The organism is Citrobacter sp. Ca225 (genome assembly GCF_030337175.1).
In the GTDB taxonomy this organism is placed as follows: domain Bacteria; phylum Pseudomonadota; class Gammaproteobacteria; order Enterobacterales; family Enterobacteriaceae; genus Citrobacter_A; species Citrobacter_A amalonaticus.
The window spans coordinates 115,344-170,932 of record NZ_JAOWCD010000063.1 but is presented as its reverse complement, the minus strand read 5'-3'; the positions used below and the strand labels follow the sequence as shown (position 1 = coordinate 170,932).

Here is a 55,589-nt window from a genome sequence, read left to right as displayed (position 1 = left end):
CGCTTGATACCACCTTTGATGTGATCAATCCGGCGACCGGCGACACGATCGCGAAGGTGGCGAAAGCAGGAAAACAGCAGACCGAGGAGGCGATTGCCGCGGCCAGTAAGGCATTTCCTGCCTGGCGGGCAAAAACGGCAAAAGAGCGCTCGGCAATTCTGTACCGTTGGTATGAATTGATCATCGAAAACAAAAGCTGGCTGGGACGGTTGATGACCACCGAACAGGGGAAACCGCTGAAAGAAGCCGAGGGTGAGGTCGAATACGCTGCCAGCTTTATCCAATGGTTTGCCGAGCAGGCGAAGCGTGCCAATGGCGAAATTATCCCGCCGATCAAACCCGGCTCTCGCATTCTGGCGACCCGCGAACCGATTGGTGTTGTGGCAGCCATTACGCCGTGGAATTTCCCGATGGCGATGCTGACCCGTAAGCTCGGCCCGGCGCTGGCGGCGGGCTGTACCGGGGTGATAAAACCGGCCAATAACACGCCGCTGAGTGCCTTTGCGCTGCTTACGCTGGCGAAGAAAGCGGGGGTCCCTGATGGCGTGCTCAATGCCGTAGCGGGCAATACACCGGAAATCAGCGATGCCATCATGGCAAGCCATGCGGTGCGCAAAATTTCGTTCACCGGTTCAACGGCTGTCGGCAAAACGCTGGTGCGTAACGCAGCGGAAACCATGAAAAAAGTGTCGATGGAACTCGGTGGCAATGCTCCTTATATCGTGTTTGACGATGCGGACATCGATGCGGCGGTAAAAGGCGCTATTGCCAATAAGTTCCGTAATGCCGGGCAGGTTTGTGTCAGCGTGAACCGTTTTTATATCCAGGAGAGTGTCTACGACGAATTCACCCGCAAACTGGCCGATGCGGTTCTGGCATTGCAGGTGGGGAATGGCCTGGATGACGGCGTCGTCGTCGGGCCGCTGATCGAACCGTCTGCGGTCGATAAAGTGCGTGAGCATGTGGAAGATGCCGTTGCGAAAGGAGCCAAAGTGCTGGCGGGCGGGAAAGCGCACACACTCGGCGGTAACTTCTGGCAACCAACGGTATTGGGTGAATGTCGTGATGACATGAAACTGGCGAGCGAAGAGACGTTTGGACCGGTTGCCGCTTGCTTCCGCTTTACCCGAGAAGAAGAGGTAATTGAGCGCGCGAACAACACGCCGTTTGGCCTGGCCGCTTACTTCTATACGCAAAACCTACAACGGGTGTTCCGCGTCTCTCAGGCTATTGAGAGCGGTATGATCGGGATAAACGAATGTGCGGTTTCCACCGAGTTGGGACCGTTTGGCGGGGTGAAAGAGTCCGGGCTGGGACGTGAAGGATCGGTTCTGGGGTTAGACGAATTTCTGGAAGTGAAAACCCTGCATATTGGCGGCCTGTAGTCAGACCGATATCGGGAAGGTGGCGATAGATGAATATCTATACATTTGATTTTGATGAAATTGAGGATCAGGACGACTTTTATCGTGAGTTTGCGCGAATGTTTGGCCTGGACAAAGAGAAAGTAAGCGATCTCGACTCTCTGTGGGACATCATCATGAGTGAAGCGCTGCCGTTACCGCTGGAGATCGAGTTTGTACATCTACCCGAGAAATCACGCCGGCGTTATGGCGCACTGATTTTGTTGTTTGATGAAGCAGAAGAAGAACTGGAAGGTCAGTTGCGTTTTAATGTTCGTCATTGAGAGATAAAAAAGCCCCCGACAGTCGGGGGCAAGGTCGTCGGACTAGACGACGAGGGTTTATTTGTACAATTCGGCAGTGGCATGCCAGGTGTCACCGCTACGGGCTTCGGTGATCTGATACGCTGATGCGCCTTTTTCCTGGGCTTTCTTGTTCAGCATTTCATGCATGTCCATTGGGCTGGAGCCGATTGCACTTACGGAGACAGAGCCAATCGCTTCGCGATTTTGTGCTTGTTCTGCGTTGATAGAATCTGCGGCGAATGCGCCGAATGAAAGAACAGAGAGAACGCTTAACGCAGCAACAGTTGTTTTGATTTTCATGATAAGTACCTCGTCGAATTTATTATTGGGGGTCTTCGTTTCGTGACCCTCATCACAAAATCAAGTATACACTAATCACGTGATAAATTAATACCACGCTAATGGTTTCAGCGATGCGTAAGTAATGAAAATTTATTTTTTTATGCCTGTCTGGAATTAAAAAATGATGGTTTTTTGTTTATATCTAATAAAATCATATGGATATGAAATTTTGCGATTTGTGCGGTTTTGCAGGAGCATATTCACTGCTTGAATGATTTTGGGCAGATAAACGCACTATTTGCTAAATAACAGGTAGATAAAATAACGGGAAGTGAACGTTAAAGCAGGGTTTTACCCCGCCGCCTCAGACGACGGGGTGAGAGGGTCAGAGCTCTTGTTCGAACAGCTCCAGAATGGCTTCGTAGAGATCTTTTACCGTAAAGCCATTAGCCGGGGTGGTAAAGATGGTGTCATCCCCGGCGATGGTGCCCAGAATGCCTTCAGCTTTACCCAGCGAGTCCAGCAGGCGGGCGATCAACTGCGCCGCGCCAGGACTTGTGTGGATCACCACCACTGCATCGTTAAAATCGATATCAAGAACCAGGTTTTTCAGTGGGCTGGAGGTGGTGGGTACGCCCAGTTCAGCCGGGAGGCAGTACACCATCTCCATTTTCGCATTGCGGGTACGGACTGCCCCAAACTTTGTCAGCATGCGTGACACTTTGGACTGGTTGATGTTATCAAAGCCTTGATCCTGCAATGCGAGGACAATTTCGCCCTGAGAGCTGAATTTTTCTTCTTTAAGTAGCGCTTTAAACGCTTTAACTAATTCTTCTTGCTTAGCTGAGCTTCGCATAAGTCACCCGTAGTATGAGAGTGGAAACAACATTATTATGCATACAGATGAATTTTTATGCAAATAGTCTGCCCAAGTGAAGGCTGAAATAATGTTATGAAAGAGCGGAATTTTATCAAATATTGTTATCAAGAAACATGCCTGTGTCACGCCTCGCAAATAAGCTTAAAAGTAAATTAATTGTTATCAAATTGATGTTGTTTTGGGCTGGTAGTAGGGTATATTGTCACCACCTGTTGGAAAGTTGCTCTACTGCACAGACAGCTTCGGATTACGTCAATTAAATGCATAAAAGCTAAATTCGCGTGACAACACAGAATTGAATACGGGTGATTGTATTCATCGAATTTGTGGTTTAACGTCGCCGCCGCGGAGCAACAAACACTAGTTTATCAATATAATAAGGAGTTTAGGATGAAAGTCGCAGTCCTCGGCGCTGCCGGCGGTATCGGCCAGGCGCTTGCACTACTGTTAAAAACCCAACTGCCTTCAGGTTCAGAACTCTCCCTGTACGACATCGCTCCAGTGACTCCCGGTGTGGCTGTAGATCTTAGCCATATCCCAACTGCTGTGAAAATCAAAGGCTTCTCCGGTGAAGACGCGACCCCTGCACTGCACGGTGCGGACGTGGTGCTGATCTCCGCAGGTGTAGCGCGTAAACCGGGTATGGATCGTTCCGACCTGTTTAACGTCAATGCGGGCATCGTGAAGAACCTGGTACAGCAGATCGCGACGACCTGTCCGAAAGCCTGCATCGGTATCATCACCAACCCGGTGAACACCACTGTCGCTATTGCAGCAGAAGTACTGAAAAAAGCGGGCGTTTACGACAAAAATAAACTGTTTGGCGTGACCACGCTGGACATCATCCGCTCCAACACCTTTGTGGCGGAACTGAAAGGTAAACTGCCGACTGAAGTTGAAGTTCCGGTTATCGGCGGACACTCTGGCGTGACTATTCTGCCACTGCTGTCGCAGATCCCGGGCGTGAGCTTCACTGACCAGGAAGTCGCTGACCTGACCAAGCGTATTCAGAACGCAGGTACCGAAGTGGTTGAAGCGAAGGCGGGTGGCGGATCGGCAACCCTGTCAATGGGCCAGGCGGCCGCTCGTTTCGGTCTTTCTTTGGTGCGCGCGCTGCAGGGCGAAAAAGGCGTTGTAGAATGTGCCTACGTTGAAGGTGACGGCCAGTACGCACGTTTCTTCTCGCAGCCGCTGCTGCTGGGTAAAAACGGCGTCGAAGAGCGTCAGTCTATCGGCAAACTGAGCGCATTCGAGCAGAATGCGCTGGAAGGTATGCTGGATACCCTGAAGAAAGATATTCAACTGGGTGAAGAGTTCGTTAACAAGTAAGCGAACCGCGAAGCCATAAAAAAACCGGAGCAATATGTCTCCGGTTTTTTATTGCCTGATTGCCGATAACTAATTGGTTGCCGGGTATTCCTGAATAGTGACCTGTAGCGTCAGCTTCTTATCATCACGCATGACAATCACCGGAATGACCGAACCTGGTCGAATCTCTGCTACCTGGTCCATGGTTTCCAGTGCGGAGACCGCCGGTCTGCTGTTCACGGAGATAATCAGGTCGTTAACCTGAATACCGGCCTGCGCCGCCGGGCCATCCGGCGCCACTTCGTTCACGACGATCCCCTGGATTTGGTCCATACCGCCGCCCTGCGTGTGCAGTGGGGCAATTTCACGACCACCAATCCCAATGTAGCCACGGATAACACGACCATCGCGGATCAGCTTATCCATAATTTTGGTTGCCAGCTGGAACGGAATGGCAAAGCCGATCCCTTCCGGCGTTTCGCCGTCATTGCTTTTATCGAACGACAGGGTGTTGATACCCATGAGCTCACCCAGCGAGTTCACTAGCGCCCCACCAGAGTTACCGTGGTTGATCGAGGCATCCGTTTGCAGGAAGTTCTGCCGTCCGGTTGGGTTCAGGCCGATACGCCCCGTGGCGCTGATAATGCCCTGGGTGATGGTTTGTCCGAGATTATAAGGGTTACCGATCGCCAGGACTACGTCACCGATATGCGGTGAACGCCCGGCGTTGATCGGAATCGTCGGCAGACCGCCAGTGGCGTTGATTTTCAGTACCGCCAGGTCGGTCAGCGTATCGGAGCCAACCAGCAGCGCTTCAAACACACGTCCATCCTGCAAGGCGACGATGATTTGATCGGCATCGTTGATCACATGCTTGTTGGTAATGATGTAGCCGCGCTGATCCATGATTACACCTGAACCCAGGGTGCGGATTTCCAGCTGATTATGCGCGGTGCTGTTCATACTGCGGTTATAGACGTTGACCACAGCGGGGGCCGCACGACGTACCGCAGAGTTATAGCTGGCGGGCGTCTCGTCGGCACTGTCATATTGCGGTGCAGAAAGCGTGTTGATTTTGCGTAGCGAAGGCATGGCGGCCAGAAGAATGGCACCAACAATCAAACCAATTGCGACCGAACGTAAGAGCTTCACTAACATGATGGAGGCGTCATTAATAAAGGGAACGGCAGCAGCATATCACGAGTTAACCGGACATCACACGCGAGGCTGATGCCCGGTCGTCTGGATTTAACGCAGGAGCAGATAAATGCTCTCGTTACCGCGGACGATTTGTAGCGCAATAATGGACGGTTTGGCTTCCAGCACTTTGCGCATCTCAGCGATAGAATTCACGCGGTCACGGTTGACCCCGATGATCACATCATCCTTTTGCAAACCAGCCTGTGCGGCGGGACTGCTCTTTTCAACGCTGTCAATTTTGATACCTTTGCTGCCGTCTTTGAGCTGACCATCGCTCAGCGTCGCACCCTGTAATGCCGGGGCAATCATCTCCGCGCTGGCAGATGACGAGGTGCTGGTATCAAGCGTCACTTCCACTTCCAGCGGTTTGCCGTTACGCAACAGGCCCAGCTTCACTTTAGTACCGGGTTCTGTGGTGGCAATCCGGGAACGCAGTTCAGCAAAACTGTTGAGCGGTTTGCCGTTGAGACTGGTAATCACATCGCCGGACTTAATGCCCGCTTTGGCTGAACCGGAGTTTGGCAGTACTTCGCTGACAAAGGCACCGCGCTGCACATCTATCTTGAATGCTTTGGCGATGTCGGCGGACATTTCGGTCCCTTTAATCCCCAACAGGCCCCGCTTGATTTCACCAAACTGAATCAGCTGCTGCGCCAGGATGCGGGCCATATTGCTGGGGATGGCAAAACCAATCCCGACGCTGCCGCCGCCAGGCGCAAGAATAGCGGTGTTAATACCGATCAGCTCGCCGTTCAGGTTAAGTAGCGCGCCGCCGGAGTTCCCGCGGTTGATTGAAGCATCGGTTTGAATAAAGTTCTCCAGACCTTCCAGGTTCAACCCACTGCGTCCCAGCGCGGAGACGATACCGGAGGTGGCGGTTTGCCCCAGACCAAACGGGTTACCGACCGCCACAGCAAAATCACCAACGCGCAGTTTATCCGAGTCGGCGATGGCGATTTGCGTCAGCTTGCTGGCGTTTTGAATTTGCAGCAGGGCGATGTCGCTTTGATCGTCGCTGCCAATCAGTTTGGCCTCGAATTCACGCCCGTCATTCAACTGAACGCTGATTTTCTGCGCCTGATTAATCACATGATTGTTGGTCAGAACATAGCCTTTTGCGGCATCGATAATGACCCCGGAACCCAGTCCTTCAAACGGCTGTGCCTGCTGATCGGGCAGATCATCGCCAAAGAATTTTTTAAACTCTTCCGGGACTTTCTGCGTTTGAGTGGCGGTGCCTTCAACCTTCACGCTAACGACGGCAGGCAGCACTTTTTCGAGCATCGGGGCAAGACTGGGAAGCGCGGGCTGGCCGGGAACCTGGCCTGGGATCGACGCAATGGCCTGAAACGGCGCCGAGAGAGTTAACCCGACACTTAACGCTAATGCACTCAACAGCTGGGTTTGTATTTTCATTGATCCTGCTCTCGTACCTTGAGTAAAGGGAAAGACGATTCAAAACAGTTTGATGTTATTGAATTTTCAGTCTGCTAACAATGCGGATAATGATTAAATGATAGTCGGGACGGGAGAGAAGAGGTGGGCGCAATCGCTGCGCCCAGGAAAAATATTATCGCTGTGCAGTCAGTCGCGCTTTGCGCCACTACGCAGCAGGCCGGATGCGCCTTCGGAGTAGTCACGCGGCATTTGTACCGGAGCCTGGTCGTTGCCGGCTTCAGATTCAGCCAGACGGTTACGGAACGGGTTAGATTCCGCAGACAGTTCCGGCAGCAGGCTGCTGGAGCTTTTCGCCATGTGCTGATACAGCTGACGGTAATCGTGAGCCATGGTGTCCAGCAACTCGGCGCTGCGGGCAAAATGGCTGACCAGTTCTTCGCGGTACTCTTCCAGTTCAGCTTTATTCTTTTCCAGTTCGTACTGCAACGCCTGTTGCTGGCGTAATTTCCGGTTACCAAAACGCATGGCTACAGCACCGACGATGATGCCGACGACTAACCCAATTAGCGCATATTCCCAGGTCATGAACATCTCCCGTTGTCTTTTGTTTCCGTAGGGTGTTGGCTTTAGGCTCCATGCCTGCGCCTGATACTGCCACTATAACCGCTAATCCCACAGAAGTGGAATCCCGTCTTTATATCGCGTAGTGTAGAACGGCCTTTTTTTCGTCAACCGTGAACGACGGCACACCGATTTTCAAGGAATAACAATAACATCATGCAGAGCTTTACCCCCACATCGCGTTACCTGAAAGCCATTAACGAAGGCACTCACCAACCCGACGACGTGCAGAGAGAAGCGGTCAATCGTCTGGAGAGCATTTACCAGGCGTTAACGGCGAACCCCCCTGCGGTTTCCGACGCAAAAGGTTTTATGGCCCGCGTGGGCAAACTGCTGGGGAAAAAGGAAGAGGTACACAGCGCGCCGGTGCGAGGCTTATATATGTGGGGGGGCGTTGGTCGGGGGAAAACCTGGCTGATGGATCTGTTCTACCACAGCCTGCCTGGCGTTCGTAAGCAGCGTCTGCACTTCCATCGCTTCATGCTGCGCGTGCATGAGGAGTTAACCGCGTTGCAGGGACAAACCGATCCGCTCGACATCGTGGCCGACCGTTTTAAGGCAGAAACAGATGTGCTGTGCTTTGATGAGTTTTTTGTGTCTGATATTACCGATGCCATGCTGCTCGGCGGCCTGATGAAGGCGCTGTTTGCGCGCGGTATTACGCTGGTGGCAACTTCGAATATTCCGCCAGATGAGCTGTACCGTAACGGGTTACAGCGTACGCGTTTTCTTCCCGCCATCGATGCGATTAAGCAGCATTGCGACATCATGAACGTAGACGCAGGCGTGGATTATCGTCTGCGGACGTTGACCCAGGCGCATTTGTGGCTCTCACCACTGAATAATGAAACGCAGCAGCAGATGGATAACCTCTGGCTGGTGCTGGCTGGCACCAAACGTGAACAGCAGGGACCGGTTCTGGAGATTAATCATCGTCCATTGCCGACGCTGGGCATGGAAAACCAGACGCTGGCGGTCTCATTTCATACGCTGTGCATTGATGCCCGCAGCCAGCACGACTATATTGCGCTGTCACGCCTCTACCATACGGTTATGCTGTTTGACGTGCCGGTGATGACACCGTTAATGGAAAGCGAAGCGCGTCGTTTTATCGCGCTGGTGGATGAATTTTACGAACGCCACGTCAAGCTGGTGGTAAGCGCCGCTGTGCCTTTATATAAGGTGTATCAGGGGGAGCGACTGAAGTTCGAATTCCAGCGCTGTCTGTCGCGTTTGCAGGAGATGCAGAGCGAGGAATATCTCAAGCAAGAACACATGCCCTGATCGCGGCCAATAAACTGTTGTGCAAATCACAGAAAGGGGTCGATCTTTGACCCCGACTTCTCTATAATCTTGCGACCCCACGTTACAAGAAAGTTTTTTTCCCAAAACTTTTTGTGTGCTGGCATTGGCTATTCGAAGGGGTAGGTTTGCCGGACTTTGTCGTGTGAACCTCAACTGACATAACGTTTGGGTGTTCACCAACGTGTAACTTATTTATTGGGTAAGCTTTTAATGAAAACTTTTACAGCTAAACCAGAAACCGTAAAACGCGACTGGTACGTTGTTGACGCGACCGGTAAAACTCTGGGCCGTCTGGCTACTGAACTGGCTATTCGCCTGCGCGGTAAGCATAAAGCGGAATACACTCCGCACGTAGATACCGGTGATTACATCATCGTTCTGAACGCTGACAAAGTTGCTGTAACCGGCAACAAGCGTACTGACAAAGTGTACTATCACCACACCGGTCACATCGGTGGTATCAAAGAAGCGACCTTTGAAGAGATGATTGCTCGCCGTCCTGAGCGTGTGATTGAAATCGCGGTTAAAGGCATGCTGCCAAAAGGCCCGCTGGGTCGTGCTATGTTCCGTAAACTGAAAGTTTACGCTGGCAACGAGCACAACCACGCGGCACAGCAACCGCAAGTTCTTGACATCTAATCGGGATTATAGGCAATGGCTGAAAATCAATACTACGGCACTGGTCGCCGCAAAAGTTCCGCAGCTCGCGTTTTCATCAAACCGGGCAACGGCAAAATCGTTATCAATCAACGTTCTCTGGAACAGTACTTCGGTCGTGAAACTGCCCGCATGGTAGTTCGTCAGCCGCTGGAACTGGTCGACATGGTTGAGAAACTGGATCTGTACATCACTGTTAAAGGTGGTGGTATCTCTGGTCAGGCTGGTGCGATCCGTCACGGTATCACCCGCGCTCTGATGGAGTACGACGAGTCCCTGCGTTCCGAACTGCGTAAAGCAGGCTTCGTTACTCGTGATGCTCGTCAGGTTGAACGTAAGAAAGTCGGCCTGCGTAAAGCACGTCGTCGTCCGCAGTTCTCCAAACGTTAATTGTTTTCTGCCTTTGGCAGATTACGGTTGGCGAAAAAACCCGCTTCGGCGGGTTTTTTTATGGATAAATCTGGCGTAATCCTCTGACAAAACCCTCTTTTTCCCCATTTCCAGAATCGACTCACCACAAAGGTCACAAAATCTGGTAAACTATCATCCAATTTTCTGCCCAAATATCGGGTATTGCTCATTTTTTGTTTGCTTTTTGAACGATGATGACTTTTCCGACGTGGGTGACATCACTTCTGACTGGCCATGCGATGGCTGGTAGCAGTAAAAATTCTGAATATACCTGGAGGTTTTCATGGCTGTCGCTGCCAACAAACGTTCGGTAATGACGCTGTTTTCTGGTCCTACTGACATCTATAGCCATCAGGTCCGCATTGTGCTGGCTGAGAAAGGTGTAAGTTTCGAGATCGAGCACGTGGAAAAGGACAATCCACCTCAGGATCTGATTGACCTCAACCCGAATCAGAGCGTCCCGACACTGGTAGATCGTGAGCTGACCCTGTGGGAATCTCGCATCATTATGGAATACCTGGATGAGCGTTTCCCGCATCCGCCATTAATGCCGGTTTACCCGGTAGCACGTGGCGAAAGCCGCCTGTACATGCACCGTATCGAAAAAGACTGGTATACGCTGATGAACGTCATCGTTAACGGGTCTGCTTCAGAAGCTGACGTTGCTCGCAAACAACTGCGTGAAGAACTGCAGGCGATTGCACCGGTATTCGGTCAGAAACCGTATTTCCTGAGCGATGAATTCAGCCTGGTGGATTGCTACCTGGCGCCGCTGTTGTGGCGTCTGCCGCAGCTGGGTATTGAGTTCAGCGGTGCGGGCGCGAAAGAGCTGAAGGGTTACATGACCCGCGTCTTTGAGCGTGATTCTTTCCTGGCGTCCTTAACCGAAGCTGAACGCGAAATGCGTCTTGGCCGGGGTTAATACTGATGGATTTGTCACAGCTAACACCGCGCCGTCCGTATCTGCTGCGTGCATTTTATGAGTGGTTGCTGGACAACCAGCTCACGCCGCACCTGGTGGTGGATGTGACGTTGCCGGGTGTGCATGTTCCGATGGAATATGCCCGCGACGGGCAGATTGTCCTGAACATTGCACCGCGCGCGGTGGGGAATCTGGAACTGGCTAACGATGAGGTGCGTTTTAATGCGCGTTTCGGCGGCGTTCCGCGTCAGGTTTCTGTGCCATTAGCGGCAGTGCTGGCTATTTATGCGCGTGAAAACGGTGCCGGAACGATGTTTGAACCGGAAGCGGCCTATGACGAAGATGTTGCCAGTCTTAATGATGATGACGCGACATCTGGCGCAGAGAGCGAAACCGTTATGTCAGTCATTGATGGTGATAAACCGGATCATGACGATGACAACAATCCGGATGACGATCCGCCGCCGCCGCGTGGTGGGCGACCGGCATTACGTGTTGTTAAATAGATGAAAACAGGCCCCGCTGGGCCTGTTTTTGATCGCACCGACCGTGGTTTCACCCTCCTTCCGATCCTGTGTTACGATGAGCCTGCTGTTGTTTGTCACCGTGACTCGCAAATAGGTCTTATGAACGCATTCGATTCTCAAGCAGAAGATTCTCCAGCCACTATTGGGCGTAGCCTTCGCCGTCGTCCGCTGGCGCGAAAAAAGCTGTCGGAAATGGTCGAGGAAGAGTTAGAGCAGATGATCCGTCGCCGTGAGTTCGGCGAGGGGGAACAGTTGCCGTCCGAACGGGAACTGATGGCCTTTTTCAACGTCGGTCGTCCCTCTGTGCGTGAGGCACTGGCCGCGCTGAAGCGTAAAGGCCTGGTGCAAATCAACAACGGCGAACGTGCCCGTGTTTCCCGTCCTTCGGCGGATACCATCATTGGTGAGCTGTCCGGAATGGCAAAAGATTTCCTCGCACATCCTGGCGGCATTGCCCACTTTGAGCAGTTGCGCCTGTTCTTTGAGTCCAGTCTCGTGCGTTATGCAGCGGAGAATGCCACAGAAGAACAGATCGATCTGCTGGCAAAAGCGCTGGAGATCAACAGCCAGTCGCTGGATGACAATACGCTGTTCATCCGTTCAGATGTCGATTTTCATCGCGTGCTGGCGGAGATCCCCGGCAATCCGATCTTTATGGCGATCCACGTTGCGCTGCTGGACTGGCTGATCGCCGCTCGCCCGACCGTGCCGGATCGCGAGCTCTTCGAGCATAATAACGTAAGTTATCAGCAGCATATCGCTATCGTTGATGCGATTCGCCGACGCGATCCAGATGAGGCCGATCGCGCACTGCAATCTCATCTCAACAGCGTTTCCGCCACCTGGCACGCCCTCGGTCAACATTCAAAAATGCGTAAGTGATCGCGATCCTGACGATCGTTTAGTGAAGCAGATCGCACTATAAGCGTTCTGTATTGTATTGCTGCTTATTTGATCTGGTATAACAGGTATAAAGGTATGTAGTTAGATAACACTAATCATGACAGAGGTCGTTATGGCAAAAGATTTACGAGGCGTAATGCCAGCGTTGTTAACCCCTTTCGATAACCAACAGAAGCTGGATATTGAAAGCCTGCGCCGGCTGGTGCGTTTTAACATCGCTCAGGGGATCGATGGGCTGTACGTGGGCGGTTCCACCGGCGAAGCCTTTGTACAGAGCTGTGCGGAAAGGGAGCAGGTGCTGGAAGTCGTCGCGGAAGAGGCGAAGGGCAAAGTTACGCTGATCGCTCACGTTGGAACGGTCAGCACCCATGAGAGCCAGCAGCTCGCCCGTGCCGCGCATGGTTACGGCTTTGACGCGGTCTCTGCGGTGACGCCGTTCTACTATCCGTTCAGCTTTGAAGAGCACTGCGATCATTACCGGGCCATTATTGATTCGGCGGATGGTTTGCCGATGGTGGTCTATAACATTCCGGCGTTGAGCGGCGTGAAGTTAACGCTGGATCAGATCAACACGTTGGTCACCCTGCCGGGCGTAGGTGCACTGAAGCAAACATCGGGCGATCTGTTCCAGATGGAGCAGATCCGTCGCGCGCATCCGGATCTGGTGCTTTATAACGGTTATGACGAAATTTTCGCTTCAGGCCTGCTGGCCGGAGCGGACGGCGGTATCGGCAGCACTTACAACATCATGGGCTGGCGATATCTGGGAATTGTGAAAGCGCTCAAAGAAGGAGATATCCGGACTGCGCAAAAACTGCAAACAGAGTGCAATAAGGTTATCGATCTCCTCATTAAGGCTGGCGTGTTCCGTGGGCTGAAAACGGTTCTGCACTATATGGACGTGGTTTCTGTACCGCTGTGCCGTAAGCCGTTTGCCCCCGTGGATGAAAAATATCTGCCGGAACTGAAGGCGTTGGCGCAGCAGTTAATGGCAGAGAAGGCGTAACCGCGTAACGTAGTGCCGGGGGCGCTGCGCTTACCCGGCCGACAAAAAAGCATCGTGTGCCGGATAAGGCTGAATCGTCATCCGGCACAACAACAAAAATCGTCGGGAGAGTAAAATGAGTACTTCTACCCAAAGCATCCCGTGGTATCGCCATCTCAACCGGGCGCAATGGCGGGCATTCTCCGCCGCATGGTTGGGATATTTGCTGGATGGTTTTGATTTTGTGTTGATAGCCCTTGTGCTGACGGAAGTACAAGGAGAGTTCGGGCTGACGACGGTTCAGGCGGCGAGCCTGATTTCGGCAGCCTTTATTTCCCGCTGGTTTGGCGGGTTAATGCTGGGCGCGATGGGTGACCGGTATGGGCGTCGTCTGGCGATGGTCACCAGTATTATTCTGTTCTCAATGGGAACGCTGGCCTGTGGTTTTGCGCCGGGTTACACCACTATGTTTATCGCCCGACTGGTGATTGGCATGGGGATGGCGGGCGAATACGGTTCCAGTGCGACCTATGTTATTGAAAGCTGGCCAAAACATCTGCGTAATAAGGCCAGTGGTTTTCTGATCTCGGGGTTCTCCGTTGGTGCCGTGATTGCGGCTCAGGTCTACAGCCTGGTGGTGCCGGTCTGGGGCTGGCGCGCGCTGTTCTTCATTGGCATTCTGCCGATTATTTTTGCCCTCTGGCTACGCAAAAACATACCGGAAGCAGAGGACTGGAAAGAGAAGCATGAAGGCAAAGCGCCGGTACGCACGATGGTCGATATTCTTTATCGGGGTGAACATCGCGTCGTCAACATTCTGATGACGACAGCGGCGGCGATCGCACTGTGGTTCTGTTTTGCCGGGGACCTGCAAAATGCGGCGATTGTCGCGGTACTGGGTTTGCTGTGTGCGGTGATCTTTATCAGCTTCATGGTACAAAGTAGCGGCAAGCGCTGGCCGACGGGCGTGATGCTCATGATTGTTGTCCTGTTTGCTTTCCTCTACTCGTGGCCGATTCAGGCGCTGTTGCCCACCTATCTGAAAACGGAACTGGCATACGATCCTTCCACCGTGGCGCGCGTACTCTTCTTTAGCGGCTTTGGTGCTGCGGTCGGCTGCTGCGTCGGTGGCTTCCTTGGTGACTGGCTGGGGACCCGCAAAGCTTATGTTTACAGTCTGTTGGCCTCACAACTGCTGATCATTCCGGTGTTTGCCATTGGCGGTACCAATGTCTGGGTACTTGGTTTACTTCTGTTTTTCCAGCAGATGCTGGGGCAAGGGATCTCCGGAATCTTACCGAAACTGATTGGCGGTTATTTCGATACCGATCAGCGTGCGGCGGGTCTGGGTTTCACCTATAACGTCGGGGCGCTCGGCGGGGCGCTGGCACCGATCCTGGGGGCGCTGATTGCCCAACGACTGGATCTGGGCACCGCGCTGGGATCGCTCTCTTTCAGCCTGACCTTTGTGGTGATTCTACTGATTGGTCTGGATATGCCATCCCGCGTCCAGCGCTGGCTGCGACCGGAGGCGCTGCGTACCCATGACGCCATTGACGGTAAGCCGTTCAGCGGCGCTATCCCGTTCGGCGGCGATAAAAGCCCCTTAGTCAAAAGCAAAAGTTAATCCACTTGCCCGGTCCTGCACCGGGCAATACACGTAAGGGAAGAAGTATGTCGTTACTTGCACAACTGGATAAAAGCATTGCCGCGCGTGGTGGTTTGATTGTCTCCTGTCAGCCAGTTCCCGGCAGCCCACTGGATAAACCCGAGATTGTGGCGGCGATGGCGCTGGCGGCAGAGCAGGCTGGGGCCGTCGCGTTACGTATTGAAGGGATTGAGAATCTGAATGCGACGCGTGCCGTGGTTTCCGTACCGATAATCGGTATTCTCAAACGCGATCTCGCGGATTCTCCAGTGCGCATCACCGCGTTTCTGGAGGATGTCGATGCGCTGGCGCAGGCTGGCGCGGACATTATCGCGATTGATGGCACCGACCGCGTGCGTCCGGTGCCGGTTGCGGTGCTACTGGCGCGTATCCATCACCACCAGTTGCTGGCAATGGCCGATTGCTCCTCGCAGGAGGACGGCCTGGCCTGTCAGGCGCTCGGTGCAGACATTATTGGCACCACGCTTTCGGGTTACACCACCGCAGAAACCCCTGATGAACCGGATCTGGTGCTGGTGAAATCGCTGAGTGAAGCCGGGTGCCGGGTGATTGCTGAAGGTCGCTACAATACCCCGGCGCAGGCCGGTGAAGCAATGCGTCACGGCGCCTGGGCAGTGACGGTCGGATCTGCGATTACCCGGCTGGAGCACATCTGTGAATGGTATAACACAGCGTTGAAAAGGGCGGTGCTATGACGACGCTGGCCATTGATATTGGCGGTACGAAACTCGCCGCCGCGCTGGTGGAGGATGATTTGCAGATTCGCGAACGTCGTGAGTTGCCCACCCCTGCCAGTAAAACGTCTCCGGCACTACGCGACGCGCTGAAAACACTGGTGCAACCGTTGCAGTCGCAAGCGCATCGGGTGGCGATAGCCTCGACGGGGATTATCCGCGAAGGCCACCTGTTGGCGATAAATCCCTCTAATTTGGGCGGGTTGCTTCACTTTCCGCTGGTGCAGACGTTAGAAGCCCTCACCGGCTTACCAACGCTGGCGATCAACGATGCACAGGCTGCCGCATGGGCGGAATATCATGCAATTGCCGATGAAACGCGGGATATGGTGTTTATCACCGTTTCAACCGGCGTCGGCGGCGGTGTGGTCAACGACGGTCAGCTAGTCACCGGTACCGGTGGTTTGGCCGGACACCTGGGTCATACCCTCGCGGACCCTAATGGGCCGGTGTGCGGCTGTGGACGAGTGGGATGTGTCGAGGCTATCGCGTCGGGACGCGGTATTGCTGCCGCAGCGCAAGGCTCGCTTGCCGGATGCGATGCGAAAACCATTTTTGCCCGCGCGGCAGAAGGGGATGAACAGGCCCACCGACTTGTCGCTGACTCCGCACAGGTGCTGGCACGGCTGATTGCCGATACGAAAGCGGTCACCGATTGTCAGCGGGTGGTTGTCGGCGGCAGCGTTGGGCTGGCGCAGGGGTATCTGTCGCAGGTCCGCGCCTGTCTCGAACGGATGCCTTCGGTTTATCACGTAGAATTAAGCCCGGCACACTACCGCCACGACGCGGGACTGCTGGGCGCGGCATTGTTAGCGAAAGGGGAGAAAGATGATATTAGGTGAAGTTCGTTCGTTGTCTGCTGCCGGTTTACATCCCGTGCTGGAAGAGGCGCTGACGCTGGCGTTGACCGCCAGACCGCAGGAGCAATCCCCTGGTCGCGTTGAGCTACGCGGGGACGATATCTTTATGAACGTAATGCAGTTTGCCACGCAATCGGCCTCAGAGAAAAAGGCCGAACTGCACGAGCAATACATCGATATCCAGCTACTGCTGGCGGGAGAGGAACGCATTCATTTCGGCGTGGCGGATTCTGCGCGGCAATGTGAAGAGGTACATGTTGAGGAGGATTATCAGCTTTGTCGCGAGATAGCGGGTAGTCAGACCATTACCCTACAGCCAGGCATGTTCGCGGTGTTTATGCCCGGAGAGCCGCACAAACCGGGGTGCAGCGTGGGAGAACCGAAAGAGATTAAGAAAGTTGTCGTCAAGGTTCGCGCCAGCCTGTTAGGCGCATGAAAATGCCGGATGGTTATTACCATCCGGCCTTACGCTTTACACATATCATATTATCCCTGACATGATAGTTATATATTGAAAATATATCGTTATCAGTACACTTAAGGGGATATACGGTCAATTCTTCTCAGCCCATTACATTCATTTACGGCGAAATTTGCGAGCCGCTTTCGAAGAATGAAGGTGGGATATTGCGAAAAGAAAGGGTGACTCCCCATCCCTGAGCGAGAACTCAGAGCAGGGGAGTCAGAAAGGTTTACTACACTTCCAGCCAGTTCATGATCCCGTCAGCCGCTTTGCGGCCTTCGGCAATGGCGGTCACCACCAGATCCGAACCACGCACAATGTCACCGCCGGCGAAGATTTTCGGATTGCTGGTCTGGAAGGCGTTATCGCTGCCTTCCGGCGCGATAATACGGCCCTGAGAATCCAGTTCGACGCTGTGTTTTGCCAGCCACTCCATGTTATGGGGGCGGAAGCCAAACGCCATCACAACGGCATCCGCCGGAACCACATGTTCGGAACCGGGGACGATTTCCGCACGACGGCGGCCTTTCGCATCCGGCGCACCCATTTCGGTACGTGCCATTTTCACGCCGCTGACTTTACCATTCGCATTGATTTCAATACCCAGCGGCTGCACGTTGAACTGGAACTCCACACCTTCTTCACGCGCGTTTTTCACTTCGCGTCGGGAACCCGGCATGTTTTCTTCGTCACGGCGATAGGCACAGGTGACATGCGTTGCGCCCTGACGAACGGAGGTCCGCACGCAGTCCATGGCGGTATCGCCACCGCCCAGCACCACCACGCGTTTACCTTCCATATTGACGTACGGTTCGTCGGTGGTTTCACCAAAGCCCATGATCTGCTTCGTATTGGCGATCAGGAACGGCAGGGCATCGAATACGCCATCGGCGTCTTCGTTTTCCAGCCCGCCACGCATGGACTGATAGGTGCCGACGCCGAGGAATACCGCATCGTACTCTTGCAGCAGGTCGTCGAGCTGTACGTCACGTCCCACTTCCACATTCAGTTTGAACTCGATTCCCATGCCAGTGAAAATTTCACGGCGGCGAGTCATCACCTCTTTTTCCAGCTTGAAGGCCGGAATGCCAAAGGTCAGCAGGCCGCCAATCTCTGGATGACGGTCAAACACCACGGCCTTCACGCCATTGCGGGTCAACACGTCGGCACAAGCCAGCCCGGCTGGACCGGCACCGATGATCGCAACCCGCTTGTCAGTCTGGCGAACGCCGGTCATATCCGGACGCCAGCCCATTTCGAACGCTTTATCATTGATATAACGCTCGATGTTGCCGATGGTGACGGCACCGAACTCGTCGTTCAGCGTGCAAGAACCTTCACACAAACGGTCCTGCGGGCACACGCGACCGCACACTTCCGGCAGCGTGTTGGTCTGGTGAGACAGTTCCGCAGCTTCAAAAATGCGTCCTTCATTGGCGAGCTTCAGCCAGTTCGGAATGTAGTTATGAACCGGGCATTTCCACTCACAGTACGGGTTACCGCAGGAAAGACAACGATCCGCCTGTGCTTTTGCCTGACCTTCTGAAAACGGTTCGTAGATTTCGATAAACTCGATTTTGCGGATCTTCAGCGGCTTCTTCGGCGGATCAACGCGCTGCAGGTCGATAAATTGGTATACGTTCTGACTCATTGCTGCTACCCCTTACTGCGCCTGCACACGCAGCTCTGCTGCGCTACGACTACGGTGACCCAACAGTGCTTTCACATCACTGGACTTCGGTTTAACCAGCGCGAATTTGTTAGCGAAGGCTGACCAGTTAGCCAGAATCTCTTCCCCGCGCTGAGAACCGGTATGCTGCACGTGTTCGGTGATCAGGCCACGCAGATGCTCTTCGTGGATAGCCAGTTCGTCAACGCCCAGCACTTCGACCAGTTCCGGGTTTACACGTTTACGGAACTCACCATCTTCATCCAGCACGTAGGCAAACCCGCCCGTCATACCCGCGCCGAAGTTCACTCCGGTTTTGCCGAGGATACAGACGATTCCGCCGGTCATGTATTCGCACCCGTTGTCGCCAATCCCTTCCACCACGGTGATCACACCGGAGTTACGCACCCCGAAACGCTCACCCGCACGCCCTGCGGCATACAGACGACCCCCGGTCGCACCATACAGGCAGGTGTTGCCAATGATGCTCGCTTCATGGCTACGGAAAGCGGAACCGACCGGAGGACGCACCGCCAGCAGACCACCCGCCATGCCTTTGCCGACATAGTCGTTAGCATCGCCGGTCAGGTACAGCTCCACGCCGCCCGCGTTCCAGACACCGAAGCTCTGGCCTGCGGTACCGCTGAAGTGCGCTTTAATTGGGTCAGAGGCCAGCCCCTGATCGCCGTGGGTCTGAGCAATATATCCCGAGAGCGACGCGCCAACAGAACGATCGGTGTTACGAATATCGAACCAGAAGGTTTTGCTCTGGCGCTCATCAACATACGGTTTCGCCTGTTGCAGCAACTGTGCGTTCAGTACACCGTTATCAAACGGCGGGTTGTTCTCGGTGCAGTACAACGCTTTGCCGGGATGCGGCTCCGCGGTTTCCAGCAGCCGGGACAGCGCCAGTTTCTGCTGTTTGGCGGTAAACCCGTCCAGTTCTTTCAGCAGGTCGGTACGGCCAATCAGATCCACCAGACGCGTCACGCCAAGCTGCGCCATCAGTTCGCGCGTTTCGCGAGCGATAAACTCAAAGTAGTTGGTTACTTTGAACGGCAGACCGTGATAATGGTTCTTGCGCAGTTTGTCGTCCTGGGTTGCCACACCGGTTGCACAGTTGTTGAGATGGCAAATACGCAGGTATTTACAGCCCAGCGCCACCATCGGGCCGGTACCGAAGCCGAAGCTTTCTGCACCGAGGATCGCCGCTTTGATGATATCCACGCCGGTTTTCAGACCGCCATCGACCTGCAAACGGATCTTATGACGCAGGCCGTTGGCGACCAGCGCCTGCTGGGTTTCCACCAGGCCCAGTTCCCACGGACAGCCTGCGTATTTTACTGAAGAGAGCGGGCTCGCGCCGGTGCCGCCGTCATAACCGGCGATGGTGATCAGGTCAGCGTAGGCTTTCGCCACGCCGGTCGCGATGGTACCGACGCCCGGTTCGGACACCAGCTTCACGGAGATCATCGCCTTCGGGTTCACCTGCTTCAGATCGAAAATCAGCTGCGCTAAATCCTCGATAGAGTAGATATCGTGGTGCGGCGGCGGGGAGATCAGCGTCACGCCCGGTACCGAGTAGCGCAGTTTGGCGATGTACGGGGTCACTTTATCACCCGGTAGCTGACCACCTTCTCCCGGTTTCGCACCCTGGGCGACTTTAATCTGAATCACGTCGGCGTTAACCAGGTACGCCGGGGTGACACCGAAGCGACCAGAGGCCACCTGCTTAATGCGTGACACTTTATTGGTGCCGTAGCGCGCCGGGTCTTCGCCGCCTTCGCCGGAGTTGGAATTACCGCCGATGCTGTTCATCGCTTCGGCCAGTGCTTCATGTGCCTCCGGGCTTAGCGCGCCGATCGACATTGCCGCGGTATCAAAACGTTTGAACAGTTCGCTCGCCGGTTCGACTTCCTCGATGCTGACCGCGTTGTCGCCAGGATTAATTGCCAGCAGATCGCGCAGTGTCGTCGCGGGACGCTCGTTGACCAGTTTTGCGTATTCCTGATAGTCGCTGTATTCCCCGCTCTGGACCGCCTGTTGCAGGGTTCGTACCACGTCCGGGTTGTAGGCGTGGTATTCGCCGCCATGCACATACTTCAGCAGGCCGCCCTGTGAAATAGGTTTACGTGCCAGCCAGGCGCGTTTGGACAGGTTCAGCAGATCCTGCTGGAAGTCTGCAAAGCCCGCGCCGCCGATGCGACTGACCACGCCCTGGAAGCAGAGATTCACGACATCATCATGCAGGCCCACCGCTTCAAACAGTTTGGAGCAGCGGTAGGAGGCGATGGTCGAGATGCCCATTTTGGACATGATTTTGTACAGCCCTTTATTGATGCCGTTACGGTAGTTCAGCATCACGGTACGGTAGTTTTTGGCGATCGCCTGAGTGTCGATCAGACGGCCCAGCGTCTCATACGCGAGGTACGGGTAAATGGCCGTCGCGCCAAAGCCCAGCAGCACGGCGAAGTGATGCGGATCGCGAGCGCTTGCGGTTTCGACAATGATGTTGGCGTCGCAGCGCAGGTTCTGCTCAACCAGGCGCGTTTGTACTGCGCCGACGGCCATCGGCGCCGGTACCGGCAGGCGATTTTTGCCGATATTACGGTCTGTCAGTACCAACAGAACGGTGCCACTGCGGACCATTTGCTCGGCGGTATCGCACAGCGCTTTGACTGTCTCTTCCAGCGTGGTTTGCGTCGCATCGAAGGTGATATCGAGCCGGTCGGCGCGATAATGTTCTTCTTTCATCGTAGTGAGCTGCTGGAAATCTGAGTACAGCAGAATTGGTGATTTAAAGCTCAGACGGTGCGCCTGGCCTTCCGCTTCGCAGAAGACGTTCATCTCGCGACCGATGCTGGTCGCCAGCGACATGACATGCGCTTCACGCAGCGGATCGATAGGTGGGTTCGTCACCTGGGCAAACTGCTGGCGGAAGTAGTCGTAAATGATGCGCGGCTGGCTGGAAAGCACGGCAAACGGGGTATCGTCACCCATTGAACCGACCGCTTCCTGACCGTTTTCGCCGAGCACGCGGAGAACGGAATCCAGTTCTTCGGCGCTGTAATTAAACTGTTTCTGGTAGCTGGCGAGCGTATCGTCGTCCAGTTCACGCTGGCCCACCTGATCGTCTGCCAGATCTTCAAACGGCACCAGGCGGCGGACGTTTTTCTCCATCCACTCTTTATACGGATGGCGGCTTTTCAGGTCGTCGTCCGTTTCGGCGGAGTGCAGAATGCAACCGCTGCGGGTGTCGATAACCATCAGTTCGCCGGGGCCGACACGGCCCTTTTCGACCACTTCGTCAGGCTGGTAGTCCCAGATCCCGACTTCAGATGCGCAGGTGATCAGCTTGTCTTTGGTGATGACATAGCGCGCCGGACGCAGACCGTTACGGTCGAGGTTACAGGCGGCGAAACGCCCGTCGGACATGACGATACCGGCCGGGCCGTCCCACGGCTCCATATGCATGGAGTTAAAGTCAAAGAAGGCGCGCAGATCCGGATCCATATCCGGGTTGTTCTGCCAGGCTGGCGGCACCAGCAGACGCATGGCGCGGATGATGTCCATCCCGCCCGCCAGCAGCAGTTCCAGCATATTATCCATGGAACTGGAGTCGGAGCCGGTTTCGTTAACGAACGGCGCGGCGTCGTGCAGATCCGGTATCAGCGGGGTCTGGAATTTATAGGTACGGGCGCGAGCCCACTGGCGGTTACCGGTAATGGTGTTGATTTCGCCGTTGTGCGCCAGGTAGCGGAACGGCTGCGCCAGCGGCCAGCGCGGCACGGTGTTGGTGGAAAAACGCTGGTGGAACAGGCAAATGGCCGATTCCAGACGCAAGTCCGCGAGGTCCAGGTAGAAGCGCGGCAGATCCGCCGGCATACACAGACCTTTATAGATGTTGACCAGGTTTGACAGGCTACAGACGTAGAAGTCTTTGTCTTCCTGTAGTCGTTTTTCAATACGGCGACGGGCGATGAACAGACGACGTTCCATATCGCGCGGACGCCATCCCGCAGGGGCATTCACAAAAATTTGTTCAATACGCGGCAGGGAGGAGAGGGCGATTTCACCCAGTACACCTTCGTTGGTCGGTACATCACGCCAGCCAACAATCGACAGAGTTTCCTGCTGAAGCTCTTCTTCGACAATACGGCGAGAGGCGGCGGCCAGTTCAGGGTCTTTGTTCAGGAAGATCATGCCAACCGCGTAGTTTTTGGCTAAACGCCAGCCGTGCTCTTGCGCAACGATGCGGAAAAAGCGGTCAGGTTTTTGCAGCAGCAGACCACAACCATCGCCGGTTTTACCATCAGCGAGGATTGCGCCACGGTGCTGCATTCGGGCCAGTGCGTGTATGGCGGTACGCACTACCTTGTGGCTAGGTTCGCCTTCTATGTGGGCGATCAGGCCGAAACCACAGTTATCCTTCTCAAGGGATTTATCGTACAACATATCAGTGAACCTCCCCAGGCTCTGCGAGACCCCCTTCCGATACCGTTTGCGCACGGGCACACCAAGAGCATGGCGACGGGGTTTGCGTGTCATACGCGTACCTCGCATTCGCCCTCTTTATCCATTTCGCTTAGGTCAAACAAGTTTGAGGACTTGCTGTCAGAGGGAATCTCAATTACTGCATAAATATGATGAGCACACCGCTCATCCAGAAAGCTTCCAGCGGATTTCCACGTTATCGGGAATCCACACACAGGTCAAATGGCAATCTTATTTCTCTAATAATGTGCTATAGAGCATTTATCTTCATGAAAATATTGAAAATAATATCATTTTGACATTGAATTAACGTACTGGAAACGAGGCGAGGAGTGTGATCTGTCTCACTGTCATAACCGCTTGTTAGCTCATGTCTCCGCTTTATTCGTCGTCAGATGTAGTGTTTTGTGCTGGTTTGTTGCGATATGGCATTTCATGATACTGTTTTTGCGCAATCGACGTCAGAAGATAAAAAAAATGACCGGAGATAAGGAAAAGTAATTGGCTGGGTTGTGAATGAAATATCGTTTATTTTGCCTGGATATGCAATTGATAAAAGCCTGCCGGGGCGATTGATCCAGGTCATCGCCGACAAGGGCTAAAAATGGCAGGCTTTGGCCTCTTTTCAAGGCGCGGTCTATCAGATTATGCAGTTACAGAAATTAGTCAATATGTTTGGTGGGGATCTTTCTCGGCGTTATGGGCAAAAGGTTCATAAACTGACGCTCCACGGCGGATTTAGCTGCCCAAATCGCGATGGCACCATCGGACGCGGCGGCTGCACTTTCTGTAATGTTGCCTCTTTTGCGGATGAAGCGCAGCAGCATCATTCGATCGCCGAACAACTCGCGCACCAGGCGCATCTGGTTAATCGTGCGAAACGCTATCTGGCCTATTTCCAGGCCTATACCAGTACCTTTGCTGAAGTGCAGGTGTTGCGCTCGATGTATCAGCAGGCGGTCAGTCAGGCCAGTATTGTCGGGCTGTGCGTGGGAACGCGTCCCGACTGCGTACCGGAGGCGGTTCTCGATCTGCTCTGTGAGTATAAAGACCAGGGCTATGAAGTGTGGCTGGAGCTGGGGCTGCAGACCGCACATGACAAAACGCTGCACCGTATTAATCGTGGTCACGATTTTGCCTGTTATCAGCGCACGACCCGCCTTGCCCGTGAGCGCGGCCTGAAAGTTTGTTCGCACCTTATTGTCGGCCTGCCGGGAGAACGGCAAGCGGAATGTCTGCAAACGCTTGAGCGAGTAGTGGAGACGGGAGTGGATGGCATCAAACTGCATCCGCTGCACATCGTAAAGGGCAGCATTATGGCCAGAGCGTGGGAAGCAGGGCGTCTGAACGGGATTGAACTGGATGACTACACGCGAACCGCAGGCGAGATGATCCGTCATACCCCGCCGGAGGTGATTTATCATCGTATTTCCGCCAGCGCGCGCCGTCCCACGCTGCTGGCACCGTTGTGGTGCGAAAACCGCTGGACCGGGATGGTCGAGCTGGATCGTTATCTGAATACGCATGGCGTGCAGGGTTCAGCGATCGGACGGGCATGGGTTCCGCCTGACGCCTGAACTATGACGGGCATTCGCATTTCTTGCACATTCTTCAACGTCTTGCCCAGAATTGAGTATTATTGTGCCAGGTTGTCGTAAAGGAAATCCCTGATGAAGCAAATTCGTATGCTGGCGCAGTACTATGTGGACCTGATGATGAAATTGGGTCTGGTGCGCTTTTCGCTGTTGTTGGCGTTAGCGCTCGTTGTGCTGGCAATTGTGGTGCAGATGGCGGTCACCATGGTACTACATGGTCGGGTCGAACAGATCGATGTCATCCGCTCCATTTTCTTTGGTTTGTTAATCACCCCCTGGGCGGTCTATTTTTTGTCTGTGGTGGTGGAGCAACTGGAAGAATCCCGTCAGCGGTTATCCCGACTGGTGCAAAAGCTGGAAGAGATGCGTGAGCGCGACCTCAAGCTCAACGTCCAACTGAAAGATAATATTTCGCAGCTGAATCAGGAGATTGCCGACCGCGAAAAGGCAGAGGCGGAACGCCAGTCCACGTTTGAGCAGCTCAAAGTTGAGATCAAAGAGCGCGAAGAGGCGCAGATCCAACTTGAACAGCAATCCTCTTTTTTACGTTCTTTTCTGGATGCCTCGCCGGATTTGGTTTTTTATCGCAACGAAGATAAAGAGTTTTCCGGCTGTAACCGGGCGATGGAGTTGCTCACCGGCAAAAGCGAAAAACAACTGGTTCATTTAAAGCCTGCTGATGTGTACTCGCCGGAAGCCGCCGAAAAAGTCATTGAGACCGACGAAAAAGTTTTCCGCCATAATGTGTCGCTGACCTATGAGCAATGGCTTGATTATCCCGACGGGCGCAAAGCCTGTTTTGAAATCCGCAAAGTGCCTTATTACGATCGCGTTGGTAAACGTCATGGCCTGATGGGTTTTGGTCGCGATATTACCGAGCGCAAGCGCTATCAGGATGCGCTTGAGCGCGCCAGCCGCGATAAAACCACCTTTATTTCCACCATTAGCCACGAGCTGCGCACACCGCTGAACGGAATTGTCGGTCTGAGTCGTATTCTGCTGGACACTGAGCTGACGGCCGAACAGGAAAAATACCTGAAAACGATCCATGTCTCCGCCGTGACGTTGGGGAACATCTTCAACGATATCATTGATATGGATAAGATGGAGCGGCGTAAGGTTCAACTGGATAACCAGCCAGTGGATTTCACCAGCTTCATGGCCGATCTGGAGAACCTCTCCGGCCTGCAGGCGCAGCAGAAAGGGCTGCGTTTTGTGCTCGACCCGACCTTGCCGCTGCCGCATAAAGTGGTGACTGACGGCACGCGTCTGCGGCAGATCCTGTGGAACCTGATCAGCAACGCGGTGAAATTTACCCAGCAGGGCCAGGTGACCGTGCGCGTACGTTACGATGCCGGCAGTACTCTGCACTTTGAAGTGGAAGATTCCGGCATCGGCATTCCGCAGGATGAGCAGGACAAAATCTTCGCCATGTATTATCAGGTGAAAGACAGTCACGGCGGAAAACCAGCGACCGGTACAGGCATCGGTCTGGCGGTCTCGCGTCGTCTGGCGAAAAACATGGGTGGAGATATCACCGTGGCAAGTCAGCCAGGTAAAGGCTCAATCTTTACTCTGACCGTCCATGCGCCAGCGGTGGCTGAAGAAGTTGAAGATGCGTTTGAGGATGACGATTTGCCGCTACCGGCGTTAAATGTCCTGCTGGTGGAAGATATCGAACTGAACGTCATTGTGGCGCGCTCGGTGCTGGAAAAACTCGGTAATAGCGTGGATGTCGCGATGACCGGGAAAGCGGCGCTGGAGATGTTCACGCCGGGCGAATACGACCTGGTGTTGCTGGATATTCAGTTGCCGGATATGACGGGCCTCGATATTTCACGCGAACTGACCCAGCGTTATGCGCGTGAAGATCTGCCGCCGCTGGTGGCGCTGACGGCAAACGTCCTGAAAGATAAAAAAGAGTATCTGGATGCCGGTATGGATGACGTGCTGAGCAAGCCGCTGTCGGTACCGGCGTTAACCGCCATGATTAAGAAGTACTGGGATACCCAAGATGAGGAGGAGTGCACGGTGAAATCTGAAGAGAGCAGTAAATCGCAAGCGCTATTAGATATTCCGATGCTGGAACAGTACATAGAGCTGGTGGGGCCGAAACTAATTACCGATGGCCTGGCGGTGTTCGAGAAGATGATGCCAGGTTATTTAAGCGTTCTGGAATCCAATCTGACCGCGCGTGACAAAAAAGGCGTGGTTGAAGAAGGGCATAAAATTAAAGGGGCGGCGGGTTCTGTTGGCCTTCGTCATCTGCAACAGCTGGGGCAGCAGATCCAGTCACCCGATCTTCCAGCATGGGAAGATAACGTGGGGGAATGGATTGAAGAGATGAAACAGGAGTGGCAACACGACGTTGCGGTATTAAAGGCCTGGGTGGCGAACGCTGGAAAAAAATGACCCCGGCTTGACCGGGGTGCGCGAATACTGCGCCAACACCAGGGAAATCATGGCTGCGCCGTAAGTTATAATTGTGATTTAAAAGGCGCAGCGCGTAAATTCGGGCCGCACGCAGTTAAGATAGCAAATCTTAAATGCTTTGTTACATGAATCAGTTAAATGTGTGAAGCGTAGCATTTTAATCACAATTATTAATGTGCTGCAGATAGTGGTGAAAAGGACATTTGAATGAAAAAAATTGGCGTAGTTCTCAGTGGATGCGGTGTGTATGACGGTGCTGAAATTCATGAAACCGTACTGACGTTGCTGTCCATTGCCCGCAGCGGCGCGCAGGCCGTCTGCTTTGCGCCCGACAAAGCGCAGGCCGATGTGATTAATCATCTGACGGGCGAACCGATGGCGGAAACCCGTAATGTACTGATTGAAGCGGCCCGTATTACACGCGGCAACATTCGTCCGCTTTCTCAGGCAGTCTCAGCCGATCTGGATGCGCTGATTGTTCCCGGTGGTTTTGGCGCGGCCAAAAATTTGAGCAACTTTGCCAGTCAGGGCAGTGAATGCCGGGTTGATCCGGATTTAGCCGGGCTCGCTCTGGCGATGCATCAGTCGGGCAAGCCGCTGGGTTTTATGTGCATCGCCCCGGCGATGCTGCCGAAAATCTTCGACTTTCCGCTACGTCTGACAATCGGGACCGATATTGATACAGCGGAAGTGCTGGAAGAGATGGGGGCGGAGCATGTGCCGTGCCCGGTCGATGATATCGTCGTTGATGAAGATAATAAAATCGTCACCACACCGGCCTACATGTTGGCGCAGGACATCGCTCAGGCGGCAATGGGGATCGAAAAACTGGTATCACGCGTGCTGGTCCTGGCGGAATGAAAAAAGGAGTTTTCGCCTTTCTGAGGCGAGTGATATTGCGCGTCGTGATTATCCTCGCCGTTTTCTGGGGCGGTGGCATTGCGCTGTTTAGCGTGGTGCCTGTGCCTTTTTCAGCGGTAATGGTTGAGCGGCAGATCGGTGCCTGGCTACAGGGTGACTTTGGCTATATTGCTCATTCCGACTGGGTGAGCATGGATGAAATCTCTCCGTGGATGGGACTCGCGGTGATTGCCGCAGAAGACCAGACCTTCCCGGACCACTGGGGTTTTGACGTTGCTGCCATCGAAAAAGCGCTGTCACATAACGAACGTAATGAAAACCGCATTCGCGGCGCGTCAACATTGTCACAGCAAACGGTTAAAAATCTCTTTCTCTGGGATGGGCGTAGCTGGTTGCGGAAAGGGCTGGAAGCCGGACTTACCGTCGGTGTAGAGACGGTCTGGAGCAAGAAGCGGATCCTGACGGTTTACCTGAATATCGCGGAATTTGGTGATGGCGTATTTGGCGTCGAAGCCGCCGCACAGCGCTATTTTGGCAAACCGGCCAGCCGATTGACTCAGTCAGAAGCGGCGCTGCTTGCCGCTGTATTACCCAATCCTCTGCGCTTTAAGGTCGCAGTACCTTCAGGCTATGTGCGTAGCCGTCAGGCGTGGATACTGCGTCAAATGCGACAGTTGGGTGGGGAGTCGTTTATGACCCGCCACCACCTGCATTAAATCTGCATTACGCCTCGCGCGAAGAGAGTGACAATCCGCTGCGTTCTTTCGGGTGGACGTCTTTTCCCAGCGCGACGGCCAGTACCGGTTGGGCGATAAAACGCTGCCACAGTCTTTCCTGCTTACGATGGCAGAACCATTTTGACCAGGTCGCCAGCGGGATCAACGTCCCTTCGCCAATATTATCGCAAACCACCGGCACCACTTCCGATTCGCTGATACGGTGACAAAGAATGTTCTGTGGTTTCAGCGTCATGGTGACGATATGGTTGTCACGCAGGTAGCGTTTTAGCGTCTTCAGCAGCTGACGCAGCACGGCAAAGTCGTCTTCGTAACGACATTGTTTGGCAAATTCGGTGAGAGTGATGGACGGCTTGCCGTCGTAATCGGCAATCACATCGTAAACGTAACCCGTTCCGCAGTCGGTCTCGACCGTGCCGTAATAGCGAGGGATACCGCTCCAGTCTTTCAGGTAGCGAGAGAGGTGAGCATAGTACTTCAGTTCACGCTGTGTCTCTTTGTCGCCGCCGTGTCCACTGTTGTAAACGATCTTAATACAACGTTGGGCATCATCCGGATGCGCATAACACTTACGATGTCGTCCGGTGCCCAGGGGAGTCTCTGCTGATAAACGAATCATGAGTGATATCCTGGAAATATTTACTGACAATAATCCAGTATGAACACTCAGGTTAAATGAAACCTAAACGACTTGTCTTAAGGTTTTCTTAAGGTAATTCTTAAGTTAAAAAGCGCACGAATTGTACAGTTTAGGGGGGCAAAAATGAAAAAAACGCCTGGTGGCGTTTTCTGTGAAGGTATCCGCGGAACGAGAAAACTCAGTCTTCGTCGAATCCCGAATTGAAAAGAGCGATGACGGCCGCCAGCGCTTCAACCTCTTGCGGACCGGAGGCTTCAACTTCAATCTGTCGGCCTTTGGCGGAGTCCAGCATCAGTAATGCGATGACGCTGTTGGCTTCCGCTTCGGTGCCTTCATCATTTCGTAGCAGGACTTCCGCGTCAAATCCCTGCATTAATTCAAAGAGCTTCATTGCTGGCCGGGCATGCATGCCCAGCTTGTTCGTGATTTCAACAGTTTGCTTCACGGTCATGTTTTGCGTTTTTCCAGCGTACGATGGCGTGACTGTACGTTTTTACCGCGTGAGCGGAAGTAGTCTGCCAGCTGTTCTGCAATATACACCGAACGGTGTTTCCCGCCGGTACAACCGATAGCCACGGTCAGATAGCTACGGTTGTTGGTCTCCAGCATGGGTAACCATAGCTCAAGATAGCTGCGAGTCTGGTAGATAAAATTGTGTACTTCTGTGTGTCTGTCGAGGAAGGCGGCGACGGGCTTGTCGAGACCGGTCATTGGACGCAGTTTCGGATCCCAGTGCGGGTTTGGCAGAAAGCGGACGTCGAAAACGTAATCGGCATCGATGGGGATACCGTGCTTAAAGCCGAAGGACTCAAACACCATCGTCAGTTCACGCTCACGTTTACCCAACAGGCGGGTCCGCAGCATTTCAGCCAGTTCATGCACCGACATTTCTGAGGTGTCGACGATCAGGTCGGCGCGAGAACGCAGCGGTTCCAGCAGGTCACTTTCCTGATCAATGGCGCTTTCCAGCGACAGGTTCTTGCTGGAGAGAGGGTGCAGACGACGCGTATCGCTGTAGCGACGAATCAACGTGTTGCGATCGGCATCGAGGAACAGCAACTGCGGCGAGAACGCCTCGGGCAGGTTGTTCATCGCCTGCTCAAAAATTTCCGGCGACTCTGGCATATTGCGTACGTCAATGCTGACGGCAGCCGAAATCTGGCGTTCGGCAAGCGTGCGAGCCAGATCGGGTAACAATACGACGGGAAGGTTATCCACGCAGTAAAAGCCCATATCTTCCAGCGCGCGCAGGGCGACAGATTTACCTGACCCTGAACGACCGCTGACGATCATCAGTACCATGTACTGTTTCTCCTCACCACGGAAAAAGGGGAGTTACGCTTCATCCTGACCGCCTTCGGTGTCAGTGATGATTTGATACAACTCTTCATCGCTCTGTGCGGCGCGCAGTCGACGGCAGATGGTTTTATCCGCCAGACGCTTAGCCACCAGCGATAGTGTATGCAGGTGCGTTTTGGTTTGATCCGCAGGCACCAGCAGGGCAAAAAGCAGATCAACAGGTTGATTATCAATCGCATCGAAGGCGATGGGCGTTTCCAGTTGCACAAACACGCCGACGGCGCGCAGGGTATCTTCTTCCAGCTTACCGTGCGGGATGGCGATCCCATTGCCGATGCCGGTACTGCCCATTTTTTCGCGCGTCAGGATCGCTTCAAAAACGACCTGCGGCGGTAGACTGAGCTGTTTTGCAGCCAGTTCACTGATGATTTCCAGCGCGCGTTTTTTGCTCTGGCAGTGAACGGCACTGCGCGTACATTCCTGGTTAAGTACACTACTCAGTTGTAGAGTCGTATCGTTATTTATCATAATTTCACCTAAGAATCCGTCCCACAACAGCGGAACGGATTCGGAGCGCTAACTGTACAAATGGCCTGTTGTTCTGCACAACAGGCCGTCCTGCACCCGCTAACTGCCCGGACAATTAGTGTTGTTTCAATTTATCTTTGTGTTTGGTGAGCTGTCTTGCCAGCTTGTCAATCAGGCCATCAATGGCCGCATACATATCCTGACCTTCCGCGCTGGCGTGAATTTCGCCACCGTTTACATGCAGTGTTGCATCCGAGATGTGGGTAACCTTTTCCACTTTCAACACAATATAGACCTGATTGATCCTGTCAAAATACTGTTCGAGTTTGGCGAACTTGGTATTCACAAAGTCTCGCAGGGCTTCTGTGATCTCGACGTTGTTTCCAGTGATGTTGAGCTGCATAGTGTCTTCCTTATCGGTTGGGTCAAACCAGTTGTTTGCGCTGGTTTGACGGCGGAATGGATAAAGACTCTCGGTACTTCGCAACGGTGCGGCGCGCCACCATGATGCCTTGTTCCGACAGCATCGATGTTAGCTTGCTGTCGCTCAAAGGCTTCGCGGGGTTTTCCGCCGCAATCAACTTCTTCACCAGTGCGCGGATCGCCGTGGAGGACGCTTCGCCACCCCCCTCGGTATTCACATGGCTGGAGAAAAAATACTTCAGTTCAAAAATGCCGCGTGGACTGTGCAGATACTTCTGCGTCGTCACACGAGAAATGGTCGATTCGTGCATCTCGACGGCCTGGGCGATGTCAGCCAGCACCATCGGTTTCATAAATTCTTCGCCTTGCTCAAAGAAGGCTTGCTGCTGCTCAACGATGCAACGGCTGACGCGCAGCAGGGTATCATTGCGGCTTTCTAGACTCTTAATCAACCACTTCGCATCCTGCAAATTACTGCGGATGTACTGGCTGTCGGCGTCATTACGCCCACCGTTGCACATGGCGGCGTAGTGCTGATTGATCTGCAAGCGGGGAATGCTGTCACCGTTGAGCTCAACCGTCCAGTGACCGTTATGCTTGCGTACCAGCACATCCGGGATCACGTATTCCGGTTCGCCGGTCTGGATCGACTGCCCGGGTCGGGGATCGAGTGACTGAATCAGATTGACCGCCTCTTTGAGCACCTCTTCTTTGAGACGAGTGACGCGCATCAGAGTGCGGAAGTCGTGGTTCGCCAGCAGATCGAGATGATCGCTGATGATCAACAGGGCTTCTTCAAGGAAGGGGGTCGCTTTGTCGAATTGCGAGAGCTGGATCAGTAAGCAATCGCGCAGATCTTTTGCCGCCACGCCTACGGGATCAAACCGCTGAATACGTTTGAGTACGGCTTCGACTTCATCAAGGCCGACCTCATCATTGCCCATGCTGTCGAGGATGTCGTCCAGCGAAACGGTGAGATAACCGGTATCGTCAACGGCATCTACAATCGACGTGGCGATTGCGCGGTCGGTATCGGAGAACGGGGTGAGTTCCACCTGCCACATCAGGTAATCCTGTAGGGTCTGCGTGGTTTCACCCTGGTAAACGGGGAGCTCATCGTCAATGTAGTCGCCGCTGGTGCCCGACGGCGTACCGGCGGTGTAGATTTCATCCCAGCTGGCGTCAAGCGGCAACTCTTCCGGCATCTCTTTTTGTTCGAGCGCGTCGGCGGTATCCAGCGTTTCGCTGTCCTGAGTTTCGCGGGTATCAACTTCGTCGTGAAGATCGGTTTGTTCCAGCAACGGATTGCTTTCCAGCGCTTGCTGGAGTTCCTGCTGCAGTTCCAGCGTGGACAACTGCAACAGACGAATCGCCTGTTGTAGCTGCGGCGTCATCGCCAGTTGTTGGCTCAGCCTGAGTTGCAAACCTTGCTTCATGTTCAGAGTCGTTTTCTCCCGCTATGACGTCGCAAACTTCTACCCTATCAGAGTCTGAAGTCTTCCCCAAGGTATACGCGCTTCACGTGTTCGTCCTGCAGGATTTCTGTCGGCGTGCCGTGCGCGATCAGGTGTCCCTGGCTCACGATATAGGCGCGTTCACACACGGCCAGCGTTTCGCGGACGTTATGGTCGGTAATCAACACGCCGAGACCGCTGTCACGCAGATGCTCAATAATGCGTTTGATATCGATAACGGAGATGGGGTCAACACCGGCAAAGGGTTCATCCAGCAGGATAAATTTCGGGTTGGCGGCGAGGGCACGGGCGATTTCCACACGGCGACGTTCCCCGCCGGAGAGTGACTGACCCATGTTGTCGCGCAGATGCTCAATGTGGAACTCTTCCATCAGCTCATTAGCGCGGTCTTCACGCTGTTCGCTGGAGAGATCGTCACGAATTTGTAGTACGGCCATCAGGTTATCGTACACGCTCAGGCGGCGAAAAATCGACGCTTCCTGCGGCAGATAGCCAATTCCGCGGCGCGCGCGGGCGTGCAACGGCAGCAGGCTGATGTCTTCATCATCAATAATGATGTTACCGGCATCACGCGGCACAATACCGACGACCATGTAGAAGGTGGTGGTTTTACCCGCACCGTTCGGCCCAAGCAGACCGACAATCTCGCCCGAGTTGACGGTCAGGCTGACATCTTCCACGACGCGGCGGCCCTTGTAGGCCTTCGCCAGATTCTTTGCAGTTAATGTTGCCATAACGAATTAGTTACTCTTTTTCTGAGCCGGAGCCTGGTTTTTGTTTTTGTCCTGCAACTGCGACGGAACCAGAACGGTGGTCACACGCTTGCCTTTCTCACTGAAGGCCTGCATTTTCTGCTCTTTCACCAGATAGGTAATTTTGTCCCCGGTGATGTTGCTGTCGAGCTGTTCCAGATACGCATTGCCGGTGAGCACGACAAAGTCTTTTGCCAGTTCATAATGCATTTTCGACGCATGGCCTTTTACCGGCTTACCGTTGTCCTGCATTTGATAGAACGTGGCCGGGTTGCCGAAGCCATCAATGACCTCTTTACCCTCTTCACCGCCAGGGCGGGTAACGACCACTTTATCGGCGTTAATTTTGATAGTGCCCTGGGTCACAATGACATTACCGGTGAAGGTCACGACGTTGCCCTGCATATCCAGAGACTGCTGGTCCGATTCGATGTGGATCGGCTGTTCGGTATCGCCCGTGACGGCGAACGCCGGAATGCTGGCGGCCAGAAGTGAGCTGGCAAGCACAAGATTAAGGCTGAGTTTGTTTGTTTTGAATTTCATAGGAGGTTCTAACCTTTTCAATCAGCTCGGCGTTCTTGTTGCGTAAGTTGCCGCGCATTTTCAGTCCGCTGGAGTTAAATGTTGTTCCGTATAACGTGACGAGGTCTTCAGAGGTAACATCCTGCGTCACCAGATTGATCTGCGCGTTATCGGTGGTAATTCTGCGAAGTTGAGCGTCAGGCACCAGCGCGTTGACTTCAACGTGACCATAAAGATACAGCATTCGATCCTCGGTTAGCTTGGCTTTATCAGCCTTGATTGACCACGTCGGGATCTTGTCCTTATCAAACGTCGTTAATACGGGTTGTGTGAACCACGAAACGGCCTGATCGGAATAATACTCAACATGTTGGGCGATCAAACGATAGCTCAGCGCACCTTCCGGACTGTAGACAACGGTATCCGTATGCTCGCTCTTATAGGTCGGATCGCTCGTATTCACCACCACCTGCGCCGTGTCGTCTTTATCGGCCAGGTTAATCCCAATCAGCACCAGCACGGCCAATGACAGTAGAATGATAACCCAACGTCTGGCTTTACTCATATCGATTGCCCTTTGGCCTCATCAAGCTTACCCTGCGCCAGTAATAATAAATCACAGACTTCTCGTACCGCGCCGCGTCCGCCCGCGATTTTCGTGACATAATCCGCGCGCGGAAGCAGTAAGGGATGCGCATCCGCAACGGCAATGCTCAGGCCAATTTTTTCCATCACCGGCCAGTCAATCAGATCGTCACCGACGTAGGCCACATTTTCCGGCGCAATCGCCAGTTTTGCCAACAGATCGTGAAAGGCGACCAGCTTGTCCGACTGCCCCTGATACAGGTGCGTGATCCCCAGTGTGGCACACCGATCTTCTACTAGTTTAGCCTTTCGTCCGGTAATGATGGCGACGTCGATATCAGACGTCAGCGCACAACGGATCCCGTAACCGTCACGGACGTTGAAAGCCTTCAGCTCTTCACCGTTGTTGCCCATATAAATCAGGCCATCCGACAGCACGCCATCGACATCAAGAATCAGCAGACGGATATTCTCTGCTTTGGCGATGACGTCTGCGCTGACGGGTCCATAACAGGTCGCAAGCGACGCACCTGCTTTGCTCATTTCATTTTATCCTTGAATTTCTACACAACGCCTGCACGCAGGAGATCATGCATATGTAACACACCGAGTAACTGGTCGCCATCGGCAACCATTACGGAGGTGATATGACGAGACTGCATTAAGTTCAGGGCATCGACCGCCAGTATTCCTGGACGCACGCGAATGCCCCCTGGCGTCATCACGTCGGCGATACCGAGCTGGCGCACATCAACGCCCATATCAAAGACGCGACGTAAATCACCGTCGGTGAAGATACCGTCGATCTTCATCGCATCATCGCAAATCACGGTCATCCCGAGGTTCTTGCGGGTTATCTCCAGCAGCGCATCGCGCAGGCTGGCTTCTTTGGTGACATGCGGGATTTCATCACCCGTATGCATAATATCGTTCACGCGCAACAGCAGTTTACGCCCTAGCGCACCGCCCGGATGCGACAGAGCAAAATCCTCAGCGGTAAAGCCGCGCGCCTTTAATAACGCCACCGCCAGCGCATCGCCCATCACTAATGTAGCGGTGGTGCTGCTTGTCGGGGCCAGTCCAAGCGGACAGGCTTCTTGCGGTACTTTAACACACAGATGGACATCCGCAGCACGCGCCATGCTGCTTTCTGGTCGCCCGGTGATGCAGATAAGCTGAACCTGCAGTCGCTTAAGAACTGGAATCAGGGCCGCGATCTCGCTGGATTCCCCGGAGTTGGAGATGGCAATCACTACATCCTGCGAGGTCACCATTCCCAGATCGCCGTGGGCGGCTTCGCCCGGATGAACGAAGAAGGAAGAGGTGCCGGTGCTGGCAAAGGTCGCGGCCATTTTGCGGCCAATATGCCCCGATTTCCCCATGCCCATCACCACCACTTTGCCGGTGCAGTTGAACATTTTCTCACAGGCGAGAGTGAAATCCTGGTTGATGTACTGATCGAGCTCCGCCAGGCCTTCACGTTCAATCGCCAGAACTTCTTTGCCGGCTTGCTGAAAGTCAAAACCCGGTTGTAACGCTAAGTGCGACATATGTCTGTTTCCAGTTATCCAACGAGAAGTGGCGATAGCCAATACAGCATCGCCAGCCATACGATAAAACCGCCGGTCAGCAGCACGCCCGCGCCGCGACCGGACTGGCGGGGACGCCGCCAGCAAAGTAATGCAAAGATGATGCTCACCAGCAGCATCACGCTGTAGTCACGGCTGAACGCCAGCGGATTGACGTCACCCGGCGTAATCAGAGCGGGAAGGCCGAGAACAATGGTGAGGTTAAAAATGTTCGCGCCGATGATATTGCCCACCGCGATATCGTTCTCACCTTTGCGCACGCCAGCGATAGCGGTTGCCAGTTCAGGCAGGCTGGTGCCAATTGCGATCACCGTCAGGCCAATCGTCAGTTCGCTCATCGCGAAGAAATTGGCAATCACAGTGGCGTTATCCACCACCATTCGGGTCGCCATCGGCATGATAATCAGCGCAATGCCCAGCCATAAAAACGCCACCGGTAATCCGCCTTCACGCGGCAACTCGGCAACCTGTTCGCGGGTGAGGCTGTCATTGCCCTGACGCTCAGCGAGACGGGCGATTTTAACAATGAACAGCAGCCATAACACGGCTAACAGTAAAAGAAAGATACCATCGCTGCGGCTGAGTTGTCCGTCATACAGTACGGATCCGGCCACTACGCTAACCAGCAACATTAGCGGTAATTCGCGACGCAGAACATCGGAATGCACGGTAAAAGGGTGGATCAGCGCGGCAAGCCCGAGGATCAACAAAATGTTAGTAATGTTAGAGCCTAGCGCGGTGCCGACGGCTAAATCTAACTGCCCGTGCAGAGAGGCGGCGACAGAAACAATAATTTCAGGCAGAGATGTGCCTATACTGACTACCGTCATACCGATAATCAGCGGCGGAATCCCAAAGGTTCGACATAAGATTGACGCGGCAAAAACCAGGCGGTCGGCGCCGTAGACGACCAATAATAAACCAATAATTAACAGCGCCGTTGCTAAAAGCATCTAAAGTCCTTTCTTCAGGTATACTCGCCGGTCCACCGGGATCGTCTGGAAACCGTAACGAAGTCTTAATTTTGACTTTATGCAGCTAAAAAGTAAAACAAATGCCAGCTTTAGCTAACCAGCACGGGTAATATTCTGTAAATATGTTGGGTTCATGGCTGAATTCCACGCCATGCTGAGATCAACAAGCAACACGAAGGATGAATCAATGGGGCAGTCTGTGGCGAATTTAGTCGATATGCGCGATGTCAGCTTTACGCGCGGCGACCGCTGCATTTTCGATAACATCTCTCTGACCGTACCGCGTGGCAAGGTAACCGCGATCATGGGGCCATCGGGCATCGGTAAAACGACGCTCTTGCGTCTGATCGGCGGACAAATTGTGCCAGACAAGGGGGAGATCTTGTTTGATGGCGAGAACATTCCTGAGATGTCTCGCTCGCGCCTCTACACGGTACGCAAACGGATGAGTATGCTGTTTCAGTCCGGGGCGCTGTTCACCGACATGAACGTGTTTGATAACGTGGCCTATCCGCTACGCGAACATACCACGCTTCCCCCGCCGTTACTGAAGAGCACGGTGATGATGAAACTGGAAGCTGTCGGTCTGCGCGGCGCGGCAAAACTGATGCCCTCTGAACTGTCCGGTGGGATGGCGCGCCGGGCGGCGTTAGCACGCGCCATTGCGCTGGAGCCGGATCTCATCATGTTTGATGAACCGTTTGTCGGACAGGATCCGATCACCATGGGCGTGCTGGTCAAACTGATTTCTGAATTAAACAATGCGCTGGGCGTGACCTGCGTCGTGGTCTCTCACGATGTGCCGGAAGTCCTGAGCATTGCCGATCACGCCTATATTATGGCGGACAAAAAGATTGTGGCCCACGGCAGCGCGCAGGCGTTGCAAGAGAATGACGACCCGCGTGTGCGTCAGTTCCTGGATGGCATTGCAGACGGGCCGGTCCCGTTCCGCTATCCTGCGGGCGATTATCACTCTGATTTACTCGGAACAGGGAGTTAAGCCACTCATGCTGTTAAATGCACTGGCGACGCTGGGACACAAGGGGATTAAAACTCTCAGAACGTTCGGGCGCGCCGGGTTAATGTTGTTCAATGCGCTGGTCGGCAAACCGGAATTTCGTAAGCACGCGCCGTTGCTGGTGCGCCAGCTTTATAATGTGGGCGTCCTGTCGATGCTGATCATTATTGTTTCTGGCGTGTTTATCGGCATGGTGCTGGGGCTGCAGGGCTATCTGGTACTTACCACCTATAGCGCGGAAACCAGTCTGGGGATGTTAGTGGCACTGTCGCTGCTGCGTGAACTCGGTCCGGTTGTCGCCGCGTTGTTATTTGCGGGGCGTGCGGGCTCTGCACTCACCGCTGAAATTGGCCTGATGCGCGCGACCGAGCAGCTTTCCAGTATGGAAATGATGGCTGTCGATCCCCTGCGCCGGGTGATCTCTCCGCGATTCTGGGCGGGCGTGATTTCGCTGCCGATGTTGACGATTTTGTTTGTGGCCGTCGGGATCTGGGGCGGTTCTCTGGTCGGCGTAAGCTGGAAGGGGATTGATGCTGGCTTCTTCTGGTCTGCGATGCAGAGTGCCGTCGACTGGCGTCTGGATCTGGTCAACTGTTTGATTAAAAGCGTGGTGTTCGCCATTACGGTAACCTGGATTGCATTATTCAATGGGTATGATGCGATTCCGACCTCGGCGGGAATCAGCCGGGCAACCACACGCACCGTTGTGCACTCGTCGCTGGCCGTTCTGGGTCTGGACTTTGTACTGACCGCATTGATGTTTGGGAATTGAGTTCATGCAAACGAAAAAAAATGAAATTTGGGTGGGGATCTTCTTATTAGCCGCATTGCTTGCCGCGCTGTTTATCTGCCTGAAGGCGGCCAATGTGACCTCTATGCGCACAGAACCGACCTACACGATTTACGCGACATTCGATAATATCGGCGGCCTGAAAGTGCGCTCGCCGGTGCGTATCGGTGGTGTGGTGGTGGGGCGCGTGGCGGATATCTCTCTGGATCCGAAGACCTATTTACCGCGCGTGACGCTGGACATCGAAGAGCGCTATAACCACATCCCTGATACCAGTTCGCTGAGCATCCGGACGTCCGGTCTGCTGGGGGAACAGTATCTGGCGCTGAACGTCGGTTTTGAAGATCCTGAGCTGGGAACGTCTATCCTCAAAGATGGCGGCACAATCCAGGACACCAAATCCGCGATGGTGCTGGAAGATATGATTGGTCAGTTCCTTTACAACAGCAACAGTAAAGGCGATGACAATAAGAATTCTGGCGATGCGTCGGCGCCGACCGAAGGCCATAATGAAGCCACTGGGCCTGCGGGCACAACGAATTAATCTCAGGAGAATCGAATTATGCTTAAGCGTTTAATGATGGTGGCTCTGCTGGTGATTGCACCGCTGAGCACCGCCATTGCAGCCGATCAGACCAACCCTTACAAGTTGATGAATGAAGCGGCGCAGAAAACCTTCGACCGCCTGAAAAACGAACAGCCGAAAATCCGTTCTAATCCGGACTATCTGCGTGACGTGGTTGACCAGGAACTGCTGCCGTATGTGCAGGTGAAATATGCTGGCGCGCTGGTGTTGGGGCGTTACTACAAAGAAGCCACTCCGGCTCAGCGTGAAGCCTACTTCGCCGCGTTTCGTGAATACCTGAAACAGGCCTACGGCCAGGCGCTGGCGATGTATCACGGTCAGACGTATCAGATTGCTCCGGAACAACCGTTGGGTGATGCGAGCATCGTTCCGATCCGTGTAACCATCCTCGATCCCAACGGCCGTCCTCCGGTGCGTCTGGACTTCCAGTGGCGTAAAAACACTCAGACGGGTCACTGGCAGGCCTATGACATGATCGCCGAAGGCGTCAGCATGATCACTACCAAACAGAACGAGTGGAGCGATCTGCTGCGTACTAAAGGGATCGATGGACTGACGGCGCAACTGAAATCTATCGCGCAGCAAAAAATCACGCTGGAAGAGAAGAAGTAATGACTCAGTCACTCAACTGGACGCGTGACGGTGACAAGCTGGCGCTGGTGGGAGAACTGGACCAGGATGTGCTTAATCCTTTGTGGGATGCGCGCATTGAAGCAATGACCGGTGTCACCTGCATCGACCTCAGTCAGGTTTCCCGAGTGGATACGGGGGGACTGGCGCTGCTGGTCCATCTCATCAGTCTGGCGAAACAGCAGGGCAACAACGTGTCGTTGTCGGGGGTGAATGACAAAGTCTTTACCCTGGCGGAACTCTATAATCTGCCTGCTGACGTGCTTCCGCGTCAGTAATATCAGTACGTTATTATCTACAGCCTCGCTGGATTGACCCGCGAGGCTTTTTGCTTATTTATGACAGCGCAACTTTGCTCTAAGATGTTGGGCTGTATTCACAATCTGACGAATGAAGAGCCCATGGAAAATAATGAAATTCAGAGCGTGCTGATGAACGCACTCTCCCTCCAGGAAGTCCACGTCTCTGGCGATGGCAGTCACTTTCAGGTTATTGCCGTGGGTGAGATGTTTGACGGCATGAGCCGGGTGAAGAAGCAGCAGTCGGTCTATGCGCCGCTGATGGAGTACATTGCGGACAATCGCATTCATGCCCTGTCGATCAAAGCGTATACCCCCGCAGAATGGGCGCGCGATCGCAAACTAAACGGTTTTTGAGTTACGGGTGTCACACCGGTAACGACGATGAATTTTAACTGAGAACAACATCATGGATAAATTTCGTGTACAAGGGCCAACCCGGCTCGAGGGCGAAGTCACAATTTCTGGCGCGAAAAACGCCGCTCTGCCGATCCTTTTCGCGGCGTTGCTGGCGGAAGAGCCGGTAGAGATCCAGAACGTCCCGAAACTGAAGGACGTTGATACCTCGATGAAACTGCTGAGTCAGCTTGGCGCCAAAGTGGAACGCAATGGCTCCGTGCACATCGATGCCCGCGACGTTAATGTTTTCTGCGCACCGTATGACCTGGTAAAAACCATGCGCGCATCAATTTGGGCGCTGGGACCGTTGGTGGCCCGTTTTGGTCAGGGCCAGGTTTCTCTGCCTGGCGGTTGCACGATCGGCGCACGTCCGGTTGACCTGCATATCACCGGTCTGGAGCAACTGGGCGCCACGATCACGCTGGAAGAAGGCTATGTGAAAGCCTCCGTGGATGGCCGTCTAAAAGGCGCGCATATCGTCATGGATAAAGTCAGCGTTGGCGCAACGGTCACCATCATGTGTGCCGCCACGTTGGCGGAAGGCACCACCATCATTGAAAACGCCGCACGTGAACCAGAAATTGTCGACACGGCCAACTTCCTGATTGCGCTGGGAGCGAAAATTTCCGGCCAGGGTACCGATCGTATCACCATCGAAGGCGTAGAACGTCTGGGCGGTGGTGTCTATCGCGTATTGCCGGACCGTATCGAAACCGGGACTTTCCTGGTCGCAGCGGCAATTTCTCGCGGCAAAATCCTCTGTCGTAACGCGCAGCCGGATACGCTGGACGCGGTACTGGCGAAACTGCGCGATGCCGGCGCGGATATCGACGTGGGTGAAGACTGGATTAGCCTCGACATGCACGGTAAACGTCCGAAAGCTGTCAACGTGCGCACTGCACCGCACCCGGCATTCCCGACGGACATGCAGGCCCAGTTCACGCTGCTGAACCTGGTAGCGGAAGGGACCGGATTCATCACGGAAACCGTGTTTGAAAACCGCTTTATGCACGTGCCTGAGCTGAGCCGTATGGGCGCTCATGCAGAAATCGAAAGCAATACCGTGATTTGTCACGGTGTGGATAAGCTCTCCGGTGCGCAGGTGATGGCAACGGATCTGCGTGCGTCGGCTAGTCTGGTGCTGGCGGGATGTATTGCAGAAGGGACGACGGTCGTGGATCGTATTTATCATATCGATCGCGGATACGAGCGTATCGAAGATAAACTGCGCGCCCTGGGTGCCAATATCGAGCGCGTGAAAGCCGAATAAGCGTCAATGAAATCAGTAGCCCCGTTGCCAATGGCTGGGGCTACTGCTTTGTGCCTTACTCTACATCCTGCTTGTCACGACGTGTCGCCCGCATCATGCGCGTTCTGTCGATAAACGCATGAGTTTTTGCGTCATGGTATCGTGAAGGCCAGATCACCCAGGGATCCGTTCCGAGCGCTTTCGCAATGATCAGCTCGCCTTTCGGCCATGGTCGGGTTAAGGCGTTTGCCAGCGTGGAGGAACTTAATCCGTTTCTGCGTGACTCGGCAGCCATTGATGTCCCTCTTTTACGTAATCCAGCAATGATATCTGCCGGATGCCAGTCAATGAGTTTGCTCTCCATTTATCCCCTCGTTTATGGTCATTCATCGTTGATTTGCACCATCAATTTGCAGAAGACACTATACTCCCAGAGAATTGTTGTTCTAATATGTTCAAGTAAAGAGTTTGAATATTCAGAATTTATTAAGAGTTATTGCTTTGCTTGCAGCAGAATAGAGAGATTCGGTGGGTTTTATTAGATCTTTTATGAATCATCCCGCGCAGAGTGGCGGGATGATTCCATCGTTATTAGCGATCGCGCTGGACGGCGATATGTGCCAGGCCGATCAACGCTTCGCGCCATTGGGAATCCGGCAACACCTGCAGCGCGGCGATGGCTTTGTCGGCCTCTTCTTCCGCACGCTGGCGAGTCCATTCCAGTGAGCCGCAGGCGTTCATCGCTTCCAGCACGGGCTCCAGAAGATGTCGGCCATTGCCTTGCTCGATCGCATGGCGAATCATTTGTGCCTGCTCTGGCGTACCGTTACGCATCGCATGCAGCAGCGGTAACGTCGGTTTGCCTTCGTTCAGGTCATCACCGACATTTTTACCGAGCTGTTCGCCGTCGGCGTTATAGTCCAGCAGATCGTCAATCAACTGGAATGCAGTGCCCAGATAGCGACCATAGTCCTGCAGTCCTTTTTCCTCGGCTTCACTACAGCCCGCGAGGAGACCGGAACACTGCGCCGCCGCTTCAAACAGACGCGCTGTTTTACTGTAGATCACCCGCATATAGCTGTCTTCCGTAATGTCCGGGTCGTTAACGTTCATTAACTGCAGGACTTCACCTTCAGCAATGACGTTCACAGCTTCAGACATCACCTCCAGCACTTTCAGCGAGCCGAGGCTGGTCATCATCTGGAAAGCTCGGGTATAGATAAAATCGCCAACCAGCACGCTGGCGGCATTACCAAACGCGGCGTTCGCAGTGGCTTTACCCCGGCGCATATCGGATTCATCCACCACATCGTCATGAAGCAGGGTGGCGGTGTGGATAAATTCGATCAATGCCGCGATCGTGACATGGGCATTTCCCTGATAGCCAACGGCGCGCGCCGCGAGGACGGCAATCATCGGGCGAATGCGTTTACCGCCACCGCTCACAATGTAATAGCCTAACTGATTGATCAGTTGGACGTCGGAATTAAGCTGTTCAAGGATTGTCGCATTGACACCCGCCATATCTTGCGCGGTTAACTCGTTGATTTTTTCTAAATTCATCGCAAAAGCCGGGCTTTTCGCCCCGTTTACCTCATCATGCGGCAAGGTAACTTAGGGTTTAGGGTTAGAAATATATGTTGATTGTACTGAAAAAACGCCGCAGATAAACGTTACCGTACACGTTGTGTTTTTTTTCTTCATGTATTGACTGTAGCACTTGTCAAAGGCTCACGTTTTGCGTAATATTCGCGCCCTATTGTGAATATTTATAGCGCACTCTGAATCATTGAAAAGGTGTGCGCGGAAGCGGAGTTTTTTATGTACGCGGTTTTCCAAAGTGGTGGTAAACAACACCGAGTAAGCGAAGGTCAGACCGTTCGCCTGGAAAAGCTGGACATCGCAACTGGCGAATCTGTTGAATTCGCTGAAGTTCTGATGATCGCAAACGGTGAAGAAGTCAAAATCGGCGTTCCTTTCGTTGATGGCGGCGTTATCAAAGCTGAAGTTGTTGCTCACGGTCGTGGCGAGAAAGTTAAAATCGTTAAGTTTCGTCGTCGTAAACACTATCGTAAGCAGCAGGGCCATCGTCAGTGGTTCACTGATGTGAAAATTACTGGCATCAGCGCCTAAGACCTGAGGAGAGATTTAAATGGCACATAAAAAGGCTGGCGGCTCAACTCGTAACGGTCGCGATTCAGAAGCTAAACGCCTGGGCGTTAAGCGTTTCGGTGGCGAATCCGTTCTGGCGGGTAGCATCATCGTTCGTCAACGTGGTACCAAGTTCCACGCTGGCACTAACGTAGGTTGCGGTCGTGACCACACTCTGTTTGCTAAAGCAGACGGTAAAGTGAAATTTGAAGTTAAAGGCCCGAACAACCGTAAATACATCAGCATCGTTGCTGAGTAAGTTTTCGTGGTCCGGTAACGGATAAAAGCCCCGCACCCTGTTGCGGGGCTTTTTACATTCGACGACCGGTAAATATGCTCGTGAAACCGCTTTGCACCGGATAACGAGCCCTTGCAGGGAAACGGGCATGAAGCAGCAGGCTGGCATTGGTATTCTTTTGGCGCTCACAACGGCGGTATGTTGGGGGGCTTTGCCAATTGCTATGAAGCAGGTGCTGGAGGTGATGGAGCCTCCTACCATCGTTTTTTACCGTTTTTTAATCGCCAGTATTGGCCTCGGGGCGATTCTGGCCGCGAAGCGTAAGCTTCCGCCGCTGCGAATTTTTCGCAAAGCGCGCTGGCTGGTTCTGCTGGCAATTGCTACCGGTGGGCTCTTTGGCAACTTCATCCTGTTCAGCTCTTCCCTGCAGTATTTAAGCCCAACGGCTTCGCAGGTGATCGGCCAACTGTCGCCAGTGGGCATGATGGTCGCGAGCGTATTTATCCTTAAAGAGAAAATGCGCGGTACGCAGATTGTCGGCGCCATAATGCTGTTGTGCGGACTGGTGATGTTCTTCAACACCAGTCTGATCGAAATTTTTACCAGGCTGACCGATTACACCTGGGGCGTCATTTTTGGCGTCGGTGCGGCTACGGTCTGGGTAAGTTATGGTGTTGCGCAAAAGGTGTTATTGCGGCGTCTGGCATCACCGCAGATTCTGTTTTTACTGTACACTTTATGTACGATAGCGCTATTGCCGCTGGCGAAGCCCGGTGTGATAGCCCAGCTCAGTGACTGGCAGCTTGCCTGTTTAATTTTCTGTGGGCTGAATACACTGGTAGGATATGGCGCCCTGGCGGAAGCGATGGCGCGTTGGCAGGCAGCGCAGGTGAGCGCATTAATCACGCTCACCCCGCTGTTTACGCTGTTATTTTCAGATCTTTTATCTATGGCCTGGCCCGATTTCTTCGCCAGACCGATGTTAAACCTTCTCGGTTATCTCGGTGCGTTTGTCGTGGTTGCGGGCGCGATGTACTCCGCCATTGGTCATCGTATTTGGGGCGGATTACGTAAGCATGAATCGGTGGTATCGCAGCCCCGCTCAGGCGAATGATTTACGGAGAGTAAAATGAAGTTTGTTGATGAAGCAACGATTCTGGTCGTTGCAGGCGATGGCGGCAATGGTTGCGTAAGCTTCCGCCGTGAGAAATACATCCCGAAAGGCGGCCCGGACGGCGGCGATGGCGGTGATGGTGGCGACGTCTGGATGGAAGCCGACGAAAACCTGAACACCCTGATCGATTACCGTTTTGAGAAATCTTTCCGCGCAGAACGAGGCCAGAATGGCGCCAGCCGTGACTGTACCGGTAAACGCGGGAAAGATGTCACGATTAAAGTGCCGGTAGGTACGCGTGTGATCGATCAGGGCACGGGCGAAACCATGGGCGACATGACTAAGCACGGTCAGCGTCTGATGGTCGCAAAAGGCGGCTGGCACGGTCTGGGTAACACCCGTTTCAAATCTTCCGTCAACCGTACGCCACGTCAGAAAACGATGGGGACGCCGGGTGACAAGCGTGATCTGCTGCTGGAGCTGATGCTGCTGGCGGATGTGGGCATGCTGGGGATGCCAAATGCCGGTAAATCGACCTTTATCCGTGCGGTCTCTGCGGCGAAGCCTAAAGTGGCGGATTATCCGTTTACCACGCTGGTGCCGAGCCTCGGTGTTGTCCGTATGGATAACGAGAAGAGCTTCGTGGTGGCGGACATTCCGGGGCTGATTGAAGGCGCTGCGGAAGGTGCCGGTCTGGGTATCCGCTTCCTGAAACACCTTGAGCGTTGCCGCGTACTGCTGCATCTCATTGACATCGATCCTATCGACGGCTCCGATCCGGTTGAGAATGCGCGCATCATCATCGGCGAGCTGGAAAAATACAGTCAGGATCTGGCAGCTAAACCGCGCTGGTTAGTGTTCAACAAGATCGATTTGCTGGACAAAGCCGAAGCGGAAGAGAAAGCCAAAGCTATCGCCCAGGCGCTGGGCTGGGAAGATAAATACTATCTGATCTCTGCCGCCAGCCAACTGGGCGTGAAAGATCTCTGCTGGGATGTGATGACTTTTATTATCGAGAACCCGATTACTCAGGCGGAAGAAGCGAAGCAGCCAGAGAAAGTCGAGTTCATGTGGGATGATTATCATCGCCAGCAAATCGCTGAAGTGGAAGAAGAAGCGGAAGACGACTGGGATGACGACTGGGACGAAGACGACGAAGAAGGCGTCGAGTTCATCTATAAGCGTTAATCTCAGGAAAACCCCGGACATGTTGCCGGGGTTTTTGTTTTTGCGGACTCAGTTATTCTGATAGATATCTTTGTACAATCGGCTTTCAAAGCGAACCAGAGGAATGCGGCGGTTACGTTGATCGGCAGGTTCTACCGCATAACCCGATAGATATTGTACAAACGCCATCCGTTGCCCGCTGGCGGTGGTAATAAAGCCCGCCAGGTTGTACACCCCTTGCAATGATCCCGTTTTCGCTGAGACCTTACCATCGACGCCCGCCTGATGCAGACCCGCACGGTACTGCAGAGAGCCGTCATAGCCCGCCAGCGGCAGCATTGAGATGAAATTCAGCTCGTTGTCATGCTGCGCGATGTATTGCAGAACCTGCATCATGGTGGCAGGGGCGATCAGGTTATGGCGCGACAGGCCGGAGCCGTCGGCAATAATCGTATTGCCAATATCGACTCCGGCTTGTTGACGCAGGATCTGCCGCACAGCATCGGAGCCCGCACGCCACGTTCCCGGTACATTAAACCGTGCGTGACCAATCATTCGGAAGACGGTGTCGGCAATCATGTTGTCCGACTTTTTCAGCATAATCTTAAGCAGATCGTGCAGCGGCGCAGACTGCTTACTGGCCACAATGGTGCCTGGCTCATTGACCTGTGTCTGGCGTAATAAGGTTCCGCTGTAGGTGATACCGGCCTGTTTGAGTTCATCTTTCAGGATCGCCCCGGCATAGCTGGCGCCGTCCTGAATGGCAAATGCCAGCGGCAGAGGGTCGGCACGCTGCGGCAGACACCCGGTCAACGTGAAGCGGTTTAAATCGCCCGGAACCACGTCCAGTTCACAATATTGCGCCTCCGCAGAGCCGCGTGGGAGGGTGCGAACCTGGCTGAACATGGTGACCGGGTAGTAAGACGCTACGCGAATATAGGCCAAATCGTTCGCTTTTTGCGCGCTGTAGAGCGAAATCGAGAAGCAGTTTCGATCGACAATGGCGGCCGCAGGCGGCGCGCTGAAGCACTGGGTCATGTCGTTCCAGGGCCATCCCGGCGCTTTATCGTGACTGGCAAAAACAGAGGTATCAATCAGGACGTTTCCGGTGATTTGCGTGACGCCTGCTTTTTTCAGGTTCGCCACCATATTCCGAATATCCTGCCTTTTTAGCGTCGGATCGGCACCAAATCGCGCCACTAAATCACCTTTGAGAACGCCCGCATCAACGCTGCCTTTGGTCTCCAGCGTGGTCGTAAAGCGGAAGTCAGGGCCAAGCTGAATTAAGGCCGCCAGCGCGGTAATCACTTTCTGCGTACTGGCAGGAAGTGCCATTTGCTGACTATGATAATCAATTGCGGGAGTCGGGGCGCCGACCTTCTGGACCATGAGGGCAAGGTTGGCTCCGGCAGGGAGCTGGTTGATGTACTCGTCAACGTTCGCGGCCTGGACGCTGAACGCTACACTGGTGGTCAATCCGATGATAAATCTGGAAAATCGCATAATCTCGCGCTAACAACCTGGAAACAAGCCGACATACTACGGCGCAATGCCCTGGAAAGTAAACGATGACCCATAGGGAACTCCAGGGTAAAATGAGTATCAAATTAAGAATTGTAGCTGACCTGGACCTTGCGTCCGGGTCGGTATTTTTTTGCTTCTGGTCCGGGTATGACGCCATACCGGGGCAGGCTTAACAGCCGGGGCACAGCAATCGCCCCCTACAGGAATGTTCAAGAGGTATAACAAATGCAAGCGATTCCGATGACCTTACGTGGTGCAGAAAAATTACGCGAAGAGCTGGATTTTCTGAAATCTGTGCGCCGTCCTGAAATTATCGCCTCTATTGCCGAAGCGCGTGAGCATGGCGATCTGAAAGAGAATGCGGAATATCATGCGGCGCGTGAACAGCAGGGGTTCTGTGAAGGTCGTATCAAAGACATCGAAGCGAAGTTGTCGAATGCTCAGGTCATCGATGTCACCAAAATGCCGAATAACGGTCGCGTTGTCTTTGGCGCGACGGTCACCGTTCTGAACCTTGATAATGACGAAGAGCAGACCTGGCGTATCGTGGGCGATGACGAAGCGGACTTCAAACAGAACCTGATTTCCGTCAATTCGCCGATTGCACGCGGCCTGATTGGCAAAGAACAGGATGACGTCGTGGTGATCAAAACGCCAGGCGGCGAAGTCGAATATGAAATCACTAAGGTAGAATACCTGTAAGTGCTCAAGATGTTGATGTATTGTAAAGAAAGGAAAAAGGCCGCATAGCGGCCTTTTATCAACGAAGAGAGCGTGGCATTTTGCTCTCCTGCTTGCGGGAAATCCCTCGTTTTACACAGGTTTTGTGTTCGACTTTAGGATATTCTTAGCGTGGCAGCGAGATTTTGCGTTCTTTACTCGGGCGATAAAGCACCAGCATTTTACCGATGACCTGTACATTACAGGCGCCGGTTTCGCGCACGATAGCGTCCACGATCAAGGTTTTTGTTTCGCGATCTTCAGACGCGACTTTCACCTTGATGAGTTCATGGTGCTCTAACGCTTGTTCAATCTCGGCCAGTACCCCTTCGGTCAAACCATTATTGCCAAGCATAACGACCGGCTTGAGCGGATGTGCCAGACCTTTCAGGTGCTGTTTTTGTTTAGTACTCAGATTCATCGTATATTTTTGCTTACGTTGGGATTGAAAACGGGTCATTCTACCGCCATCTCCCATATATCGCCAAATAGTGCGTGGAAATTTACGCCGTATGGCAACGATGTTCTGCCCCGATGGGAAAGTTAAATGACAGGTAAGAAGCGTTCTGCCAGCTCGAGTCGCTGGCTTCAGGAACACTTTAGCGATAAATATGTTCAAGAGGCACAGAAAAAGGGGTTGCGTTCCCGTGCCTGGTTTAAACTTGATGAAATACAGCAAAGTGACAAACTTTTTAAGCCGGGGATGACGGTAGTCGATCTCGGTGCTGCGCCAGGAGGCTGGTCACAGTATGTGGTCTCGCAGATTGGCGGCAAAGGCCGTATCATCGCTTGTGATCTTTTACCTATGGATCCTATCGTTGGTGTGGACTTTCTTCAGGGCGATTTTCGTGATGAACTTGTCATGAAAGCGCTGCTGGAACGCGTGGGTGACAGTAAAGTCCAGGTTGTCATGTCAGATATGGCACCAAACATGAGCGGAACACCAGCGGTGGATATCCCCCGTGCCATGTATCTGGTGGAACTGGCGTTAGAAATGTGTCGTGATGTGCTAGCGCCGGGTGGCAGTTTTGTAGTGAAGGTGTTCCAGGGCGAAGGTTTCGATGAGTACCTAAGGGAAATTCGCTCCCTGTTTACGAAGGTGAAAGTTCGTAAACCGGACTCTTCTCGCGCACGTTCGCGTGAAGTGTATATTGTAGCGACCGGGCGTAAACCATAACTGGTCGATTTCAGACGAAAGTTTGAAAGACGCTGGATATAGAGTATCCTGACGCTGTTTTTAACACAGTTGTAATAAGAGGTTAATCCCTTGAGTGACATGGCGAAAAACCTAATACTCTGGCTGGTCATTGCCGTTGTGCTGATGTCAGTATTCCAGAGCTTTGGGCCCAGCGAGTCTAATGGCCGTAAGGTGGATTACTCTACCTTCCTGCAAGAGGTCAACAACGACCAGGTTCGTGAAGCACGTATCAACGGACGTGAGATCAACGTTACCAAGAAAGATAGTAACCGTTACACGACCTACATTCCGGTAAGCGATCCGAAGCTGCTTGATAACCTGCTGACTAAGAACGTCAAGGTTGTGGGTGAACCACCAGAAGAACCGAGCCTGTTGGCTTCCATCTTCATTTCCTGGTTCCCAATGCTGCTGTTGATCGGCGTCTGGATCTTCTTTATGCGTCAGATGCAGGGCGGCGGTGGCAAAGGTGCCATGTCGTTCGGTAAGAGCAAAGCGCGCATGCTGACGGAAGATCAGATCAAAACCACGTTTGCCGACGTCGCAGGTTGTGACGAAGCGAAAGAAGAGGTAGCGGAACTGGTTGAATACCTGCGCGAGCCGAGCCGCTTCCAGAAACTGGGCGGTAAAATCCCGAAAGGCGTCCTGATGGTCGGTCCTCCGGGTACCGGTAAAACCTTGCTGGCGAAAGCCATTGCAGGTGAAGCGAAGGTTCCATTCTTTACGATTTCAGGTTCTGACTTCGTGGAAATGTTCGTCGGTGTTGGTGCATCTCGTGTGCGTGACATGTTCGAACAGGCCAAGAAAGCAGCACCGTGCATTATCTTCATCGATGAAATCGATGCCGTAGGTCGCCAGCGTGGCGCAGGTCTGGGTGGCGGTCACGATGAACGTGAACAGACTCTGAACCAGATGCTGGTTGAGATGGATGGTTTCGAAGGTAACGAAGGCATCATCGTTATTGCAGCCACTAACCGGCCGGACGTTCTTGACCCAGCACTGCTGCGTCCTGGCCGTTTCGACCGTCAGGTTGTGGTCGGCTTGCCGGATGTGCGTGGTCGTGAACAAATCCTGAAAGTACATATGCGTCGCGTACCGCTGGCGCCGGATATCGACGCGGCAATCATTGCCCGTGGTACGCCGGGCTTCTCCGGTGCGGACCTGGCGAACCTGGTGAACGAAGCGGCACTGTTTGCTGCTCGTGGCAACAAGCGCGTCGTGTCGATGGTTGAGTTCGAGAAAGCGAAAGACAAAATCATGATGGGTGCGGAACGTCGCTCCATGGTGATGACGGAAGCGCAGAAAGAATCAACCGCGTACCACGAAGCAGGCCATGCGATTATTGGTCGCCTGGTACCGGAACACGATCCGGTGCATAAAGTGACGATTATCCCGCGCGGTCGTGCGCTGGGTGTGACCTTCTTCCTGCCTGAAGGCGACGCGATCAGCGCCAGCCGCCAGAAGCTGGAAAGTCAGATTTCCACGCTGTACGGCGGTCGTCTGGCAGAAGAGATCATCTACGGTGTTGAACATGTTTCTACCGGTGCGTCGAACGACATTAAAGTGGCCACTAACCTGGCGCGTAACATGGTGACCCAGTGGGGCTTCTCCGACAAACTCGGTCCGCTGCTGTATGCGGAAGAAGAGGGCGAAGTATTCCTCGGTCGTAGCGTTGCAAAAGCGAAACATATGTCCGATGAAACCGCGCGTATCATCGACCAGGAAGTGAAAGCACTGATTGAGCGTAACTACAATCGTGCGCGCCAGCTCCTGAATGACAACATGGACATCCTGCACGCCATGAAAGATGCGCTCATGAAATATGAGACCATCGATGCGCCGCAGATTGATGACCTGATGGCTCGCCGCGATGTTCGCCCGCCAGCTGGCTGGGAAGAACCGGGCTCTAACAATTCTGACAACAATGGCACGCCTCGTGCGCCGCGCCCGGTTGATGAACCGCGCACGCCGAACCCAGGTAATACCATGTCAGAGCAGTTAGGCGACAAATAAGTTACCGTTGTTGATGACTGCGTTTAATTGAAAACCCTGGGGCTTGCTCCGGGGTTTTTTCTTATCAATTTATACCAGGGATAACACCATGAAACTCTATGCCCAGGGCACTTCACTGGATCTCAGCCATCCTCATGTGATGGGGATCCTTAACGTCACGCCGGACTCTTTCTCGGATGGTGGAACGCACAACACGCTGATTGAGGCAGTGAAACATGCCAATCTGATGATTAATGCCGGGGCGACTATCATTGATGTCGGCGGTGAGTCTACGCGCCCCGGTGCGGCGGATGTGAGTGTGGAAGAGGAACTGGCGCGTGTTATCCCGGTGGTTGAGGCGATTGCCCAACGTTTTGAAGTCTGGATTTCTGTTGATACCTCAAAGCCTGAAGTGATCCGCGAATCGGCAAGAGTCGGTGCTCACATCATTAACGATATTCGCTCGCTCTCTGAACCCGGCGCGCTGGAGGCGGCGGCAGAAACCGGTTTACCGGTTTGTCTGATGCATATGCAAGGACAGCCGAAGACCATGCAGGAAGCGCCCAAATATGAGGACGTGTTTGCCGAGGTAAATCGCTACTTTATTGAGCAAATAGCACGTTGTGAAAGGGCAGGCATCGCAAAAGAGAAATTGTTGCTCGACCCGGGATTCGGTTTCGGTAAAAATCTCTCCCATAACTATACATTACTGGCGCGACTGGCTGAATTTCACCATTTTAACCTGCCGCTGCTGGTGGGAATGTCACGTAAATCGATGGTGGGCCAACTGCTCAATGTGGGCCCATCAGAGCGTCTGAGCGGTAGCCTTGCCTGTGCGGTCATTGCTGCTATGCAGGGGGCGCAGATCATTCGTGTCCATGACGTCAAAGAAACCGTAGAAGCGATGCGTGTGGTGGAAGCCACATTGTCCGCAAAGGAAAACAAACGCTATGAGTAACCGTAAATATTTTGGCACTGATGGGATCCGGGGCCGTGTGGGCGATGCGCCGATTACGCCTGATTTTGTACTGAAGTTGGGCTGGGCGGCCGGTAAAGTCCTGGCGCGCCACGGCTCGCGTAAAATCATCATCGGCAAAGATACCCGTATTTCCGGTTACATGCTGGAGTCAGCACTTGAAGCGGGTCTGGCGGCAGCAGGGTTGTCCGCCTCGTTTACGGGCCCAATGCCGACGCCTGCAGTTGCTTACCTGACGCGTACTTTCCGCGCCGAAGCCGGGATTGTGATCTCCGCATCGCATAACCCGTTCTATGACAACGGTATTAAATTCTTCTCCATCGACGGTACCAAACTACCCGACGCCGTCGAAGAAGCCATTGAAGCGGAGATGGAAAAAGAGATCACCTGTGTGGACTCCGCTGAGCTCGGTAAAGCCAGCCGCATCGTTGATGCAGCAGGGCGCTACATTGAATTTTGCAAAGGCACCTTTCCGAACGAGTTAAGCCTGAACGAACTTAAAATTGTGGTGGATTGCGCTAACGGGGCAACCTACCACATTGCGCCTAACGTGCTGCGTGAACTGGGTGCGAAAGTGATTACCATTGGCTGTGAGCCCAATGGCGTGAATATTAACGAAGAAGTCGGTGCCACCGATGTGCGTGCCTTGCAGGCCCGCGTGCTCGCGGAAAAAGCCGATCTGGGTATCGCGCTGGATGGCGACGGTGACCGCGTGATCATGGTTGACCATGAAGGCAATAAAGTCGATGGCGATCAGATCATGTATATCATCGCCCGTGAAGCCCTGCGTCAGGGACAACTGCGCGGTGGCGCGGTCGGGACGCTGATGAGCAATATGGGGCTGGAACTGGCGCTCAAGCAACTCGGCATTCCGTTTACCCGTGCGAAAGTCGGTGACCGCTACGTGCTGGAAAAAATGCAGGAAAAAGGCTGGCGTATCGGGGCGGAAAACTCTGGTCACGTCATTCTGCTGGATAAAACCACCACCGGTGACGGCATTGTTGCCGGTTTGCAGGTAGTAGCGGCGATGGTGCGTAACCACATGAGCCTTCACGATCTCTGCAGCGGCATGAAAATGTTCCCGCAGATCCTGGTAAATGTGCGTTACACCGCCGGTAGCGGCGATCCGCTGGAAAATGATACGGTGAAAGCCGTGACTGCGGACGTAGAATCTGCGCTGGGAAGTCGTGGACGTGTATTGCTGCGTAAATCGGGCACTGAGCCGTTAATCCGCGTGATGGTTGAAGGCGAAGATGAAGCCTTGGTGACCGAGTTTGCCCATCGCATTGCGGATGCGGTTAAAGCGGTGTAATACAGACTTAACTGCATAAAAAGGCGGCATTTGCTGCCTTTTTATTAAAGGGAAACCCGGCTTTTGCTGTTTTTTTCCGCAGTTGATACAATGCACTAAAATTGCCCTTGCGAAGGTCATTCGCTTTGGTTAGTATTCACACCCGCTTCAGTGGGAAACAGTAAAATATCCCGCTTTATTGGTTAGAAGCAATTGGTATGCGGCAACTCCGCAAGGAACAGGTTGATTATGTACGAAGCTCTTTTGGTAGTTTTCCTTATTGTGGCAATTGCCCTTGTGGGCTTGATCATGCTGCAGCAAGGTAAAGGCGCTGATATGGGAGCCTCCTTCGGAGCAGGCGCTTCCGCTACGCTGTTTGGTTCAAGTGGTTCTGGTAACTTCATGACCCGTATGACGGCTGTGCTGGCGACGTTGTTCTTTATCATCAGTCTGGTGCTGGGCAATATCAACAGCAACAAAACCAATAAAGGAAGTGAGTGGGAAAATCTGAGCGCGCCGGCGAAAACCGAACAGCCTCAGCCAACTGCTCCGGCTAAGCCGACCAGCGATATCCCACAGTAAGATTTCTGTGCCGAGGTGGTGGAATTGGTAGACACGCTACCTTGAGGTGGTAGTGCCCAATAGGGCTTACGGGTTCAAGTCCCGTCCTCGGTACCAATATTCAAGCAATGGACGTCAATAGACGTCCATTGTCGTATCTGAAGCCTGCGTAATGCTGATGTCCTTCCTCATTTTTACCCGCTCCTTTGATAACCCAGAATGCCTCTCGGCGATCTTACCGTTCGCTGGCGCATCAGGATGCGGATAAAAAGAACCCGGG

The 55,589-nt window shown here is 53.6% G+C and carries 59 protein-coding genes and 1 tRNA gene (1 of these 60 only partly in view); 36 read left to right on the top strand and 24 right to left on the bottom strand.

Annotation, left to right across the window (positions count from 1 at the left end):
• Window positions 1-1,385, top strand: partial view of an NAD-dependent succinate-semialdehyde dehydrogenase gene (locus OGW13_RS08985; protein ID WP_287115933.1) — the 3' portion only. The gene continues 64 nt to the left of window position 1, outside the view; only the last 1,385 of its 1,449 coding nucleotides appear in the window; its start codon lies beyond the left edge, outside the window; it ends in the stop codon at window positions 1,383-1,385.
• Between the two features lie 29 nt (window positions 1,386-1,414).
• Entirely contained in the window at window positions 1,415-1,687 is a 273-nt protein-coding gene (locus tag OGW13_RS08980) for a barstar family protein (protein WP_287115932.1), read from the top strand.
• Window positions 1,688-1,744: 57 nt separating this feature from the next.
• Here OGW13_RS08980 and yhcN read toward each other — a convergent pair whose 3' ends face one another.
• Both yhcN and argR read right to left on the bottom strand, forming a co-directional pair.
• A complete protein-coding gene (gene yhcN, locus OGW13_RS08975; RefSeq protein WP_042998327.1) occupies window positions 1,745-2,008 on the bottom strand; it encodes a peroxide/acid stress response protein YhcN in 264 nt (87 codons plus the stop codon).
• A gap of 367 nt (window positions 2,009-2,375) precedes the next feature.
• Window positions 2,376-2,846: a transcriptional regulator ArgR gene (gene argR / locus OGW13_RS08970; RefSeq protein WP_042324992.1), complete on the bottom strand. Its 471-nt coding sequence runs from the start codon at window positions 2,844-2,846 to the stop codon at window positions 2,376-2,378.
• 414 nt (window positions 2,847-3,260) lie between these two features.
• Here argR and mdh point away from each other — a divergent pair, with 414 nt between their 5' ends.
• Window positions 3,261-4,199 (top strand): malate dehydrogenase, encoded by a 939-nt coding sequence (gene mdh, locus OGW13_RS08965; RefSeq protein ID WP_042998326.1) that lies wholly within the window; start codon window positions 3,261-3,263, stop codon window positions 4,197-4,199.
• 69 nt (window positions 4,200-4,268) lie between these two features.
• Here the strand turns inward: mdh and degS are convergent, their stop codons facing one another.
• The 3 genes from degS to zapG all read right to left on the bottom strand — a co-directional run bounded on the left by degS (window position 4,269) and on the right by zapG (window position 7,361).
• Window positions 4,269-5,336 carry an outer membrane-stress sensor serine endopeptidase DegS gene (gene degS / locus OGW13_RS08960; protein WP_042998325.1) on the bottom strand — a complete coding sequence of 356 codons (1,068 nt, stop codon included), beginning with the start codon at window positions 5,334-5,336 and terminating at the stop codon, window positions 4,269-4,271.
• 90 nt (window positions 5,337-5,426) lie between these two features.
• A complete protein-coding gene (degQ, locus tag OGW13_RS08955; protein ID WP_042998324.1) occupies window positions 5,427-6,794 on the bottom strand; it encodes a serine endoprotease DegQ in 1,368 nt (455 codons plus the stop codon).
• A 168-nt stretch (window positions 6,795-6,962) separates the two neighbouring features.
• A complete protein-coding gene (gene zapG, locus OGW13_RS08950; RefSeq protein WP_043001761.1) occupies window positions 6,963-7,361 on the bottom strand; it encodes a Z-ring associated protein ZapG in 399 nt (132 codons plus the stop codon).
• A gap of 192 nt (window positions 7,362-7,553) precedes the next feature.
• On the opposite strand from zapG, the gene zapE reads away from it, so the two are divergent.
• From zapE to rpsI, 3 genes are all read left to right on the top strand, one after another.
• Window positions 7,554-8,681 carry a cell division protein ZapE gene (zapE, locus tag OGW13_RS08945; RefSeq protein WP_142764824.1) on the top strand — a complete coding sequence of 376 codons (1,128 nt, stop codon included), beginning with the start codon at window positions 7,554-7,556 and terminating at the stop codon, window positions 8,679-8,681.
• A 231-nt stretch (window positions 8,682-8,912) separates the two neighbouring features.
• A complete protein-coding gene (gene rplM / locus OGW13_RS08940) occupies window positions 8,913-9,341 on the top strand; it encodes a 50S ribosomal protein L13 (protein ID WP_042998322.1) in 429 nt (142 codons plus the stop codon).
• Window positions 9,342-9,356: 15 nt separating this feature from the next.
• Window positions 9,357-9,749 carry a 30S ribosomal protein S9 gene (gene rpsI, locus OGW13_RS08935; protein ID WP_000829818.1) on the top strand — a complete coding sequence of 131 codons (393 nt, stop codon included), beginning with the start codon at window positions 9,357-9,359 and terminating at the stop codon, window positions 9,747-9,749.
• On the opposite strand, the gene OGW13_RS08930 is transcribed toward rpsI, so the two are convergent.
• On the bottom strand, window positions 9,746-9,940 hold the full coding sequence (locus OGW13_RS08930; RefSeq protein ID WP_099433685.1) for a hypothetical protein: 195 nt from the start codon (window positions 9,938-9,940) through the stop codon (window positions 9,746-9,748). The two genes, rpsI and OGW13_RS08930, sit on opposite strands and share 4 nt — an antisense overlap.
• 113 nt (window positions 9,941-10,053) lie before the next feature.
• Between OGW13_RS08930 and sspA the strand changes: the two genes are divergently transcribed.
• The 8 genes from sspA (at window position 10,054) to nanQ (ending at window position 16,806) form a co-directional block, all read left to right on the top strand.
• Window positions 10,054-10,692 carry a stringent starvation protein SspA gene (sspA, locus tag OGW13_RS08925; RefSeq protein ID WP_042998321.1) on the top strand — a complete coding sequence of 213 codons (639 nt, stop codon included), beginning with the start codon at window positions 10,054-10,056 and terminating at the stop codon, window positions 10,690-10,692.
• A gap of 5 nt (window positions 10,693-10,697) precedes the next feature.
• Window positions 10,698-11,198 (top strand): ClpXP protease specificity-enhancing factor, encoded by a 501-nt coding sequence (gene sspB / locus OGW13_RS08920; RefSeq protein WP_042998320.1) that lies wholly within the window; start codon window positions 10,698-10,700, stop codon window positions 11,196-11,198.
• Between the two features lie 111 nt (window positions 11,199-11,309).
• A complete protein-coding gene (gene nanR, locus OGW13_RS08915; protein WP_080343284.1) occupies window positions 11,310-12,101 on the top strand; it encodes a transcriptional regulator NanR in 792 nt (263 codons plus the stop codon).
• 133 nt (window positions 12,102-12,234) lie between these two features.
• Window positions 12,235-13,128, top strand: coding sequence for an N-acetylneuraminate lyase (gene nanA / locus OGW13_RS08910; RefSeq protein WP_287115925.1), 894 nt, complete (start codon window positions 12,235-12,237; stop codon window positions 13,126-13,128).
• A gap of 115 nt (window positions 13,129-13,243) precedes the next feature.
• Entirely contained in the window at window positions 13,244-14,734 is a 1,491-nt protein-coding gene (locus OGW13_RS08905; protein ID WP_044263663.1) for an MFS transporter, read from the top strand.
• A gap of 47 nt (window positions 14,735-14,781) precedes the next feature.
• Window positions 14,782-15,471: an N-acetylmannosamine-6-phosphate 2-epimerase gene (locus OGW13_RS08900; RefSeq protein WP_287115924.1), complete on the top strand. Its 690-nt coding sequence runs from the start codon at window positions 14,782-14,784 to the stop codon at window positions 15,469-15,471.
• The gene (gene nanK / locus OGW13_RS08895) at window positions 15,468-16,352 is read left to right on the top strand and encodes an N-acetylmannosamine kinase (RefSeq protein ID WP_287115923.1); all 885 of its coding nucleotides are present in this window, start codon (window positions 15,468-15,470) and stop codon (window positions 16,350-16,352) included. The genes OGW13_RS08900 and nanK overlap by 4 nt, the downstream gene beginning before the upstream one ends.
• The gene (gene nanQ / locus OGW13_RS08890) at window positions 16,339-16,806 is read left to right on the top strand and encodes an N-acetylneuraminate anomerase (RefSeq protein ID WP_061069289.1); all 468 of its coding nucleotides are present in this window, start codon (window positions 16,339-16,341) and stop codon (window positions 16,804-16,806) included. Before nanK ends, nanQ begins: the two co-directional genes overlap by 14 nt.
• Before the next feature lie 259 nt (window positions 16,807-17,065).
• Here the strand turns inward: nanQ and gltD are convergent, their stop codons facing one another.
• Together gltD and gltB are read right to left on the bottom strand one after the other, a co-directional pair.
• A complete protein-coding gene (gltD, locus tag OGW13_RS08885) occupies window positions 17,066-18,484 on the bottom strand; it encodes a glutamate synthase subunit GltD (RefSeq protein ID WP_042998313.1) in 1,419 nt (472 codons plus the stop codon).
• Window positions 18,485-18,496: 12 nt separating this feature from the next.
• Window positions 18,497-22,957 carry a glutamate synthase large subunit gene (gene gltB / locus OGW13_RS08880; RefSeq protein WP_287115976.1) on the bottom strand — a complete coding sequence of 1,487 codons (4,461 nt, stop codon included), beginning with the start codon at window positions 22,955-22,957 and terminating at the stop codon, window positions 18,497-18,499.
• Window positions 22,958-23,643: 686 nt separating this feature from the next.
• On the opposite strand from gltB, the gene mnmL reads away from it, so the two are divergent.
• From mnmL to mtgA, 4 genes are all read left to right on the top strand, one after another.
• Entirely contained in the window at window positions 23,644-24,573 is a 930-nt protein-coding gene (gene mnmL / locus OGW13_RS08875) for a tRNA modification radical SAM protein MnmL/YtqA (protein ID WP_081048487.1), read from the top strand.
• Between the two features lie 93 nt (window positions 24,574-24,666).
• Complete coding sequence (arcB, locus tag OGW13_RS08870) at window positions 24,667-27,003, top strand: aerobic respiration two-component sensor histidine kinase ArcB (RefSeq protein WP_042998311.1); 2,337 nt, start codon at window positions 24,667-24,669, stop codon at window positions 27,001-27,003.
• A gap of 228 nt (window positions 27,004-27,231) precedes the next feature.
• A complete protein-coding gene (gene elbB, locus OGW13_RS08865; protein ID WP_042998310.1) occupies window positions 27,232-27,885 on the top strand; it encodes an isoprenoid biosynthesis glyoxalase ElbB in 654 nt (217 codons plus the stop codon).
• Window positions 27,882-28,601: a monofunctional biosynthetic peptidoglycan transglycosylase gene (gene mtgA / locus OGW13_RS08860; protein ID WP_287115922.1), complete on the top strand. Its 720-nt coding sequence runs from the start codon at window positions 27,882-27,884 to the stop codon at window positions 28,599-28,601. The genes elbB and mtgA overlap by 4 nt, the downstream gene beginning before the upstream one ends.
• 7 nt (window positions 28,602-28,608) lie before the next feature.
• Here mtgA and yrbL read toward each other — a convergent pair whose 3' ends face one another.
• The 12 genes from yrbL to OGW13_RS08800 form a co-directional block, all read right to left on the bottom strand.
• Window positions 28,609-29,241 (bottom strand): PhoP regulatory network protein YrbL, encoded by a 633-nt coding sequence (gene yrbL / locus OGW13_RS08855; RefSeq protein WP_287115921.1) that lies wholly within the window; start codon window positions 29,239-29,241, stop codon window positions 28,609-28,611.
• A 199-nt stretch (window positions 29,242-29,440) separates the two neighbouring features.
• A complete protein-coding gene (npr, locus tag OGW13_RS08850) occupies window positions 29,441-29,713 on the bottom strand; it encodes a PTS phosphocarrier protein NPr (protein ID WP_042998307.1) in 273 nt (90 codons plus the stop codon).
• Complete coding sequence (gene rapZ, locus OGW13_RS08845; RefSeq protein ID WP_012908509.1) at window positions 29,710-30,564, bottom strand: RNase adapter RapZ; 855 nt, start codon at window positions 30,562-30,564, stop codon at window positions 29,710-29,712. Before rapZ ends, npr begins: the two co-directional genes overlap by 4 nt.
• A gap of 33 nt (window positions 30,565-30,597) precedes the next feature.
• Entirely contained in the window at window positions 30,598-31,089 is a 492-nt protein-coding gene (ptsN, locus tag OGW13_RS08840) for a PTS IIA-like nitrogen regulatory protein PtsN (RefSeq protein WP_042325036.1), read from the bottom strand.
• A gap of 115 nt (window positions 31,090-31,204) precedes the next feature.
• On the bottom strand, window positions 31,205-31,492 hold the full coding sequence (gene hpf / locus OGW13_RS08835; RefSeq protein ID WP_003025078.1) for a ribosome hibernation promoting factor: 288 nt from the start codon (window positions 31,490-31,492) through the stop codon (window positions 31,205-31,207).
• A 22-nt stretch (window positions 31,493-31,514) separates the two neighbouring features.
• Window positions 31,515-32,948: an RNA polymerase factor sigma-54 gene (rpoN, locus tag OGW13_RS08830; RefSeq protein WP_287115919.1), complete on the bottom strand. Its 1,434-nt coding sequence runs from the start codon at window positions 32,946-32,948 to the stop codon at window positions 31,515-31,517.
• A 47-nt stretch (window positions 32,949-32,995) separates the two neighbouring features.
• Window positions 32,996-33,721 carry an LPS export ABC transporter ATP-binding protein gene (lptB, locus tag OGW13_RS08825; protein ID WP_042998305.1) on the bottom strand — a complete coding sequence of 242 codons (726 nt, stop codon included), beginning with the start codon at window positions 33,719-33,721 and terminating at the stop codon, window positions 32,996-32,998.
• Window positions 33,722-33,727: 6 nt separating this feature from the next.
• Window positions 33,728-34,282, bottom strand: coding sequence for a lipopolysaccharide ABC transporter substrate-binding protein LptA (gene lptA / locus OGW13_RS08820; RefSeq protein ID WP_042325045.1), 555 nt, complete (start codon window positions 34,280-34,282; stop codon window positions 33,728-33,730).
• Window positions 34,251-34,826, bottom strand: coding sequence for an LPS export ABC transporter periplasmic protein LptC (gene lptC / locus OGW13_RS08815; RefSeq protein WP_044255950.1), 576 nt, complete (start codon window positions 34,824-34,826; stop codon window positions 34,251-34,253). Before lptC ends, lptA begins: the two co-directional genes overlap by 32 nt.
• Window positions 34,823-35,389, bottom strand: coding sequence for a 3-deoxy-manno-octulosonate-8-phosphatase KdsC (kdsC, locus tag OGW13_RS08810; RefSeq protein WP_042998303.1), 567 nt, complete (start codon window positions 35,387-35,389; stop codon window positions 34,823-34,825). The genes lptC and kdsC overlap by 4 nt, the downstream gene beginning before the upstream one ends.
• Before the next feature lie 20 nt (window positions 35,390-35,409).
• The gene (gene kdsD / locus OGW13_RS08805; RefSeq protein ID WP_042998302.1) at window positions 35,410-36,396 is read right to left on the bottom strand and encodes an arabinose-5-phosphate isomerase KdsD; all 987 of its coding nucleotides are present in this window, start codon (window positions 36,394-36,396) and stop codon (window positions 35,410-35,412) included.
• A gap of 14 nt (window positions 36,397-36,410) precedes the next feature.
• Entirely contained in the window at window positions 36,411-37,388 is a 978-nt protein-coding gene (locus OGW13_RS08800) for a calcium/sodium antiporter (RefSeq protein WP_042998301.1), read from the bottom strand.
• Window positions 37,389-37,596: 208 nt separating this feature from the next.
• On the opposite strand from OGW13_RS08800, the gene mlaF reads away from it, so the two are divergent.
• The 7 genes from mlaF to murA all read left to right on the top strand — a co-directional run bounded on the left by mlaF (window position 37,597) and on the right by murA (window position 42,401).
• Window positions 37,597-38,409, top strand: a complete 813-nt coding sequence (gene mlaF / locus OGW13_RS08795; protein ID WP_042998300.1) for a phospholipid ABC transporter ATP-binding protein MlaF — start codon at window positions 37,597-37,599, stop codon at window positions 38,407-38,409.
• Between the two features lie 7 nt (window positions 38,410-38,416).
• A complete protein-coding gene (mlaE, locus tag OGW13_RS08790; RefSeq protein WP_042998299.1) occupies window positions 38,417-39,199 on the top strand; it encodes a lipid asymmetry maintenance ABC transporter permease subunit MlaE in 783 nt (260 codons plus the stop codon).
• Between the two features lie 4 nt (window positions 39,200-39,203).
• On the top strand, window positions 39,204-39,761 hold the full coding sequence (gene mlaD, locus OGW13_RS08785; RefSeq protein ID WP_043001758.1) for an outer membrane lipid asymmetry maintenance protein MlaD: 558 nt from the start codon (window positions 39,204-39,206) through the stop codon (window positions 39,759-39,761).
• Window positions 39,762-39,779: 18 nt separating this feature from the next.
• Complete coding sequence (gene mlaC / locus OGW13_RS08780) at window positions 39,780-40,415, top strand: phospholipid-binding protein MlaC (protein ID WP_042998298.1); 636 nt, start codon at window positions 39,780-39,782, stop codon at window positions 40,413-40,415.
• On the top strand, window positions 40,415-40,711 hold the full coding sequence (gene mlaB, locus OGW13_RS08775; RefSeq protein ID WP_042998297.1) for a lipid asymmetry maintenance protein MlaB: 297 nt from the start codon (window positions 40,415-40,417) through the stop codon (window positions 40,709-40,711). Before mlaC ends, mlaB begins: the two co-directional genes overlap by 1 nt.
• A 123-nt stretch (window positions 40,712-40,834) precedes the next feature.
• Window positions 40,835-41,089 (top strand): BolA family iron metabolism protein IbaG, encoded by a 255-nt coding sequence (gene ibaG, locus OGW13_RS08770; protein WP_042325065.1) that lies wholly within the window; start codon window positions 40,835-40,837, stop codon window positions 41,087-41,089.
• A 52-nt stretch (window positions 41,090-41,141) separates the two neighbouring features.
• On the top strand, window positions 41,142-42,401 hold the full coding sequence (gene murA / locus OGW13_RS08765; protein WP_042998296.1) for a UDP-N-acetylglucosamine 1-carboxyvinyltransferase: 1,260 nt from the start codon (window positions 41,142-41,144) through the stop codon (window positions 42,399-42,401).
• Window positions 42,402-42,456: 55 nt separating this feature from the next.
• Here murA and sfsB read toward each other — a convergent pair whose 3' ends face one another.
• Complete coding sequence (sfsB, locus tag OGW13_RS08760; RefSeq protein WP_044263641.1) at window positions 42,457-42,744, bottom strand: DNA-binding transcriptional regulator SfsB; 288 nt, start codon at window positions 42,742-42,744, stop codon at window positions 42,457-42,459.
• A gap of 227 nt (window positions 42,745-42,971) precedes the next feature.
• Window positions 42,972-43,943, bottom strand: coding sequence for an octaprenyl diphosphate synthase (gene ispB, locus OGW13_RS08755; RefSeq protein WP_042998294.1), 972 nt, complete (start codon window positions 43,941-43,943; stop codon window positions 42,972-42,974).
• A 258-nt stretch (window positions 43,944-44,201) separates the two neighbouring features.
• On the opposite strand from ispB, the gene rplU reads away from it, so the two are divergent.
• From rplU to cgtA, 4 genes are all read left to right on the top strand, one after another.
• A complete protein-coding gene (gene rplU / locus OGW13_RS08750) occupies window positions 44,202-44,513 on the top strand; it encodes a 50S ribosomal protein L21 (RefSeq protein WP_003025032.1) in 312 nt (103 codons plus the stop codon).
• A gap of 19 nt (window positions 44,514-44,532) precedes the next feature.
• The gene (rpmA, locus tag OGW13_RS08745; protein ID WP_003861831.1) at window positions 44,533-44,790 is read left to right on the top strand and encodes a 50S ribosomal protein L27; all 258 of its coding nucleotides are present in this window, start codon (window positions 44,533-44,535) and stop codon (window positions 44,788-44,790) included.
• 127 nt (window positions 44,791-44,917) lie between these two features.
• Window positions 44,918-45,883, top strand: coding sequence for a DMT family transporter (locus OGW13_RS08740; RefSeq protein ID WP_042998293.1), 966 nt, complete (start codon window positions 44,918-44,920; stop codon window positions 45,881-45,883).
• A 15-nt stretch (window positions 45,884-45,898) separates the two neighbouring features.
• Entirely contained in the window at window positions 45,899-47,071 is a 1,173-nt protein-coding gene (cgtA, locus tag OGW13_RS08735) for an Obg family GTPase CgtA (RefSeq protein WP_042325080.1), read from the top strand.
• A gap of 48 nt (window positions 47,072-47,119) precedes the next feature.
• Here cgtA and dacB read toward each other — a convergent pair whose 3' ends face one another.
• The gene (dacB, locus tag OGW13_RS08730; protein ID WP_044263639.1) at window positions 47,120-48,553 is read right to left on the bottom strand and encodes a serine-type D-Ala-D-Ala carboxypeptidase; all 1,434 of its coding nucleotides are present in this window, start codon (window positions 48,551-48,553) and stop codon (window positions 47,120-47,122) included.
• Window positions 48,554-48,799: 246 nt separating this feature from the next.
• On the opposite strand from dacB, the gene greA reads away from it, so the two are divergent.
• Window positions 48,800-49,276, top strand: a complete 477-nt coding sequence (gene greA / locus OGW13_RS08725; RefSeq protein WP_042998290.1) for a transcription elongation factor GreA — start codon at window positions 48,800-48,802, stop codon at window positions 49,274-49,276.
• A 145-nt stretch (window positions 49,277-49,421) separates the two neighbouring features.
• Here the strand turns inward: greA and yhbY are convergent, their stop codons facing one another.
• The gene (gene yhbY, locus OGW13_RS08720) at window positions 49,422-49,715 is read right to left on the bottom strand and encodes a ribosome assembly RNA-binding protein YhbY (RefSeq protein ID WP_041686369.1); all 294 of its coding nucleotides are present in this window, start codon (window positions 49,713-49,715) and stop codon (window positions 49,422-49,424) included.
• A gap of 126 nt (window positions 49,716-49,841) precedes the next feature.
• Between yhbY and rlmE the strand changes: the two genes are divergently transcribed.
• The 6 genes from rlmE (at window position 49,842) to OGW13_RS08690 (ending at window position 55,426) form a co-directional block, all read left to right on the top strand.
• Entirely contained in the window at window positions 49,842-50,471 is a 630-nt protein-coding gene (gene rlmE / locus OGW13_RS08715) for a 23S rRNA (uridine(2552)-2'-O)-methyltransferase RlmE (RefSeq protein WP_042291855.1), read from the top strand.
• A gap of 99 nt (window positions 50,472-50,570) precedes the next feature.
• Window positions 50,571-52,502: an ATP-dependent zinc metalloprotease FtsH gene (gene ftsH / locus OGW13_RS08710; RefSeq protein ID WP_044255934.1), complete on the top strand. Its 1,932-nt coding sequence runs from the start codon at window positions 50,571-50,573 to the stop codon at window positions 52,500-52,502.
• 88 nt (window positions 52,503-52,590) lie between these two features.
• Entirely contained in the window at window positions 52,591-53,439 is an 849-nt protein-coding gene (folP, locus tag OGW13_RS08705) for a dihydropteroate synthase (RefSeq protein ID WP_042998288.1), read from the top strand.
• On the top strand, window positions 53,432-54,769 hold the full coding sequence (gene glmM / locus OGW13_RS08700; RefSeq protein ID WP_044326668.1) for a phosphoglucosamine mutase: 1,338 nt from the start codon (window positions 53,432-53,434) through the stop codon (window positions 54,767-54,769). Before folP ends, glmM begins: the two co-directional genes overlap by 8 nt.
• A gap of 228 nt (window positions 54,770-54,997) precedes the next feature.
• Window positions 54,998-55,330, top strand: coding sequence for a preprotein translocase subunit SecG (gene secG / locus OGW13_RS08695; protein ID WP_042998286.1), 333 nt, complete (start codon window positions 54,998-55,000; stop codon window positions 55,328-55,330).
• A 9-nt stretch (window positions 55,331-55,339) separates the two neighbouring features.
• Window positions 55,340-55,426 (top strand) — tRNA-Leu (locus OGW13_RS08690).
• Window positions 55,427-55,589: the final 163 nt, after the last annotated feature.

Excerpts from the sequence above, each read along its gene's own strand:
- yrbL (WP_287115921.1), bottom strand. The coding sequence starts at position 29,241 with ATGATTCGTTTATCAGCAGAGACTCCCCTGGGCACCGGACGACATCGT.
- OGW13_RS08900 (WP_287115924.1), top strand. The coding sequence starts at position 14,782 with ATGTCGTTACTTGCACAACTGGATAAAAGCATTGCCGCGCGTGGTGGT.
- mnmL (WP_081048487.1), top strand. The coding sequence starts at position 23,644 with ATGCAGTTACAGAAATTAGTCAATATGTTTGGTGGGGATCTTTCTCGG.
- mdh (WP_042998326.1), top strand. The coding sequence starts at position 3,261 with ATGAAAGTCGCAGTCCTCGGCGCTGCCGGCGGTATCGGCCAGGCGCTT.
- elbB (WP_042998310.1), top strand. The coding sequence starts at position 27,232 with ATGAAAAAAATTGGCGTAGTTCTCAGTGGATGCGGTGTGTATGACGGT.
- glmM (WP_044326668.1), top strand. The coding sequence starts at position 53,432 with ATGAGTAACCGTAAATATTTTGGCACTGATGGGATCCGGGGCCGTGTG.
- kdsD (WP_042998302.1), bottom strand. The coding sequence starts at position 36,396 with ATGTCGCACTTAGCGTTACAACCGGGTTTTGACTTTCAGCAAGCCGGC.
- rpoN (WP_287115919.1), bottom strand. The coding sequence starts at position 32,948 with ATGAAGCAAGGTTTGCAACTCAGGCTGAGCCAACAACTGGCGATGACG.
- lptB (WP_042998305.1), bottom strand. The coding sequence starts at position 33,721 with ATGGCAACATTAACTGCAAAGAATCTGGCGAAGGCCTACAAGGGCCGC.
- nanQ (WP_061069289.1), top strand. The coding sequence starts at position 16,339 with ATGATATTAGGTGAAGTTCGTTCGTTGTCTGCTGCCGGTTTACATCCC.
- ispB (WP_042998294.1), bottom strand. The coding sequence starts at position 43,943 with ATGAATTTAGAAAAAATCAACGAGTTAACCGCGCAAGATATGGCGGGT.
- rplM (WP_042998322.1), top strand. The coding sequence starts at position 8,913 with ATGAAAACTTTTACAGCTAAACCAGAAACCGTAAAACGCGACTGGTAC.
- mtgA (WP_287115922.1), top strand. The coding sequence starts at position 27,882 with ATGAAAAAAGGAGTTTTCGCCTTTCTGAGGCGAGTGATATTGCGCGTC.
- mlaD (WP_043001758.1), top strand. The coding sequence starts at position 39,204 with ATGCAAACGAAAAAAAATGAAATTTGGGTGGGGATCTTCTTATTAGCC.
- ptsN (WP_042325036.1), bottom strand. The coding sequence starts at position 31,089 with ATGATAAATAACGATACGACTCTACAACTGAGTAGTGTACTTAACCAG.
- yhbY (WP_041686369.1), bottom strand. The coding sequence starts at position 49,715 with ATGAATCTGAGTACTAAACAAAAACAGCACCTGAAAGGTCTGGCACAT.
- gltD (WP_042998313.1), bottom strand. The coding sequence starts at position 18,484 with ATGAGTCAGAACGTATACCAATTTATCGACCTGCAGCGCGTTGATCCG.
- npr (WP_042998307.1), bottom strand. The coding sequence starts at position 29,713 with ATGACCGTGAAGCAAACTGTTGAAATCACGAACAAGCTGGGCATGCAT.
- degQ (WP_042998324.1), bottom strand. The coding sequence starts at position 6,794 with ATGAAAATACAAACCCAGCTGTTGAGTGCATTAGCGTTAAGTGTCGGG.
- sspB (WP_042998320.1), top strand. The coding sequence starts at position 10,698 with ATGGATTTGTCACAGCTAACACCGCGCCGTCCGTATCTGCTGCGTGCA.
- nanK (WP_287115923.1), top strand. The coding sequence starts at position 15,468 with ATGACGACGCTGGCCATTGATATTGGCGGTACGAAACTCGCCGCCGCG.
- rlmE (WP_042291855.1), top strand. The coding sequence starts at position 49,842 with ATGACAGGTAAGAAGCGTTCTGCCAGCTCGAGTCGCTGGCTTCAGGAA.
- nanA (WP_287115925.1), top strand. The coding sequence starts at position 12,235 with ATGGCAAAAGATTTACGAGGCGTAATGCCAGCGTTGTTAACCCCTTTC.
- yhcN (WP_042998327.1), bottom strand. The coding sequence starts at position 2,008 with ATGAAAATCAAAACAACTGTTGCTGCGTTAAGCGTTCTCTCTGTTCTT.
- degS (WP_042998325.1), bottom strand. The coding sequence starts at position 5,336 with ATGTTAGTGAAGCTCTTACGTTCGGTCGCAATTGGTTTGATTGTTGGT.
- mlaF (WP_042998300.1), top strand. The coding sequence starts at position 37,597 with ATGGGGCAGTCTGTGGCGAATTTAGTCGATATGCGCGATGTCAGCTTT.
- mlaE (WP_042998299.1), top strand. The coding sequence starts at position 38,417 with ATGCTGTTAAATGCACTGGCGACGCTGGGACACAAGGGGATTAAAACT.
- zapE (WP_142764824.1), top strand. The coding sequence starts at position 7,554 with ATGCAGAGCTTTACCCCCACATCGCGTTACCTGAAAGCCATTAACGAA.
- secG (WP_042998286.1), top strand. The coding sequence starts at position 54,998 with ATGTACGAAGCTCTTTTGGTAGTTTTCCTTATTGTGGCAATTGCCCTT.
- arcB (WP_042998311.1), top strand. The coding sequence starts at position 24,667 with ATGAAGCAAATTCGTATGCTGGCGCAGTACTATGTGGACCTGATGATG.
- murA (WP_042998296.1), top strand. The coding sequence starts at position 41,142 with ATGGATAAATTTCGTGTACAAGGGCCAACCCGGCTCGAGGGCGAAGTC.
- greA (WP_042998290.1), top strand. The coding sequence starts at position 48,800 with ATGCAAGCGATTCCGATGACCTTACGTGGTGCAGAAAAATTACGCGAA.
- lptC (WP_044255950.1), bottom strand. The coding sequence starts at position 34,826 with ATGAGTAAAGCCAGACGTTGGGTTATCATTCTACTGTCATTGGCCGTG.
- argR (WP_042324992.1), bottom strand. The coding sequence starts at position 2,846 with ATGCGAAGCTCAGCTAAGCAAGAAGAATTAGTTAAAGCGTTTAAAGCG.
- folP (WP_042998288.1), top strand. The coding sequence starts at position 52,591 with ATGAAACTCTATGCCCAGGGCACTTCACTGGATCTCAGCCATCCTCAT.
- ftsH (WP_044255934.1), top strand. The coding sequence starts at position 50,571 with ATGGCGAAAAACCTAATACTCTGGCTGGTCATTGCCGTTGTGCTGATG.
- OGW13_RS08930 (WP_099433685.1), bottom strand. The coding sequence starts at position 9,940 with ATGAGCAATACCCGATATTTGGGCAGAAAATTGGATGATAGTTTACCA.
- lptA (WP_042325045.1), bottom strand. The coding sequence starts at position 34,282 with ATGAAATTCAAAACAAACAAACTCAGCCTTAATCTTGTGCTTGCCAGC.
- OGW13_RS08980 (WP_287115932.1), top strand. The coding sequence starts at position 1,415 with ATGAATATCTATACATTTGATTTTGATGAAATTGAGGATCAGGACGAC.
- OGW13_RS08740 (WP_042998293.1), top strand. The coding sequence starts at position 44,918 with ATGAAGCAGCAGGCTGGCATTGGTATTCTTTTGGCGCTCACAACGGCG.
- rpmA (WP_003861831.1), top strand. The coding sequence starts at position 44,533 with ATGGCACATAAAAAGGCTGGCGGCTCAACTCGTAACGGTCGCGATTCA.
- rapZ (WP_012908509.1), bottom strand. The coding sequence starts at position 30,564 with ATGGTACTGATGATCGTCAGCGGTCGTTCAGGGTCAGGTAAATCTGTC.
- rpsI (WP_000829818.1), top strand. The coding sequence starts at position 9,357 with ATGGCTGAAAATCAATACTACGGCACTGGTCGCCGCAAAAGTTCCGCA.
- rplU (WP_003025032.1), top strand. The coding sequence starts at position 44,202 with ATGTACGCGGTTTTCCAAAGTGGTGGTAAACAACACCGAGTAAGCGAA.
- cgtA (WP_042325080.1), top strand. The coding sequence starts at position 45,899 with ATGAAGTTTGTTGATGAAGCAACGATTCTGGTCGTTGCAGGCGATGGC.
- zapG (WP_043001761.1), bottom strand. The coding sequence starts at position 7,361 with ATGACCTGGGAATATGCGCTAATTGGGTTAGTCGTCGGCATCATCGTC.
- hpf (WP_003025078.1), bottom strand. The coding sequence starts at position 31,492 with ATGCAGCTCAACATCACTGGAAACAACGTCGAGATCACAGAAGCCCTG.
- ibaG (WP_042325065.1), top strand. The coding sequence starts at position 40,835 with ATGGAAAATAATGAAATTCAGAGCGTGCTGATGAACGCACTCTCCCTC.
- dacB (WP_044263639.1), bottom strand. The coding sequence starts at position 48,553 with ATGCGATTTTCCAGATTTATCATCGGATTGACCACCAGTGTAGCGTTC.
- OGW13_RS08905 (WP_044263663.1), top strand. The coding sequence starts at position 13,244 with ATGAGTACTTCTACCCAAAGCATCCCGTGGTATCGCCATCTCAACCGG.
- mlaB (WP_042998297.1), top strand. The coding sequence starts at position 40,415 with ATGACTCAGTCACTCAACTGGACGCGTGACGGTGACAAGCTGGCGCTG.
- gltB (WP_287115976.1), bottom strand. The coding sequence starts at position 22,957 with ATGTTGTACGATAAATCCCTTGAGAAGGATAACTGTGGTTTCGGCCTG.
- OGW13_RS08800 (WP_042998301.1), bottom strand. The coding sequence starts at position 37,388 with ATGCTTTTAGCAACGGCGCTGTTAATTATTGGTTTATTATTGGTCGTC.
- sspA (WP_042998321.1), top strand. The coding sequence starts at position 10,054 with ATGGCTGTCGCTGCCAACAAACGTTCGGTAATGACGCTGTTTTCTGGT.
- mlaC (WP_042998298.1), top strand. The coding sequence starts at position 39,780 with ATGCTTAAGCGTTTAATGATGGTGGCTCTGCTGGTGATTGCACCGCTG.
- kdsC (WP_042998303.1), bottom strand. The coding sequence starts at position 35,389 with ATGAGCAAAGCAGGTGCGTCGCTTGCGACCTGTTATGGACCCGTCAGC.
- sfsB (WP_044263641.1), bottom strand. The coding sequence starts at position 42,744 with ATGGAGAGCAAACTCATTGACTGGCATCCGGCAGATATCATTGCTGGA.